At 65.8% G+C, this 57211-nt stretch carries 50 protein-coding genes and 1 pseudogene (2 of these 51 only partly in view); 23 read left to right on the forward strand and 28 right to left on the reverse strand.

What is annotated here, in order from left to right; all coding sequences use genetic code 11:
- On the reverse strand, positions 1-660 hold the 5' portion of the coding sequence (locus IPJ87_17160) for a sigma-54-dependent Fis family transcriptional regulator (GenBank protein ID MBK7943575.1). It extends 516 nt beyond the left edge of the window; only the first 660 of its 1176 coding nucleotides appear in the window; the start codon lies at positions 658-660; its stop codon lies off the left edge, out of view.
- 186 nt (positions 661-846) lie between these two features.
- On the opposite strand from IPJ87_17160, the gene IPJ87_17165 reads away from it, so the two are divergent.
- Genes IPJ87_17165 through IPJ87_17175 form a run of 3 tightly spaced genes read left to right on the forward strand, consistent with a single transcriptional unit; the run spans position 847 to position 7250 of the window.
- Positions 847-2295, forward strand: coding sequence for a hypothetical protein (locus tag IPJ87_17165; protein ID MBK7943576.1), 1449 nt, complete (start codon positions 847-849; stop codon positions 2293-2295).
- Positions 2296-2349: 54 nt separating this feature from the next.
- Entirely contained in the window at positions 2350-5823 is a 3474-nt protein-coding gene (locus IPJ87_17170; GenBank protein MBK7943577.1) for a M36 family metallopeptidase, read from the forward strand.
- Positions 5820-7250: a hypothetical protein gene (locus IPJ87_17175; GenBank protein MBK7943578.1), complete on the forward strand. Its 1431-nt coding sequence runs from the start codon at positions 5820-5822 to the stop codon at positions 7248-7250. Before IPJ87_17170 ends, IPJ87_17175 begins: the two co-directional genes overlap by 4 nt.
- Here the strand turns inward: IPJ87_17175 and IPJ87_17180 are convergent.
- A complete protein-coding gene (locus IPJ87_17180) occupies positions 7247-7843 on the reverse strand; it encodes a hypothetical protein (protein MBK7943579.1) in 597 nt (198 codons plus the stop codon). The two genes, IPJ87_17175 and IPJ87_17180, sit on opposite strands and share 4 nt — an antisense overlap.
- A 155-nt stretch (positions 7844-7998) precedes the next feature.
- Here IPJ87_17180 and IPJ87_17185 point away from each other — a divergent pair, with 155 nt between their 5' ends.
- Positions 7999-9660 carry a hypothetical protein gene (locus tag IPJ87_17185; protein ID MBK7943580.1) on the forward strand — a complete coding sequence of 554 codons (1662 nt, stop codon included), beginning with the start codon at positions 7999-8001 and terminating at the stop codon, positions 9658-9660.
- A gap of 13 nt (positions 9661-9673) precedes the next feature.
- On the opposite strand, the gene IPJ87_17190 is transcribed toward IPJ87_17185, so the two are convergent.
- The 8 genes from IPJ87_17190 to IPJ87_17225 all read right to left on the reverse strand — a co-directional run bounded on the left by IPJ87_17190 (position 9674) and on the right by IPJ87_17225 (position 17283).
- Positions 9674-10639, reverse strand: a complete 966-nt coding sequence (locus IPJ87_17190; protein ID MBK7943581.1) for a YitT family protein — start codon at positions 10637-10639, stop codon at positions 9674-9676.
- Positions 10636-11580, reverse strand: a complete 945-nt coding sequence (locus IPJ87_17195; GenBank protein MBK7943582.1) for a phosphatase — start codon at positions 11578-11580, stop codon at positions 10636-10638. Before IPJ87_17195 ends, IPJ87_17190 begins: the two co-directional genes overlap by 4 nt.
- An 81-nt stretch (positions 11581-11661) precedes the next feature.
- Positions 11662-12984 carry an ABC transporter permease gene (locus IPJ87_17200; protein ID MBK7943583.1) on the reverse strand — a complete coding sequence of 441 codons (1323 nt, stop codon included), beginning with the start codon at positions 12982-12984 and terminating at the stop codon, positions 11662-11664.
- A 13-nt stretch (positions 12985-12997) separates the two neighbouring features.
- Positions 12998-13939, reverse strand: coding sequence for an ATP-binding cassette domain-containing protein (locus tag IPJ87_17205; protein ID MBK7943584.1), 942 nt, complete (start codon positions 13937-13939; stop codon positions 12998-13000).
- An 85-nt stretch (positions 13940-14024) separates the two neighbouring features.
- On the reverse strand, positions 14025-15020 hold the full coding sequence (locus IPJ87_17210) for a fatty acid desaturase (GenBank protein ID MBK7943585.1): 996 nt from the start codon (positions 15018-15020) through the stop codon (positions 14025-14027).
- 47 nt (positions 15021-15067) lie between these two features.
- Positions 15068-15940 (reverse strand): lysophospholipid acyltransferase family protein, encoded by an 873-nt coding sequence (locus IPJ87_17215; GenBank protein MBK7943586.1) that lies wholly within the window; start codon positions 15938-15940, stop codon positions 15068-15070.
- A 44-nt stretch (positions 15941-15984) separates the two neighbouring features.
- The gene (locus IPJ87_17220; GenBank protein ID MBK7943587.1) at positions 15985-16827 is read right to left on the reverse strand and encodes a T9SS type A sorting domain-containing protein; all 843 of its coding nucleotides are present in this window, start codon (positions 16825-16827) and stop codon (positions 15985-15987) included.
- 63 nt (positions 16828-16890) lie between these two features.
- Positions 16891-17283 (reverse strand): hypothetical protein, encoded by a 393-nt coding sequence (locus IPJ87_17225; GenBank protein ID MBK7943588.1) that lies wholly within the window; start codon positions 17281-17283, stop codon positions 16891-16893.
- 106 nt (positions 17284-17389) lie between these two features.
- Here IPJ87_17225 and IPJ87_17230 point away from each other — a divergent pair, with 106 nt between their 5' ends.
- Genes IPJ87_17230 through IPJ87_17240 form a run of 3 tightly spaced genes read left to right on the forward strand, consistent with a single transcriptional unit; the run spans position 17390 to position 19904 of the window.
- Complete coding sequence (locus IPJ87_17230) at positions 17390-18160, forward strand: ABC transporter permease (GenBank protein MBK7943589.1); 771 nt, start codon at positions 17390-17392, stop codon at positions 18158-18160.
- Positions 18160-18918 (forward strand): ATP-binding cassette domain-containing protein, encoded by a 759-nt coding sequence (locus IPJ87_17235; GenBank protein ID MBK7943590.1) that lies wholly within the window; start codon positions 18160-18162, stop codon positions 18916-18918. Before IPJ87_17230 ends, IPJ87_17235 begins: the two co-directional genes overlap by 1 nt.
- A gap of 2 nt (positions 18919-18920) precedes the next feature.
- Positions 18921-19904, forward strand: coding sequence for an MCE family protein (locus IPJ87_17240; GenBank protein ID MBK7943591.1), 984 nt, complete (start codon positions 18921-18923; stop codon positions 19902-19904).
- Positions 19905-19997: 93 nt separating this feature from the next.
- Here the strand turns inward: IPJ87_17240 and IPJ87_17245 are convergent, their stop codons facing one another.
- From IPJ87_17245 to IPJ87_17275, 7 genes are all read right to left on the reverse strand, one after another.
- Positions 19998-20891, reverse strand: a complete 894-nt coding sequence (locus IPJ87_17245; GenBank protein ID MBK7943592.1) for a T9SS type A sorting domain-containing protein — start codon at positions 20889-20891, stop codon at positions 19998-20000.
- Positions 20892-21115: 224 nt separating this feature from the next.
- Complete coding sequence (locus IPJ87_17250; protein MBK7943593.1) at positions 21116-22924, reverse strand: hypothetical protein; 1809 nt, start codon at positions 22922-22924, stop codon at positions 21116-21118.
- 155 nt (positions 22925-23079) lie between these two features.
- On the reverse strand, positions 23080-23313 hold the full coding sequence (gene atpC / locus IPJ87_17255) for an ATP synthase F1 subunit epsilon (protein MBK7943594.1): 234 nt from the start codon (positions 23311-23313) through the stop codon (positions 23080-23082).
- Between the two features lie 53 nt (positions 23314-23366).
- Entirely contained in the window at positions 23367-24878 is a 1512-nt protein-coding gene (locus IPJ87_17260) for a F0F1 ATP synthase subunit beta (GenBank protein MBK7943595.1), read from the reverse strand.
- A gap of 149 nt (positions 24879-25027) precedes the next feature.
- A complete protein-coding gene (locus IPJ87_17265; protein ID MBK7943596.1) occupies positions 25028-26284 on the reverse strand; it encodes a T9SS type A sorting domain-containing protein in 1257 nt (418 codons plus the stop codon).
- 185 nt (positions 26285-26469) lie between these two features.
- The gene (locus tag IPJ87_17270; GenBank protein MBK7943597.1) at positions 26470-27840 is read right to left on the reverse strand and encodes a T9SS type A sorting domain-containing protein; all 1371 of its coding nucleotides are present in this window, start codon (positions 27838-27840) and stop codon (positions 26470-26472) included.
- A 65-nt stretch (positions 27841-27905) separates the two neighbouring features.
- Positions 27906-30620, reverse strand: coding sequence for a hypothetical protein (locus IPJ87_17275; protein MBK7943598.1), 2715 nt, complete (start codon positions 30618-30620; stop codon positions 27906-27908).
- 177 nt (positions 30621-30797) lie between these two features.
- Here IPJ87_17275 and IPJ87_17280 point away from each other — a divergent pair, with 177 nt between their 5' ends.
- Genes IPJ87_17280 through IPJ87_17295 form a run of 4 tightly spaced genes read left to right on the forward strand, consistent with a single transcriptional unit; the run spans position 30798 to position 33040 of the window.
- Complete coding sequence (locus IPJ87_17280) at positions 30798-31742, forward strand: bifunctional riboflavin kinase/FAD synthetase (GenBank protein ID MBK7943599.1); 945 nt, start codon at positions 30798-30800, stop codon at positions 31740-31742.
- A gap of 9 nt (positions 31743-31751) precedes the next feature.
- The gene (locus IPJ87_17285) at positions 31752-32297 is read left to right on the forward strand and encodes a leucine-rich repeat domain-containing protein (GenBank protein MBK7943600.1); all 546 of its coding nucleotides are present in this window, start codon (positions 31752-31754) and stop codon (positions 32295-32297) included.
- Positions 32194-32433 carry a leucine-rich repeat domain-containing protein gene (locus IPJ87_17290; protein ID MBK7943601.1) on the forward strand — a complete coding sequence of 80 codons (240 nt, stop codon included), beginning with the start codon at positions 32194-32196 and terminating at the stop codon, positions 32431-32433. Before IPJ87_17285 ends, IPJ87_17290 begins: the two co-directional genes overlap by 104 nt.
- Positions 32434-32446: 13 nt before the next feature.
- On the forward strand, positions 32447-33040 hold the full coding sequence (locus IPJ87_17295; GenBank protein MBK7943602.1) for a nicotinamide mononucleotide transporter: 594 nt from the start codon (positions 32447-32449) through the stop codon (positions 33038-33040).
- A gap of 8 nt (positions 33041-33048) precedes the next feature.
- Here IPJ87_17295 and IPJ87_17300 read toward each other — a convergent pair whose 3' ends face one another.
- From IPJ87_17300 to IPJ87_17310, 3 genes are all read right to left on the reverse strand, one after another.
- Positions 33049-34428 (reverse strand): carotenoid biosynthesis protein, encoded by a 1380-nt coding sequence (locus IPJ87_17300; protein MBK7943603.1) that lies wholly within the window; start codon positions 34426-34428, stop codon positions 33049-33051.
- The gene (gene crtI / locus IPJ87_17305; protein ID MBK7943604.1) at positions 34425-35906 is read right to left on the reverse strand and encodes a phytoene desaturase; all 1482 of its coding nucleotides are present in this window, start codon (positions 35904-35906) and stop codon (positions 34425-34427) included. Before crtI ends, IPJ87_17300 begins: the two co-directional genes overlap by 4 nt.
- A 64-nt stretch (positions 35907-35970) precedes the next feature.
- Positions 35971-37803: a T9SS type A sorting domain-containing protein gene (locus tag IPJ87_17310; protein ID MBK7943605.1), complete on the reverse strand. Its 1833-nt coding sequence runs from the start codon at positions 37801-37803 to the stop codon at positions 35971-35973.
- A gap of 90 nt (positions 37804-37893) precedes the next feature.
- Here IPJ87_17310 and IPJ87_17315 point away from each other — a divergent pair, with 90 nt between their 5' ends.
- The 5 genes from IPJ87_17315 to IPJ87_17335 all read left to right on the forward strand — a co-directional run bounded on the left by IPJ87_17315 (position 37894) and on the right by IPJ87_17335 (position 43649).
- The gene (locus IPJ87_17315; protein MBK7943606.1) at positions 37894-38475 is read left to right on the forward strand and encodes an ATP-binding protein; all 582 of its coding nucleotides are present in this window, start codon (positions 37894-37896) and stop codon (positions 38473-38475) included.
- Between the two features lie 20 nt (positions 38476-38495).
- Positions 38496-38891 (forward strand): nucleotidyltransferase substrate binding protein, encoded by a 396-nt coding sequence (locus tag IPJ87_17320; protein MBK7943607.1) that lies wholly within the window; start codon positions 38496-38498, stop codon positions 38889-38891.
- Positions 38884-39174 (forward strand): nucleotidyltransferase domain-containing protein, encoded by a 291-nt coding sequence (locus tag IPJ87_17325; protein ID MBK7943608.1) that lies wholly within the window; start codon positions 38884-38886, stop codon positions 39172-39174. The genes IPJ87_17320 and IPJ87_17325 overlap by 8 nt, the downstream gene beginning before the upstream one ends.
- A gap of 179 nt (positions 39175-39353) precedes the next feature.
- Positions 39354-41744 (forward strand): carboxypeptidase regulatory-like domain-containing protein, encoded by a 2391-nt coding sequence (locus IPJ87_17330; protein MBK7943609.1) that lies wholly within the window; start codon positions 39354-39356, stop codon positions 41742-41744.
- A gap of 156 nt (positions 41745-41900) precedes the next feature.
- Positions 41901-43649: an SIR2 family protein gene (locus tag IPJ87_17335; protein MBK7943610.1), complete on the forward strand. Its 1749-nt coding sequence runs from the start codon at positions 41901-41903 to the stop codon at positions 43647-43649.
- A 10-nt stretch (positions 43650-43659) separates the two neighbouring features.
- Here the strand turns inward: IPJ87_17335 and IPJ87_17340 are convergent, their stop codons facing one another.
- Both IPJ87_17340 and IPJ87_17345 read right to left on the reverse strand, forming a co-directional pair.
- Positions 43660-44175, reverse strand: coding sequence for an IS630 family transposase (locus tag IPJ87_17340; protein ID MBK7943611.1), 516 nt, complete (start codon positions 44173-44175; stop codon positions 43660-43662).
- Positions 44165-44476 carry a winged helix-turn-helix domain-containing protein gene (locus IPJ87_17345; GenBank protein ID MBK7943612.1) on the reverse strand — a complete coding sequence of 104 codons (312 nt, stop codon included), beginning with the start codon at positions 44474-44476 and terminating at the stop codon, positions 44165-44167. The genes IPJ87_17340 and IPJ87_17345 overlap by 11 nt, the downstream gene beginning before the upstream one ends.
- Positions 44477-44541: 65 nt before the next feature.
- Here IPJ87_17345 and IPJ87_17350 point away from each other — a divergent pair, with 65 nt between their 5' ends.
- The 3 genes and pseudogenes from IPJ87_17350 (at position 44542) to IPJ87_17360 (ending at position 47071) form a co-directional block, all read left to right on the forward strand.
- A complete protein-coding gene (locus IPJ87_17350; GenBank protein MBK7943613.1) occupies positions 44542-44988 on the forward strand; it encodes a hypothetical protein in 447 nt (148 codons plus the stop codon).
- A gap of 250 nt (positions 44989-45238) precedes the next feature.
- Positions 45239-46733, forward strand: a pseudogene (locus IPJ87_17355) (tetratricopeptide repeat protein).
- A gap of 14 nt (positions 46734-46747) precedes the next feature.
- Positions 46748-47071 carry a hypothetical protein gene (locus IPJ87_17360; GenBank protein ID MBK7943614.1) on the forward strand — a complete coding sequence of 108 codons (324 nt, stop codon included), beginning with the start codon at positions 46748-46750 and terminating at the stop codon, positions 47069-47071.
- A 168-nt stretch (positions 47072-47239) separates the two neighbouring features.
- Here IPJ87_17360 and IPJ87_17365 read toward each other — a convergent pair whose 3' ends face one another.
- The 4 genes from IPJ87_17365 to IPJ87_17380 are packed head-to-tail and all read right to left on the reverse strand — an operon-like array spanning position 47240 to position 50538.
- Positions 47240-47911, reverse strand: coding sequence for a hypothetical protein (locus IPJ87_17365; GenBank protein ID MBK7943615.1), 672 nt, complete (start codon positions 47909-47911; stop codon positions 47240-47242).
- Entirely contained in the window at positions 47838-48692 is an 855-nt protein-coding gene (locus tag IPJ87_17370; GenBank protein MBK7943616.1) for a tetratricopeptide repeat protein, read from the reverse strand. Before IPJ87_17370 ends, IPJ87_17365 begins: the two co-directional genes overlap by 74 nt.
- Entirely contained in the window at positions 48647-49156 is a 510-nt protein-coding gene (locus tag IPJ87_17375; protein MBK7943617.1) for a hypothetical protein, read from the reverse strand. Before IPJ87_17375 ends, IPJ87_17370 begins: the two co-directional genes overlap by 46 nt.
- A gap of 41 nt (positions 49157-49197) precedes the next feature.
- A complete protein-coding gene (locus IPJ87_17380; protein ID MBK7943618.1) occupies positions 49198-50538 on the reverse strand; it encodes a hypothetical protein in 1341 nt (446 codons plus the stop codon).
- Positions 50539-50647: 109 nt separating this feature from the next.
- Here IPJ87_17380 and IPJ87_17385 point away from each other — a divergent pair, with 109 nt between their 5' ends.
- Positions 50648-51523: a T9SS type A sorting domain-containing protein gene (locus IPJ87_17385; GenBank protein ID MBK7943619.1), complete on the forward strand. Its 876-nt coding sequence runs from the start codon at positions 50648-50650 to the stop codon at positions 51521-51523.
- Here the strand turns inward: IPJ87_17385 and IPJ87_17390 are convergent, their stop codons facing one another.
- Positions 51524-52264, reverse strand: a complete 741-nt coding sequence (locus tag IPJ87_17390; GenBank protein ID MBK7943620.1) for a geranylgeranylglyceryl/heptaprenylglyceryl phosphate synthase — start codon at positions 52262-52264, stop codon at positions 51524-51526.
- Positions 52265-52387: 123 nt separating this feature from the next.
- Between IPJ87_17390 and IPJ87_17395 the strand changes: the two genes are divergently transcribed.
- Positions 52388-53704 carry an adenosylhomocysteinase gene (locus IPJ87_17395; GenBank protein ID MBK7943621.1) on the forward strand — a complete coding sequence of 439 codons (1317 nt, stop codon included), beginning with the start codon at positions 52388-52390 and terminating at the stop codon, positions 53702-53704.
- Between the two features lie 209 nt (positions 53705-53913).
- Here IPJ87_17395 and IPJ87_17400 read toward each other — a convergent pair whose 3' ends face one another.
- The gene (locus IPJ87_17400) at positions 53914-54354 is read right to left on the reverse strand and encodes a hypothetical protein (protein MBK7943622.1); all 441 of its coding nucleotides are present in this window, start codon (positions 54352-54354) and stop codon (positions 53914-53916) included.
- Positions 54355-54400: 46 nt separating this feature from the next.
- Here IPJ87_17400 and IPJ87_17405 point away from each other — a divergent pair, with 46 nt between their 5' ends.
- Positions 54401-54685, forward strand: a complete 285-nt coding sequence (locus IPJ87_17405) for a hypothetical protein (GenBank protein MBK7943623.1) — start codon at positions 54401-54403, stop codon at positions 54683-54685.
- A 248-nt stretch (positions 54686-54933) separates the two neighbouring features.
- Positions 54934-57211: the 5' portion of a carboxypeptidase regulatory-like domain-containing protein gene (locus IPJ87_17410; GenBank protein MBK7943624.1), read on the forward strand. It continues 1499 nt past the right edge of the window; 2278 of the gene's 3777 nt are visible here — the first part of the coding sequence; its start codon is at positions 54934-54936; the stop codon falls past the right edge of the window.

Raw genomic sequence — 57211 nt, forward strand, 5'->3', positions numbered from 1 at the left:
GAAACTGCCCTTCATGTGGCCGAAGAGCTCGCTCTCGATCAGCTCGCCGGGGATGGCCGCGCAGTTCACCTCGATGTAGGGGCCTTCCGCTCGGCCGCTTTTCTGATGGATCATCCGGGCCACGCCCTCCTTGCCGGCCCCGTTGCCACCGGTGATCAGCACGCGCGCATCGCTGGGGGCCACCTTGTCGATCATCTCCCGGATGCTCTGCAGGGCCCTGCTCTCGCCCACCATCTGCACCCCATTGCCCCGGGCCTTGCCCACCTTGGTGCGCAGCACCTTGGTCTCCTGCACCAGGCTGTTGCGGTCCAGGGCGTTGCGCACGCTCACCAGGATGCGGTTGATGTCGGGCGGTTTCTGGATGAAGTCGAAGGCGCCCTTCTTCAGGGCGTCCACCGCGGTGTCGATGGTGCCGTGGCCGCTGATCATCACCACGGGCAGGTCGGGGTCGTGGGCCTGCAGCTTCTCCAGCAGCTCCAGGCCGTCCATCTTGGGCATCTTGATGTCGCAGAGCACCAGGTCGAAACGGCCCTTCTTCACCTTGTCGAGGCCCGCGGTCCCGTCCTCGGCCTCCTCCACGGTGTGCTTCTCGTGCTCCAGGATGTCCTTCAGCGCGGCGCGGATCGCCTTCTCGTCGTCGATGATGAGGATCTTGGCCATGCGTGGTGCGCCGAAGCCCGGCGGAGGTGTGGGGATGGGAACGGAGGGCGAAATTGCGGACTCTGGGGCGACCTGCCGCGCGCACCCGCAACGATGATGCCGGAACAGGCCCACGGGCAACCCGGCCCCGGCGTTGCATCTAGCATGGGGGTGTCCGGAAGGTCCCGACGGAAGACCGATCGTATCATGCACCGACACCGCACGCTCTTGGTCATCGCAGGGCTGATCATGAGCACCGCCGCCGCCTCGCAGTGTTCGATCACGTGGGCCCACCTGACGCCGCTCTGCGAGGTCGGCGGTGTCGCCAAAGTGGTCGGGGCGGTGCATTGGACGGGTGGTACGCCACCCTATTCGGTCATCATCTCCGGCACCGATGTGTCGATCCAGGTCCATGGCATTGGAGCGTCCCCGCTGTTCCTGGACGAAACGATGGGAAACTTCACCTCCCTGGTGGGTGCCACCGCGACGGTGACGGACGCTGGAGGCTGCTTCGACAGCAGCCCCATGCAGAACCTGGGCAGCTTCACGGCGATCGGTTCCACAGGGAACCTGTTCACGCTCACCCTGGCCGCCACCAACTGTGCTGCGGGCATCTTCACCGCCAGCTTCACGGACAATACGCTTCAGGAGGCCGACCTCTTCGGTGAACCGCTCACGGGCTACACCTACACCCTGCGGAAGAACGGCAGTGTGCTCGCCACCGGTAGCTTGACCTCGGTGCTGCAGAGCAGCCCGGCCCGGCTGGTCTTCGGCGGGCTCACGTACGGGCAGTACGACCTGGAGCTGGGCCTCACCACCGGCAGCGGGCAGACCGTGCAGTACTGTCCGGACCAGCCCGTGTACGCGTTCTGTGTACCCAAGGCGAATGATTGCCAGACCAATGTGAGCGTGCGAGTGGCGCTGGCCTCCGTGCTGGGCAGCGGCGGGCTGATGAGCGACGGATTGCGCACGGCCGGCCTGCTTCCGCTGTCGGAGCCCTATAGCGCATTGGGATACACGTATGTGGGCACGGCCCCCGGGACCACCACCACGGCCGGGGTGCTGGCCGTCACCGGCAACGATGCCATCGTGGACTGGGTGGTGGTGGAACTGCGCAACAACACGACCCCGACGACGATCGTGGCCTCGCGGCCAGCCTTGCTGCAGCGCGATGGCGATGTGGTGGACCTGGACGGGGATCCGTATGTGAGCTTCCCGGTGGCCGCGGGGCTCTACAAGGTCGCGGTCCGCCACCGCAATCACCTCGGTGTGATGACCTCAGCGGGCTTCTCCCTCAACAACGACCCCTGCCGCGGTCCCAAACTCATGCTGCCCGCTACGGGCACCTATGGGACCAATGCCCGCCGGCAGATGACGGTGCCCGGTGTGACCGGCAGCCTGATGGGCCTCTGGCCCGGCGAGGCCACGGGCGATGGGGTGGTGAAGTACACCGGAGGTGGCAACGACCGCGATGCCATCCTGCAGGCCATCGGCGGCACCACGCTCACCAATACCGTGAACAGCGTGTACGACCGGCGCGATGTGAACCTCGATGGCAGCATCAAGTACACGGGCAGCGCCAACGACCGGGATGTGATCCTGCAGACGATCGGAGGCACGGTGCCGACGGCGACACGGACCCAACAGCTGCCCTAGTCGGCTGAAGACCCATTTCGGAGCAACCTCCTCCTCTTCTGTCGTCTTTGCACCATGACCATCCTGCTCTTCAGGTGCGCCTTCGCTGTGGGGCTTTCTGCATGCGCGGCTCTCTTCGCAGCAGCGCAGCAAAAAGCCCCGGGAGCATTGACCGCTGCCAGAGCGCAGCTGGTACGTGAAGGACTTGCACCGGCAGACCTGGAGCATCTCCGCGTCACGGACAGCTATGTGGATGCTGGAACCTACATACGACATACGTGGATGAAGCAGCAATGGCTTGGCATCGATATTTTCAATAGCGAGGTGGCCATGCACCAGCGGTGCGATGGCGAGGTCGTGTACATCACGCATCGCACGATCGAAGGTCTGGAGGCCGAAGCCGGTCCGTCGCAGCCGGCCATCCATGCTGCCGCAGCATTGCGGATCGTGCTTGAACAGGATGGGGTCGGCGCAATGATGCCCGCCATCACCGGCCATGACGCTCAGCGGCATCGGTGGACCTTCGATGGCACCGCGTTCGCCGGAGAAGAACCCTTCGCTGAACTGGTTTGGATCGCCGCGGGTGATGCGCTCTGGCTCGCATGGAACGTGAACTACTACCAGGCCGGCGGCGCGCATTGGTGGAACGTGCGCATCGACGCCCGAACGGGGAAGGAGTTGGAACGCAACGATTGGATGGTGACCGGATGCGGCCCTGTGGAGCATGGGCATGAGCCGGCTGCCTCCATGCCCGTGGTGGCCCTGCCAGCCGCCCCGAACGACTACCGCATCTTGTCCTTGCCCGTGGAGAGCCCGAGCCACGGCGCGCGTTCGATCATCAATGCGCCTTGGTCGCTGGCGCCCATTGCATCTCCGTTCGGCTGGCATGACACCAACGGGGTCGCAGGTGCCGATCACACCATTACGCGTGGCAATAATGTGTATGCCAGTGAGGATGCGAACGCGGACGATGTCCCAGGCTACAGCCCGACAAGTCCCACGCTGGACTTCGACTACACATTGAACCTGGCCAATGCGCCCGTGACCTATCGCGATGCCGCGATCACGAATCTGTTCGTGCAATGCAACATCATGCACGATGTGTTCTACCGCTACGGCTTCGACGAGGTGGCCGGCAATTTCCAGAGCAACAATTACGGTCGTGGAGGAGCGGAGAACGACTTCGTTTTCGCCGATGCACAGGACGGTCTGACAATGAACAACGGATCTTTCGGGACACCGCCCGATGGGATGAGCGGCCGTGCGCAGATCTATCTCTGGAATGTGACCACACCCCAGCGCGATGGCGATCTGGACAATGGCCTGGTGACCCACGAATACGGGCATGGCATCAGCAACCGTCTGGTGGGTGGCCCTTCGAACGCGAACACCCTGGCCAACCAGGATCAGCCCGGCGAAGGCTGGAGCGATTACCTGGCCTTGATGATGACGATGGAACCAGGGGATCAAGGAACGGATGCGCGCGGTCTTGATACCTACCTGCTCGGTCAGCCGATCACCGGGGCAGGGGTGCGACCTTACAAGTACAGCACGAACCCGGCGGTGAACAGCCTCACCTACGCGGCTACCAACAGCAGCGCGACACTACCCGGAGCGCATGGCATCGGTACCATGTGGTGCAGTGTGCTGTGGGACATGACCTGGGCGTTGATCGCACAGTACGGTTTCAGCGCCGACCTTTACAACGGCAATGCTGGCAACAACATCTCGCTACAGTTGGTGATCGATGGCATGAAGTACACGCCGGCAAGCCCCGGTTTCGTGGACGCGCGGGATGGCATCCTCATGGCTGACCAGATCCGGTACAACGGCGCGCATCAGAACCTCATCTGGACGGTCTTCGCCGCACGTGGCTTGGGATTCAGTGCCAACCAGGGCAACCCATACTGGCGTTTCGATCAGGTGGAGGCGTTCGATATGCCCTCGAGCTCCAACGTGGGCGTGCGTTCTCCCCATACCCCGATGGCCGGTGTATTCACCGATTGCCAGAACGGGCTTCCGCTCACCGTGGACGTGCGCAACAACGGGCTTCAAACGCAGGGTAATTTCAACGTGAGCTATCGCCTGGATGGGGGCGTACCTGTGACGCAATTGTTCAGCGGCACGCTCGTGCCCGGCGCATCGGCACCGGTCTCTTTCCCTGGAACGCTCACACTGGGCAGCTACGGCGTCCACACGATCAAGACCTGGACGAGCCTTGCCGCTGATCAGTACCATGCGGACGACACACTGACCTTCACCATCAACTGGCAGGCGAACGCGAGCCCACCGGTGAACGCGAACGCCGAAGATGCGCTGCTGCCGCCTACAGGTTGGGTGGTGGAGAATCCGGATGGGCTCTACACCTGGAGCAATGTGACGCTTGCGATGGGAGCGAATTGCGCAGCCACCCGCGCGTTCCGAATGAACTTCAGGACCTACTATGCGCCTGGTCAAGTGGACCGTTTGGTCTCACCGTTGATCAACCTTGCGGGAAGCGCGGGCACGCGGCTGCAGTTCCATCACGCGTATGCGCCCTATGGATCCGGTCTGGATGACGGCTTGCTCGTGCAGATCAGCACGGATTGTGGGCAGAATTGGAGCACGCTTTGGTCCGCCTATGGCGCAGCGCTGGGCACTGCGCCACAAATGACCAGCACCTATGTGCCAACTGCCTGTAACCAATGGTTGCTGCACGACATCGACATCAGTGCGTACGACGGCCAACTGGTGCGGATCCGCTTCGTGGGCGAAACCCACTTCGGCAACGACCTCTTCTTGGACAACATCGCAGTGGTGAACAACGGGTTGCGGCTCTCGATGAAGGTGCTGCTCGATGGGCCCTACGACGGGAACACCTTGTTGATGCGCGACGACCTCCGTGCTACAGCCCTGCTACCGGCCAATGAGCCATATACAGCCCTCGGCTTCGTGCAGGCCAGCGATGGAGGTGGTGAGGCCATCCAACCCGCTGTTGCGTCAGCCACAGGCAACAACGCCGTGGTGGATTGGGTGCTTGTGGAACTTCGGAGCACGATCACGCCCACGGTCGTTCTCGCCACACGCGCCGCGCTCGTTCAGCGCGACGGGGATGTGGTGGACGTGGACGGTGCATCGCCGATCGCCTTGCTCGCCCCGCCCGGGAGCTATCTTGTAGCGGTGCGCCATCGCGACCATCTCGGCACAATGACCGCCAATGCGGCCACACTGTCCACTTCAACAGCAAGCATCGACTTCACGGACCCGGCAACGCCTGTCTTTGGAATGAACGGACGGAAGCAGGTTGGAGCGAAGATGCTTCTCTGGCCCGGCGATGCCACCGGCGATGGCCGGGTGAAGTACGCTGGTTCGGCGAACGACCGCGATGCCGTGCTGAGCGCCGTGGGCGGAGGCACGCCCACCAACACGGTGAACAACGTGTACGACCGGCGCGATGTGAACCTCGATGGCAGCATCAAGTACACGGGCAGCGCCAACGACCGGGATGTGATCCTGCAGACGATCGGAGGCACGGTGCCGACGGCGACACGAACGCAGCAATTGCCATGACACGATCGTTCATCCTGCTCGCACTCTGCGGACTGCCCGGTCTCCTGGCGGCGCAATGCCAGATATCGTCGTACTCCCTCTCGGCGAACTGCGCACAGCACGCCCCCTTGGCAAGTGTGGTCCTGTCGGGAGGGACGCCGCCCTACCAGCTCGTGTTCACCGGGTGGAACGGCCCTGTCTGGACCGCTCAGAGCCCTCAGAACGGGCTGTTCACCACCTCCCTGCCCACGTGGCCTTCCATTCTTGAGCCGCCTGTTGCGCTGCAGGTGACGGATGCGCAAGGCTGCGTGGCCAACTCCAGTGCGTTCTACATCATCCACGTGGCCGCGATGCCTGAGGTGTGGTTCGAGTTCGCGTGTGGCGGCAGTGCAGCGGACCTCTATTGGAACGGCCTGTTCAGCGTAGCCGGATCCCCCGGTCAACAATCTCCCTGTGGTTTCGGTGAGTATCAGGTCACCGGCCTTCAGGGGTTCGACCAAAGTGGGACGGTCGCGGCCGGCTGGACCCAGGTGATGCCCGGGATCTGGCGCTTCAACACCTCACTGCCCTTGGGCTCCAGCTACATGGTGCGGATCTGGCCATCGGGGTCGCCGACCGGCTGTTCAGCCGGTCCTCTGTTCTATTGCAACGATGCAGGAGGCATATCGGTCCCGGTGGCCCCGACGGATTGTGGGGTGCGGTTCCAGATGCGCGCCGCCCTGGCCGGGGCGCTGCCGAGCGGCACGCTGATGACCGATGCCTTGCGCACCGCCAACCTGATCCCGCTGACAGAACCCTATACCGCGCTCGGTCACGTCTACGCCGGCCAGCCCTCCAACCTCACGATCCCCGCGAGCGTTTTGACCACCACGGGGAACGACGCCATCGTGGACTGGATGGTGGTGGAACTGCGCGCAGAAGCTTCGCCGGGGACGGTGGTCTACTCCGAGCCCGTCCTGATCCAACGGGACGGCGATATCGTGGATGTGTCCGGTGCATCGATCACGGTGAGGGCACCGGTGCCTGCCGGGAAGTACCATGTGGCCGTGCGCCATCGGAACCACCTCGGTGTCATGACCGCTGGTGCCATTTGGTTGAGCGGTTCGTCCTTCTTGAGCACGGTCCTTATCAACTTCCGCTCCGCGCTCCTCTCCGTACATGGCGTTGAGCCACGGAAGACGGTCGGTACGGTGCAGTGCCTATGGCCCGGCGAGGCCACTGGCGACGGGGTGGTGAAGTACACGGGCGGAGCCAACGACCGCGATGCCGTGCTGAACGCCATCGGGGGAACCACGCCCACCAGCACTGTGAACAACGTGTATGATCGCCGCGATGTGAACCTTGATGGCAACATCAAATACACCGGTGCTGCGAATGATCGTGATGTGATCCTGCAGACGATCGGGGGCACGGTGCCGACGACGACACGAACGCAGCAATTGCCCTAGTCCACGACCGACACCCGGCTCCGGAGCACACCGCGCGCGTCCTCGACGGTCAGCAGGTAGCCGCCCGGAGGAAGATGTCCGGTCGGCAAGCTGATGGTGCGGTCACGCAGCACGTGCTCGATGGCGACCACGGCACCGGTGGGAGCGATGATCCGGACGGTGGCCGGCACCGCACGCAAGGGCACGATCAACCGGTCGGTGGCAGGGTTCGGGTAGGCGTGAAGGGCATCGCTCCCCACCTCCGGGGACCCCATCGGCGCGTTGGGCGCCACCAGCAGCACGCCCTTCATGCCCATGAAGCCGTGCGGTTCACACACGAAGTGGTAGGTGCCGGCCGTATCGATGGCGAAGGTGCTGTCCTGGCCGAGCGCGGTCTGGAAGCCGCCGTTGGGGATGGCGAAATTGAGCAGCCAATTGGCCTCGCTCACTTGCAGCATGTTGTGCATCTGCTGCGTCTGGAAACGCACGCTGTCGCCCACGACCATCACCAGTGTGTCCGGCTGGAAGTAGTGGTCGAGCCCGCGGATGAGGTGGGCTGTCTGGGCGTGCGCGACCACGCCGAGCAGCAGGGCGGGAAGGGCCAGAGAACGCACGGCGCAAAGGAACGGCGGGGCCGATGGTTTGGCGCTTCCATCCGGAGGGGCTAGGTTTGTCGACTTATTTCGATACCATGAAGCACATGCTCCTGCTCGCCGCAGCGCTGCTGGCGACCTGCGTGATCCGCAACACGGCCGGCGCGGAGCCGTAGATGAACAACCCCGGCTTCGAGAACTGGCAGAACCTGGGCACGGGCACCGAGGAGCCCACCGACTGGAGCTCGATCAAGACGAGCGATGGCGGCAGTATCATCAACAACTTGGCACCACAGACATGCTGGCGCAGCACCGACTTCCATAGCGGCAGCTATTCCGTGCGGTTGAAGACCGCCAGCACGGCCTTCGGACCGGCCAACGGCACGCTCACCTGCGGACGGGTGCACGCGGAGTTCACGCCGGCCAATGGATACGTGTTCACCGATGCGGCGGACGCGCAGTGGAACCAGACCATGACCAGCCGGCCGGACAGTCTGGTGGGTTGGTTCAAGGCGACGCCGCAGCCAGGCGATGAAGGCAAGGTGGAGGCCATTCTGCATACCGGCGCCGGTCGACTGCCCGAGAACGGCACTCTGCCCAACTGGGTGGCGCGCGCTCGGTGGATCGCGCCCACCGCGGTCGTGAGCAACTGGACCCGGTTCAGCGTGCCCTTCACCTACTATAACGGCGGTACGCCGAGCCACATCCTGATGGTGCTCACCAGTGGCGACAGCTTGGTGACGGTGGTGGACAGCGAGAGCTGGTACGATGATATCGCCCTGATCTACAACGTGACGGCGGCACCGAGCGTGAACAACGTGGCGCTGAACGGCACGGACCCTGTGCAGATCACGGTGAACTACAGCACGGGCGGCATCCCCACCGGCAGCACGCTCTTCACCGCCCAGCTCAGCGACGCCAACGGCAGCTTCGCGAACCCGACCAGCATCGGCTTCATCGGCAGCACCGCGGCCACGGGTGCCATCAGCTGCAGCATCCCTGGCAACACGCCGCCCGGTTCCGGCTACCGCATCCGCGTCAGCACGCCCAGCGCCTTCTATGCCCCGGTGAGCGTGCCTTTCACCATCACTGGCGGTGCGGTGGTGCGCGTGGCCGCCAAGGTGTTCCTGGATGGCCCGTACGTGAGCGGCACCCAGCTGATGAACGACAACCTGCGCAACCTGGGGATCATCCCCACCGTGGAGCCGTACACGGGCATCGGCTATACGCACGTGGGCGGTGGTGGTGAGAGCGTCACCGCACCCGTGTTGGCCGTCACCGGCAACAACGCCATCGTGGACTGGGTGGTGCTGGAGCTTCGCGACAAGAACAACAGCGCCTCGTTGCTGCGCACGCGCACGGCGCTGGTGCAGCGTGACGGCGACGTGGTGGACGTGGACGGCGTGTCCAGCGTGCCGTTCTCCGTAGCGGCGGACAACTACTTCGTGGCGGTGCGCCACCGGAACCACCTGGGGTGCATGACGGCCACGAGCATCGCGCTGAGCGGCACGGCGGCCGCGGTGGACTTCACCAACAACGCCACGGCCACCTTCGGCACGAACGCGCGACGGGTGAACGGTGCGCGCAGCACGTTGTGGACGGGCAATGCGCGGCGGGACAACGTGGTGAAGTACACCGGCAGCAACAACGACCGCGACGTGATCCTGACGGCCATCGGCGGCACGGTTCCCACGGCCACTGTTGCAGGGTATCGCTTGGAGGACGTGAACATGGACGGCACCACCAAGTACGCCGGTGGTTCGAACGATCGCGACCTCATCCTTCAGGTGATCGGCGGCACGGTGCCCACGGCCACCAAGGTGGAGCAGCTGCCTTGATCGGGGAGGCTGCTCAATGCTGGAGCGGCCGCTTCTTGATCATGCCTCCCCGCGTATCCTTCACGGGGCTCATCACCACAAAGGCGTTGGGGTCGATCTTCTCGATCTCGGTGAGGATCTTGCTCAGCTCCAGGCGGGTGATCACACAGTAGATGATCTCCGTGTCGAAGCTGTGGCCCGTCTTTCCGAAGCCGCGCTTGCCGGTGTAGACGGTGAGCCCTCGGCCCATCACCGTACCGATCATGTGGCGCATCTCCTCGTGGTGCGGGCTGATGATGGTGAGGCCGGTGTACTCCTCGATGCCCTCGATCACGAAGTCCACCGTCTTGCTGGCGGCCAGGTAGGTCACCATGGCGTACAGCGCGGTCTCCACGCCCAGGAGCCACGCCGCCACGCCGAAGATCACCACATTGATCACCATGATGATGTCGCCGATGGTGGTGCCCAGCTTTCGGCTGAGCGCCAGGGCGAGCACTTCGGTGCCGTCGATCACGGAGCCGCCCCGCACGGCCAGCCCGATGCCGGCGCCGAGGAAGAAGCCGCCGAACACGGCCACCAGGAGCTTGTCGTGCGTCACATCGGGGAAATGCACCGCGGCGGTGACCAGCGCCAGACCGCCGATGGCGGCGGTGGTCTTCAGGGCGAATTCGCGCCCGATGGTGCGGTAGGCCACCACCATGAAGGGGGCGTTCACCAGCACCAGGAGCAGTGCAAGAGGCAGCTCGGTGAGCCGAACGGCCAGCAGCGCGATGCCGGTGGCACCGCCATCGATGAAGGCATTGGGGATGAGAAACCCCTCGAGCCCGAAGGCGGCGCTGAAGATGCCCAGTGTCATGAAGAGCACGTCCTTCACCTGTCGGCGGAAGCCCACCCGCAGCGCTTGAAGACGGCGCGCCCGGCGGTAGCGGCTGCGCTCCTTTTCCACGCTGGAGGGCACGGGCAGCTGACGGATCAGTGCGCGGCGCGGCGAGGACTTCATGGCCCGGAAGGTAGCTCCTTCAGCACGCGCCAGGCGGCGCCCTCCTTCAGGGCGAAGCGGCTCCAGGCCAGCGCACGGATACCGCCGGCGGTGAGCACGCGGTCGATGGCCACCAGACCGCAGGCGATGTGGTCCACGCGGTGGGCGGGGAGCCCGGGCACTGCGCTGCGTTCTGCGCGCGCCATGCGCATCAGCCCGTCCTTCAATTGCGCGAAGGCCAGGTCGTCGAAGGTGAGGGTCAGTGCGTCGGCGGACAGTTCCTCACCCTGTGCGTGGGCCACCATGGCGGCCAGGCTGTCGAAGCTGCCGGCGCTGCCGATCAGCAGGTGCGGCTCATGCCGGTCGATCACGGCCCAGAGGGGCTCCAGGCGGTCGTCCAGGTGGGCGGCCAGCCTCAGCTCCTCCTCCACGGTGGGGGGGTCGCTGAAGGGCACGCGGGTGCGCAGGCGGGTGACACCCAGTTCGAAGCTGCGCTTCCACATGAGGGCATGGCGGGTGGCCAGGATGAACTCCATGCTGCCCCCGCCGATGTCCATCACCAGCGCGGGCCGGTCGGTGAGGGGTACCGCGAGACGCACTCCGTCCAGGATCAGCTCCGCCTCGGTGTCGCCGTCCACCACCGCCACGGTGAGAGCGAAGGCCGCGTGCACCTTGCGCAGGAACTCGCTGCTGTTGCGGGCGTGCCGCAGGGCCGAGGTGCCGATGGCGCGGATGCGCACCACACCGAGGCCGCGCGCCACCGCCAGAAGGTCATGCAACGCGTCCAGCCCGCGCGCCATGGCCTCTTCGGTGAGCGTTCCGTCCTCGATCCCGCGGCCCAGGAACACAGGCCGCTCGCTGCTGTGCAGCACGGTCATGCCGTTCCCGGGACCGCCCGTCGCCACGAGCTGGTTGAAGGTGTTGGTGCCCAGGTCGAGCACCGCGATGGGCGGGATGTGCATCGGTCGTTCAGTTCAGCTGCAGAAGCACATGCACCTCTGCTCACATGCGCACATGGTCACATGCTCGCAGGGGCAGATGTCCTACCCTTTGTAGAACAGCCACCGGCCCATTTCGCGCCAGCTCACCTTCTTGCCGTACATGAGGATGCCGGTGCGGTAGATGCGGCCGGCGAGCCAGGTGGTGAACACGAAGGTGCCCACGAGCAGCACCATGCTCAGCACGAGCTGCCAGGGGGTCTCGAGCACGCTGCCCATGGCCACGCGCACCATCATCACCACCGGGCTGGTGAAGGGGATGATGGAGCCCCAGAAGACCAAGGGGCTGCCCGGGTTGGTGATGGCCATCTGCGCGATGAAGATGGCGACGATCATGGGCAGGGTGACGGGGAACATGAACTGCTGCGTGTCGGTCTCGCTGTCCACGGCGCTGCCCACGGCGGCGAACAGGGAGCTGTACAGCAGGTAGCCGGCCAGGAAGTAGAACACGAACATGCCCAGCACGAAGGGGATGTTGAGGCGGCGCACCACCTCCATCACCTTGTTGCGGTCCGGGGCCTGGGCGCCGGCCTCCTTCATCAGCTCAGCCTGCAGTTCACCGGTCATCTGCTGTTCGGCCAGCACCTCGCGCGGGTCAAGGCGGTCCTTCATCAGCAGGGCGGTGCCGGCGGTCATCAGGGTGGCGGTAAGGGCGATCCAGATGGTGAACTGGGCCAGGCCCACGAGCGCGATACCGATGATCTTGCCCATCATCAGCTGGAAGGGCTTCACGCTGCTGATGAGCACCTCCACGATGCGGTTGCTCTTCTCCTCCAGCACGCCGCGCATCACCTGCACGGCGTAGAGGAACACAAAGAAGAACATGATATAGCCGAAGCCGAAGCCCACGGCGGCCAGCACCTGTTCGTAGCTCTCCTCGCCGGCCTTGTCGATGTCGAAGAGCTGCACGTTCAGCGCGGTCCTGATGCGGGCGTAGGTGTCGGGGTCCACGTTGTTCACGCGCAACTTCTCGCGTTCGAGGGTGCGCTCCAGTTCGCTCTGGACGGTGCGTTGCACGTTCAGGCTGGGCAGGTCCTTGTAGAAGAGCTGGATGGTGTTGGTCTCCAGGATGGCCTCGTTGACCTCGATCATAAGCGTGTAGGGGGAGGCCTTGAAAGCCGAGTCGCTCAGCTCGTCGTAGCCGTAGAAGAACCGCACCTTATCGGTGTCGCGCAGCTTGCCCGTCACCACATGGGGCTTGTCCACCACCATCACCAGGTGGTCGTCGCTCTCCTGCATGCCCAGGTACACCAGGCCCACCATGGTGCCGGCGATCAGCAGCGGCCCCAGGATGGTCATGATCAGGAAGCTCGGTTTCCGCACGCGGGTGATGAACTCGCGCCGGATGATGAGGAGGATCTTGTTCATGGCGGGGGGCGGTTCATTCGGTCATGTCGGCGGGCACGGCGCCATGGGCGTTCACGGCGCGGATGAAGACGTCGTGCATGCTGGGGATCTCCTCCTGCACACCGTGCACCTCCACGGCCGGAAGGAGCTGGCGCAGCACCACGTTCACGGTGGAGTCGTGCGCCAGCCGGACGCGGGCGGTGCTGTACTCCTCGCCCTCGGTGTGTTCCAGCAGTTCGCCGGTGAAGGAGAGGGCGTTGGCGAAGGCCACCTTGTTGCCGGTGTGCTCGATGCGGTAGGTGCGGGTGGCGAACTGCCGGCGGATGTCGCGCACGCGGCCGTCGAGCACCTTGCGGCTGCGGTCGATCAGGGCGATGTGGTCGCAGAGCTCCTCCACGCTGCCCATGTTGTGCGTGCTGAGCATCACGGTGGTGCCTTCGCTGCGCAGGCGCAGGATCTCCTGGCGCACGAGCTCGGCGTTGATGGGGTCGAAGCCGCTGAACGGCTCGTCCAGGATCAGGAGCTTGGGAGCGTGGAGCACGGTGCTCACGAACTGCACCTTCTGGGCCATGCCCTTGCTGAGCTCCTCCACCTTCTTGTTCCACCAGGCGGTCATCTCCCAGCGCTCGAACCAGTCCTTGAGGCGCTTGCGGGCCTCGGCCTTGGGCAGGCCCTTGAGCTGGGCCAGGTAGATGGCCTGCTCACCCACCTTCATCTTCTTGTACAGCCCGCGTTCCTCGGGCAGGTAACCGATGCGGGCCACGTCGTCGGCGGTCATTGGCCGGCCCTCCAGCAGCACCTGGCCGGCGTCCGGCGCGGTGATGCGGGTGATGATGCGGATCAGCGAGGTCTTGCCCGCCCCGTTGGGGCCGAGCAGGCCGAAGATGCCACCGGCAGGGACGGTGAGGGAGACGTCGTCCAGCGCGGTGTGGGCGCCGTAGCGTTTCACGATGTGCTCGCAGGTCAGCATGGGCATGCGCCGGAATGGGTGCGTCGGCGAAGATAGCCGGGCGCCATCGGGCGCTCCCAGCGGCCCGTGGAGGCTAGCGGCCGCCCGTGGATCAGGCGGTGGCCATGGCGCGGCGCAGCTCACGCATGGTGAGCATCCGCTGCTGCACGGGGTCCCACACCTTCAGGCGAAGGCACTTCACCACGTCCCAGGGCCACAGGCTGGTGGTCTTGGCATGCTGCAGTTCGGGGATGGCGGCATGCACCTCGGGCAGGCGGTAGAAGGGGATCCGCGGGTTGAGGTGGTGGATGTGGTGGTAGCCGATGTTGGCCAGGAACCAGCGCATCACCGGGCTCATCTTCATGTGGCTGCTGCTGTCCAGTGCGGCACTGGCGTAGGTCCAGCCCTCCTTGTCGGCGAAGGTCACCCCGGGGAAGTTGTGCTGCGCGTAGAAGAGGTAGGCCCCCAGGCTCAGGACCAGCAGGAAGGGCAGCATGAAGCCGAAGAGGAAGCCGCTCCAGCCCGTGAAGAGCACCAGCACCACGGCGAAGGCCACGTGCAGCACCAGGGCGATGATGCTGTCCCAGTGGCGGCCCGTGTTGTTCACCAAGCTGCGGATGCACATGCCATAGAGGAACATGAAGATGTAACCCATGGCGATGGTGAGCGGGTGCCGGATGAACAGGTAGACGCGCTGCTCGAACTTCGAGCTGGTCATGAACTTCTCCGTGGTGACCACCGGGTAACTGCCGATGCTGCTGGTGTACAGCTTGCTGTTGTGCGCGTGGTGGTAGTTGTGGCTGCGCTCCCAGATGCTCACCGGGGCCAGCATGAACAGGCCGAAGAGGGTAAAGAAGCCCTTGGCCAGAAGCGACTTCTGCAGGATGGCGTGGTGCAGGTAGTCGTGGTAGATCACGAAGATGCGGCCGAGGGTGAGGGCCACCAGCACGCTGCCGAGCGCCCGGCTCCACCACGGGTCGGTGCCGAACACCACCGTGTAGCCTGCGGCCAGCACCACCAGGCTCGTGAACACGTGCCACCAGCTCTTCCACCGGATCTCGTGAGCGAAGGCCCGGGTGGCCAGGATGAGGTCCTTTCCGTCGCGCATGGGGGAACAAAAATAACCCACGTGTTCGAGTTCCGGTCGGTCGATCATCAGGTCTTCGCCCGGTCGTGCTTCCATCGCCGGTGGGACCACAGCCAGCACGCGGGCCGGCGGCGGATGTCCTGCTCGAGCCGGCGGGTGTGGGCCTTGCTGATGAAGCCCTCCGGGGTGTTCCCGGGGTCGGGCACCAGGTCCTCGAACCGCATCACATAACGGCCGCGTGCTTCGCGGTCGATGCCGCAGTACACCACGGGCCGTCCCAGCTTCTGGGCGATCTTCTCGGTGCCCCAGAACACCGGGGTGTCCTGGTTCAGGAAGGTGGTCCAGTAGGCGCGCTCCGGTGGAGGGGTCTGGTCGGCGATGAACGCCGTGGCGGTCACCTGATGCCGGTCTCGGACCATGCACTTCAGGGTGTCGGCCATCGGGTATAGGCCATTGCCGAGCCGGGTGCGCATGTGCACGATCAGCCGGTCGAAATGCGGGTTCTGTAGAGGGTGGTAGATCACGTTCAGGCGGTGCAGGCCGATCTGGCCGAATCGCGCCCCGCCCAGCTCCCAGTTGCCCCAGTGCCCCATCACGATGATGATGCTGCGCCCGGCCTCGTAATGGCGCCGCAGTACATCCTCGCCTTCGGTCCGCACCAGCCGCTTCACCTGCGACGGGGTGATGGTCAAGGTCTTCAGGGTCTCCAGCGTCAGGTCGCAGAACCACCGGTAGAAGTCGCGCTCGATGCGGGCCAGGGAGGCGGCATCGCGCTCCGGGAAGCTGTTGCGCAGGTTGGTGCGCACCACCCCGCGGCGGTAGCGCAGCCCGTGGAAGAGCAGCACGAAGAGGCCATCGCTCACCAGGTACAGCAGCGGCATGGGCAGCCACGCCACAGCAAGGAGGACGGGCAGGGAGAGATAGTAGCTGAGGGCGCCCACGGTGCGAAGATCGGGCGATGCGGCACGTCCGCGCCGCCCGGGCCTCACTGCTTCATCCAACGCGCCTGGCCCGTTCGGCCATCATCACTGTGTACCCGCACCAGGTAAAGGCCTGCGGGCAGAGCGGCCACATCGAGCTGCATGGGCGCGCTGCGCGGGGCGGTGCCGGTCACGGGAAGCGGACGGCCCTGCATATCGAGGACCTCCACCGCTGTGGGCGTTCCGCCGTCCACCTGCAGCATGAGCACATCCGCTGCGGGGTTGGGGAACACGGCGGCCCGCAACGCATCGGCGTCATCGAGGCCCGTGCCGGTGTTGAGGTCGAAGCCGATGTCCTGCCAGGTGGTGCTCGTGGTGATGCCGGTGATGTCGGTGGGGCTCAGGGAATAGAGCTTGCGGTCGTTGTTGGTGGTGCCATAGCAGCCGAAGTTCGTGGTGGTGCTGGTGGTGAAGTGGATGTCCACGATCAGCGTCTGCGCAGGGTCGAACAGGAAAGGCGTCTGCATATGGATCACGAACCAATCCCCCGAAGTGCCCGGGGGGATGTCGAACGTGGCCAGCTGGAGCACGGTGTCGAGCCCGGTGAAGAAGGTGGTGCCTCCGCTGAACGTCGTGGCGGTGGTCTGGCCCATGCGCACGAGCAGGTCGCCCAAGGTGTTGCCGTTGGCCACGCCGGTGGTGCCATAGCGGTAGTAGAGCCGGGTGATCTCGCCGGCCGCGGCGTTCGTCAGGTCGCCGGGCAGGTACAGGCTCTGGGTGTGCGGTGCGGTGCCCAGGTTACCCAGCAGGAAGGTGCTGTTGCTGGTGCCGCAGCACTTCTGCACCGTCTGCGCGGCGGCGGGAGCAAGGGCGGTGACAAGGAGGGACAGGGTCAGGGTCCGGATCATCGGTGCAGGGTTGTTCCGCCAAGGTAGCGGATCCGGCACGCGCGCTTCAGGCCGCAGCCCCGTTCAGAGCTTCTTGATCTCCTGCTCGGTGACCCACTTATCGCCGAAGAGGCTGTTGTCGAACTTGATGTGGTACTTGTTCTCGCCCACTTCGATCACGATCGCCGGTTCGGGCACCATGCCATACTCCACCTCCACCTTGTCGCCCACCTTGAACTTCGTCAGGCCACCGGACCGTGCCTCGCCGGTACCCGCCTTGAGCCGGTCCGGGCCCACCCATTCGTTGAAGGTCTCGCTCCAGCCATCGTAGCTCACGAAGAACTGGCCGTCCTTCACCTCGAGCACCTTGCCCGGGTACCAGCTTCCGGCGGATTCGACCTGCACCTTGTCGCCGGCGCGCTGGGCGCTGGCGTCGAGGGTGAACACCAGGAAGAAGAGCGGAAGCAGCGTGCGCATGACAGCAAAGGGGTTGAGGGTTGGCCGGATCCGAAGGTAGTGACGGACGCCGCCGGCAGGACAAGCGTCATGCCAAAGCGGTGGTCGCGCACCGTACTTTGCCGGCATGGCCGAGCGGAACGGGTTCCACGCCCTGGCGGTGGAGGCGGGTGAGCTGTCGGCGTTCACCGGTCGTTTCTTCCGCAACGCGTTCCATGCGCGGTTCGAGTGGCGCGAGCTGATGCGTCAGGCCGCGATCAACGGCTATCAGTCGCTCCCATTGGTGGGCATCACGGCCTTCATCATGGGCCTGGTGCTCACCGTGCAGAGCCGGCCCACGCTGGCGCGGTTCGGCGCGGAGAGCATGCTGCCGGCGATGGTGGCCATCAGCGTGGTGCGCGAGATCGCCCCGGTGATCACCGCGCTGATCTGCGCGGGCAAGATCGGCAGCAGCATGGGCGCCGAGCTGGGCAGCATGAAGGTCACTGAGCAGATCGACGCCATGGAAGTGAGCGGCACCAACCCCTTCCGCTACCTGGCCGTCACCCGCATCTGGAGCACCACGCTCATGTTGCCCGTGCTGGTGGTGATGGCGGACGCCATCGCCATCTGGGCCAGCTGGGTGGGCGTCAACATCCGCGACACGGTGAGCTGGCCGCTCTTCTATCGGCAGGTCTTCGATTCGCTGGAGTATGGCGACTTCCTGCCCGCCTTCGCCAAGAGCTACCTCTTCGGATTCGCCATCGGCGTGGTGGGCTGCTACAAGGGCTTCACCACCGCCAAGGGCACCGAGGGCGTGGGCCGCAGCGCGCACAGCGCCGTGGTGGTGGCCAGCCTGCTCATCTTCATCCTCGACCTCATCGCCGTGCAGATCACCGACCTGCTCGGGCTCACCTGATGGCCGCCGGAAGCACAGCGACCCCTGAGCGTGTCATCGCCGTGCGCGATCTGCATGTGGCCTTCGGCGAGAACAGGGTGTTGCGCGGTTTCAACCTCGACCTGTTCCGCGGCGAGAACGTGATGGTGCTGGGCAAGAGCGGCAGCGGCAAGAGCGTGCTCATCAAGTGCATCGTGCGCCTGCTGCGTCCGGATGCCGGCCGCGTGGAAGTGCTCGGGCAGGACGTGCTGGCCCTCGACCAGGAGCAGCTGGACCACCTCCGTGTGCGCATCGGCTTCCTGTTCCAGAGCAGCGCGCTGTACGACAGCATGACGGTTCAGGAGAACCTGGAGTTCCCGCTGCGGCGTCACTGGCTGGCCACCGGGCGCGAGGAGACCGATGCGCTCGTGGACGAGGTGCTGGACGCTGTGGGCCTGGCGCACACGCGCGCCATGTACCCCAGCGAGCTCAGCGGTGGCATGAAGCGGCGCATCGGCCTGGCACGCACGCTGATCCTGAAGCCCGAGATCGTGCTCTACGATGAGCCCACCACGGGCCTCGATCCGATCACGGGGCGCGAGATCGTGGAGCTCATCCTCCAACTGCAGCGCCAGTACAACACCAGCAGCATCATCATCTCGCACGACCTCAATGTGGCCAAGCTCGCCGCCAACCGCATCGCCTTGTTGCACGAGGGACGCAACCGCGTGGAGGGCTCGTACGCCGACTTCCTCGCCAGCGACGACCCCGTCGTGAAGGAATTCTTCATCTTCATGTGAACATGCCAAGCACCAACGGACGTTCCCTCCGCCTCGGCCTCTTCGTCCTCGCCGGCACGGCCGTGCTCGTCATCGGCCTCTACCTGCTGGGCAGCAAGCGCGACCTGTTCAGCCGCACCCTCACCGTGGAGGCCGTCTTCCAGCAGGTGGGCGGGCTTCGCCCGGGCAACAATGTGCGCTACATGGGCATCAACGTGGGCACGGTGAAGGACATCACCATCACCAGCGACACCACAGTGCGGGTGCGGCTGGCGATCCGCGAGGAGGCGGCCGGCCACATCCGCACCAACGCGGTGGCCACCGTGGGCACCGATGGCCTGATGGGCAACCGGCTGGTGAACCTGGCCCCGGGCCAGGGCGATGGCGATCCGCTGGCCGATGGCTCGGTATTGCCGAGCAGCGTGCCCCTGGACACGGATCTGATGCTGCGCACGCTGGACCGCACCAACGCGAACCTCGCCGCCATCACCGACGATGTGCGCGAACTGGCCGCACGGCTCAACACGAAGGGCAACGCTGTGGACCTGCTGGCGGACACGGTGCTCGCGCACGACCTGAGCGCGGCGCTGCGCGAGATCCGCATCGCGGCCGAGCATGCGCGTTCGGCCACCGCAGGCATCGATGCGGTGCTGGGCGATGTGCGCGAGGGCAAGGGCGTGCTCGGCACGCTCGTGGGCGATCCCGCCAGTGAGCAGCAGGTGCGCGGCCTGCTGGGCAACCTGCGCCAGGTGAGCGATTCGTTGCACGTCGCCACCGAGGGCATCAACCGGTTCGCAGCTGCGCTCAACACCCCGGGGGGCATGGCGCATACGCTGACGGCCGACACCCTGCTCACACAGGACCTGCGGCGCACGCTGTCGCGGCTCGACACCGGATCGGCGCTGCTCAACGAGGACCTGCGCGCACTGCAGCGCAACTGGTTCTTCCGCGGCTATTTCAAGGACAAGGAGAAGGTGCTGAAGCGCGGTACGCGGACGCGGCCCTAGGGATCGACGTACGAACGGCGTCCCGCGGGACGCCGTTCGCCTGCCGGGGATGAAGCGGCCGGTCCGGTGCCGGCAGCTCCGTCCAATGCGGCATCAAGCCTTGCTGAAGCGCACCGTGCGGCGCTGGCCGTCCTGGTCCAGGACCAGGATGTAGGCGCCCGGCACCAGGGTGCTCACGTCCACCCGTTGCAGGGCAGGGCCGTGGAATCGGCCGGCCAGCATGGTGCGCCCGGCCAGATCGGTGATCCGCCAGTCCGCCGCATAGGCCTCCACGAACAGGTCCTGGCCACAGGGGTTGGGATAGGTCTGTACGGATAGGGCGCCACGTTCGCCGAGGCCCACATCACCCGGTGCGAAGACCAGGATGGTGCTACCATCATCGATCATGGCCGGGTGCAACGGGGAGGTGTTCCACAGGATGATGTCACCTTCGGAACTGCCCACTTTCGCCAGGCCGCCGAAGATCCCCAACGGGGTGATCGCCGTGCCGTGCCCGGAATAGGTCCAGGTCGCCGTCCCGGGACCATCGCTGTCCTCGTAGCTGTCGGTCTGGCTTTGTCCGAAGTCCATGGGGAAGGAGAGGAGCCGTTTGGGGTCGATGTAGTTGTTCACATCGGCCGGCACGCCCGTGGCCACCAGCTCCAGGACATTGATGTCGATGGTCACGTAGGTGTAGTCGGTGCCCACACCGGTGATGGTCTGCGCCCAGGCCCAGTTGGCCGAGGGATAGGTCATGGCGTACGGGGTCCCGCCGGCCTGGGTGAAGTCCAGGGAGCCGATGGGTTGCAGGCTGATGCTGCTGAGGTCCCAGGTCTGGTTGGCGCCGTCGGAGGGTTCGGTGGCCGACCCGGGGCTGGTCACCAGGTACATGTCAAGCTGCACACCGCTTTGATCCACCAGGGCGGACACCAGGGTGGGTTGGGCTTCCGCCGTACGGTGGAAGGCGATCGTGGAGAGCAGGAGGACCGCAAGGGTTGAGTTGTGCATGGGTTCTGGTTTTGTGCCTGCAAGCTTAGGTCGGATGGGACCTCCACGGGCGTGGCACTTGAGAATAGTTATACCCAGGCGCCATTCGGACTGCGCCGGCCATCCACAGGGTCCACGCTTGGCCGGCGCGCCCGTCAGCGCGAGCGGTTCCTTCGCGATGGCTTAAAGGACAGGGTGCGCGCGGGCACTGGTGCGGCGAACCCATGGGGTCCAGACCGCCGGGATCAAGGCAGCTGTGCGTTGCGCACAGCGGTCGGCACGCTACCGCCGATGTTCTGGAGGATGAGGTCCCGGTCATTGCTGCCCCCCGTGTACCGCACCAGGCCGTTCAGATTCACATCCTCCTGCCGGTACTGCCCGAAGAGGGTCGATGTGGGCACGCTGCCGCCGATGGCGGTGAGGATGGGATCCCGGTCGTTCGCACTGCCCGCGTACTTCACCTGGCCATTACCGCTCACGTCCCCGGCCCAGAGCGCACGGGTGGTTCCCACGGTCTTCCGCGCATTCGTTCCGTAGGTGTCGGTGGAAGGGCTTTTGAGGTCGACCGGAGTGGAGGTGGCACTGAGCGCGATCGGCTGCAGCGTCATCGTCGGCAGGTGGTTGCGGTGGCGCACAGCGACATGGTAGGGCCCGGCGGTGGCCGGCACCGCCAGATCGCTGACGCCGTCCAGCGCCACGACGTCACCGTCCCGTTGCAATAAGGCAGGCACCCGTTGCACCACCACCGAAGGGTCGGAGGCGGAGCGCAGTTCGATCAGGATCCAGTCCACGATGGCGTCGACCCCGGTCACGCTCAGGACACCGCTGCCCAGGGTGCTGCCAGCGCCATGGGTGGGCGAGAGGCCAAGGCCCGAATACGGTTCGCTTTGCGGGAACGAAACCTGGGTCCGCAGGGCATCCAACATGGTGCCGGACACCGCATTGTAGGGCCCTTCGAGCCACACATCCACGGCCAGGCGCACCAGATCTCCGCTACAGGTGCAGTCCGCACGGACCTGGTCGTTCACTGTGCCCGGATCACCATCATCACAGGGCACGCCCACTGCGCACGGCCCAGGGGCCATGGAGATGCCCATGGCGGAAAAGGGCAGCAGGGCGAGTTGCGCCACCGGGGATGGCGCACCGCCATCCACCCACTTCACCAGGTAGTTCGGCCAGGCGAGCACCGCGTAGATCACAGGTTGAGCAGCGCTGAAGTCCACGCATATGGTCTGGCACAGGGACGCGATGGTCTGTTCGAACTGGTAGGCGAGCGTCCACACGTTCCCGTTCCGCACCCACTTGCGCACACCGGCCACGGATTGTACGTAGCACACATCGCCGGCCGCATTGAAGAAGAACAACGGGTTGAGCCCGGCGGAGGTGATCACTTGCGAAATGGTGGCGCCTGGGGCGGTCGGGAGTCCGGTGCCGACGGTATACACCCCGTCGTCCACGGTCGGTGGGCCTGCCTCGAAGATCACCGACGCCATCAGTTGGTCGTTCACGACCTTCACCGTGGACAACGCGGCGTTCGTTCCGGCCACCATGGTCTGCGGTCCGGGACCGAAGTACGCCACGCCTCCGGAATCACCGACAGCCCAGAAATGGGTGCCGTCGGTGCAGGCCGCGTGGATGGCTCTGCCGGAGAACAAGACGTTCGAGCTGGCCTGTCGAGTGAAGGTCCCGAAGTGGTCCACGGTCCCTACCACCCGCGGGTTCGTGGCCGCATCCGTGTTCCGCAGGAGGGTTCCAACGGGTGCGGGATCCCCATAGCCGGTGATCATCAGGGCGTTCGCAGCGGGGTGCGCGTTGAGCGCACCACTGAAGGAACTGCCTGCACCGAAGACCCGGTCCGCCCCCGTGGTGGGCAGGGTCACCGTGAGCGCAGCGTTCCCATTGGGATCGTACTCCCGCAGTTCGATGGCACTGCCATGTGTGGCGGAGGGGTCGGCGAGCGTCGAGATCACCACATTCCCCGGGGTGAACTGTGCGTACGTGTTGGCCCCCACCAGGAAGATGGAACCGAGGACCAGGACCGAGGTCGAGCGCATCACAGGGAGGGTTGGCCGTTTCCAACGGTCGAGACCTCAGGAAGACGCGCTACACGCTCGCAGGTTGCCGGCGGCCTGAACGAAGAACGGCGCCCATGGGCGCCGTTCGATCCGTGTCGCAGGTGTCGGACGGGGGTCCGACGTTCACCTCGGACCTACTCCGCGAGCACCAGCACGGTGTTGCGGCTCACCTCCACCACGCCGCCCTTCACCGCGAAGGACTGCTCGCCCTTGGCCGTGCGCAGCTTCACCTCACCGGCCTTCAGCACGGTGATCAGGGGCGCGTGGTTCTCCAGGAAGCCCATGCTGCCGTCCACGCCGGGCACGCCGACGTACGAGGCCTCGCCTTTGAAGAGCTCCTTGTCCGGGGTGATGATCTCGACTCTCATGGGTGCTGTGCTCATGGGCCCATGCGCAAATGTGCACATGGCCACATGGTTCCTTAGGCTTTGGCGGCTTCGGCCAGCATCTTCTTGCCGGCGGCGATCACGTCCTCGATGTTGCCCTTCAGGTTGAAGGCGGCCTCGGGGTACTCGTCCATCTGGCCGTCCATGATCATGGTGAAGCCCTTGATGGTCTCCTCGATGGGCACCATCACGCCCTTGAGGCCGGTGAACTGTTCGGCCACGAAGAAGGGCTGGCTCAGGAAGCGCTGCACCTTGCGGGCGCGGAACACGCTGAGCTTGTCGTCCTCGCTCAGTTCGTCCATGCCGAGGATGGCGATGATGTCCTGCAGTTCCTTGTAGCGCTGCAGGATGGCCTTCACGCGCTGGGCGCAGTTGTAGTGCTCCTCGCCCACGATGGCGGGGGTGAGGATGCGGCTGGTGCTGTCCAGGGGGTCCACCGAGGGGTAGATGCCCAGCTCGGCGATCTTCCGGCTCAGCACCGTGGTGGCGTCGAGGTGGGCGAAGGTGGTGGCGGGAGCGGGGTCGGTGAGGTCATCCGCCGGCACGTACACGGCCTGCACCGAGGTGATGGATCCGCGCTTGGTGGAGGTGATGCGCTCCTGCATGGCGCCCATCTCGGTGGCCAGGGTGGGCTGGTAGCCCACGGCGCTCGGCATCCGGCCCAGCAGGGCGGACACCTCGGAACCCGCCTGCGTGAAGCGGAAGATGTTGTCCACGAAGAAGAGGATGTCGCGGCCGCCGCTCTGCTCGTCGCCGTCGCGGAAGTACTCCGCCAGGGTGAGCCCGCTCAGGGCCACGCGGGCGCGGGCACCGGGGGGCTCGTTCATCTGGCCGAAGATGAAGGTGGCCTGGCTGGTGGCCAGCTGGTCGTAGTCCACCTTGCTCAGGTCCCAGCCGCCCTCCTCCATGCTGTGCTTGAAGTCGTCGCCGTACTTGATGATGCCGGCCTCGATCATCTCGCGCAGCAGGTCGTTGCCCTCGCGGGTGCGCTCGCCCACGCCGGCGAACACGCTGTAGCCGCTATGGCCCTTGGCGATGTTGTTGATCAGCTCCTGGATGAGCACGGTCTTGCCCACGCCGGCACCGCCGAACAGGCCGATCTTGCCGCCCTTGGCGTAGGGCTCGATGAGGTCGATCACCTTGATGCCGGTGAACAGCACCTCGGTGCTGGTGCTGAGGTCCTCGAACTTCGGCGCCTCGCGGTGGATGGGGTAGGTCTTGCCGGTGTTCACCTCGCGCATGCCGTCGATGGGGGCGCCCACCACGTTGAAGAGACGGCCTTTGATGGCGTCGCCCACGGGCATGCTGATCGGCTGGCCCTGGCCGTGCACGTCGGCGCCACGCTGGAGGCCGTCGGTGCTCTCCATGCTGATGGCGCGCACGGTGTCCTCACCGATCAGCTGCTGCGTCTCCAGCACTAGGGTGGTGCCGTCGGGGCGCGTGATGTGCAGCGCGTCGTAGATGTTGGGCAGCGTGCTGGCGCCTTCGAAGCGCACGTCGACCACCGGTCCGATGACCTGGACGACCTTTCCGATGTGCTTGGCCATGAGGGAGTTGGGCTGTTCTTGTGGGGTTGCCCCCGATTTGCGGGCGCGAAGGTAGGGCTTCGCCGGGGATGGACCAATGGGGGTTCTCAACAGGTGTTCATGGGGGAGGGGTGAGGCCCCAGCCGTGAACGAGGCTGCCCCCGGATCGCTCAGGGATCCAACCGGACACGCACCCGGCCATGAAGCGCGCCGTTGCGCTCATGGACCACGATGGTGTAGAGTCCGCGAGGTAGATCGCCCACCCATAGCGGGGCCGGTTCGGACGTTGTGCGCCGCACCACGCGGCCAAGTGGATCGATGAGTTCGATCCGAGCGGAGGCGGGCGCACCGCTGACCTGCACGCGGTCCGTGGCCGGGTTGGGCCAGGCGGTCAGCGATGTCGTGGCCGTCACGGTGGGCTCCTCCTGCACGCCGACCGGACCGCAGCCGCTGGTGGTTGAGCCGCCGCTCCACACCCCTACGCGGTACACGCTGTCGGCACCGGCGGTGGTGAAGATGCCTCCGATGTGCAGGCTGTCGCGGAACAGGCCGATCGCACGGGTGGGCAGATCGAAGTAGCCCGGGGGCACCAGGCTGCACCAGCGCTGCCCATCCCAGCGGGCCAGGCCCCCGGAAGGGATGTCACCGATCATGTTGAAGCTGCCGGCCACATACAGGGTATCATGCCACCAGAGCAGTTCGTTCACCTGGTGGCTGGCGCTTCCGGCCGTACCCCCGGCCAGGTCGGTCCAGGTGCTGCCATCGAAGGCTGCGATGCTGTTGCCCGGGTTGTCCGGGTGGCCATCCGGTGGGTCGCGGCTGAAGACACCGGCCGCGTACAGCAGACCGTCATGCACTTCCAGGCGGTTGATCCAACTGTAGCTGCCCGCGAACAAGGCGCCACCGGGCAGACCTTCCCAGGCCGAACCGTTCCAACGGGCGATACTGTTGCCCAAGGGACCAGCGAAGTTCCCGGCGATGTACAGCATACCGTTGTAAAAGGCCAGGTCGAAGATGGAGTTGGTGCCTTGCACGGGAGTGATGTCCGGGAGGTCGTGAACGCGGTACCAACGTGTGCCATCCCAGCGGGCCAGGCCCAAGGCAGTGATGGTGTCCATTTGGTTGAATAAGCCACCGGCATAGAGCCCATCGGGCCCGGCGCGCAAGCTGCTCACCGTGCCGTCGGCCCCAGTGCCCAAGGGTTGCCAGGCCTGCCCGTCCCACCGCGCCACCCGGTTCAGTTCGGTCTGGCCCGAGTGGGTGAAGGTGCCACAGGCGTACAGCTCCCCGTTCCAGAACTCCAGGTCGGTGGTGGGGCTGGAGGAGCCCCCATTGCCCGGAGTAATGCAGTCCCAGGTTCCACCGTGAAGGCCACAACCGAGCGTATGGAACGCCGATCCATCCCACCGTGTGACGGATGGTGACATGGCACCCTCCACCAAGGTGAACGACCCACAGATGTACAAGGAACCGTCTGTAGAATCAGCCTCCAGCCGTTGCGGTCCTGAATTGCCGATCCCGTGGCCAAGGGGCTGCACCAAAGGTTGCGAGCCCACCGCGTGCCAGGTCAATACAGCCGTTAGGAGAGCGGCCCGGTTCGGTGTGCTCCTGTTCATCGCACCATCAAGCTCGTTCGGGCCATCACCACACCGCGCTCATCCACGCAGGCCAGGTCGTAGAGGCCGGGGGGCAGTGCGACCAGCTCCAGATGGGGCATGCCGCTTCGTCCCCAGGCCACCACACGCCCCAAGGCATCGGTGAGCCGCAGGCGGCTGCCGGCGTGCAGACCGGCGTAGGTCACCTGCACGCGGTCCGTGGCCGGGTTGGGCCAGGCGGTCAGCGATGTCGTGGCCGTCACGGTGGGCTCCTCCTGCACGCCGACCGGACCGCAGCCGCTGGTGGTTGAGCCGCCGCTCCACACCCCTACGCGGTACACGCTGTCGGCACCGGCGGTGGTGAAGATGCCTCCGATGTGCAGGCTGTCGCGGAACAGGCCGATCGCACGGGTGGGCAGATCGAAGTAGCCCGGGGGCACCAGGCTGCACCAGCGCTGCCCATCCCAGCGGGCCAGGCCCCCGGAGGGGATGCCACCGATGGCGTTGAAGCTGCCGGCCACGTACAGGGTGTCATGCCACCAGAGGAGTTCGTTCACCTGGTGGCTGGCGCTTCCGGCCGTACCCCCGGCCAGGTCGGTCCAGGTGCTGCCGTCGAAGGCTGCGATGCTGTTGCCCGGGTTGTCCGGATGGCCATCCGGTGGGGTGCGGCTGAAGACCCCCGCCGCGTACAGCAGACCATCATGCACTTCCAGGCGGTTGATCCAACTGTAGCTGCCCGCGAACAAGGCGCCACCGGGCAGACCCTCCCAGGCCGAACCGTTCCAACGGGCGATGCTGTTGCCCAAGGACCCCTTGAAGTTGCCGGCGATGTAGAGCAAGCCGTCGTAAAAGGCCAGGTCGAAGATGGCGTTGGTGCCAATGCCGGAGTTGATATCGGGCAGGCCATGGACACGATGCCAGCGGGTACCATCCCAGCGAGCCAGGCCGAGTGCGGTTATGGTGTCCATCAGGTTGAACCAACCAGCCGCGTACAACCCATCGGGCCCGGCGCGCAAGCTGCTCACCGTGCCGTCGGCCCCTGTGCCCAAGGGCTGCCAGGCCTGCCCGTCCCACCGCGCCACCCGGTTCAGTTCGGTCTGGCCCGAGTGGGTGAAGGTGCCACAGGCGTACAGCTCCCCGTTCCAGAACTCCAGGTCGGTGGTGGGTATCGTCGCACCGGGACCGAGATCGGTGATACAGTCCCAAGGATTGCCCAGTAGTCCACAACCCACTGGCCGTAAGCTGTCGCCATCCCATTGAGCTACTCCTGGCCCCGATGTGCCGTTCACTAGTGTATGGCCCCCGGCGATGAACAGGACCTGGTCCGAAGGGTCGGCCTCCAAGCGCCAGACCCCCCCTGTGCCCAAGCCACCGTCGATGGGTGACACCCCGGCCTGCGGGCGAACTGGATGCGCCCACAAGAGTGCTGCGCAAGCGGCGAACACGCACCGGTTCATCGCACCATCAGGCTCGTTCGGGCCATCACCACGCCGCGCTCATCCACGCAGGCCAGGTCGTAGAGGCCGGGCGGTAAAAGGCCCAGCTCCAAATGAGGCATGCCGCTGCGGCCCCAGGCCACCACACGCCCCAAGGCATCGGTGAGCCGCAGGCGGCTGCCGGCGTGCAGGCCGGCGTAAGTGACCTGCACACGGTCCGTGGCCGGGTTGGGCCAGGCGATGAGCCCCTCCGTTGGGCCGGGTGCGTCGGTGGCGCTCACCACCAATTCACGCAAGCTCATCCGGGCGACGAAGGCATCGCTGTTGTCGGTGTTCAGGCTACCGGAGGTCAGGCTGGGTTCGCAATAGGAGACCCCGGGGTAGGGGCAGCGGTCGTCATAGCTCCAGCCCCCGGCGCTGCCACCCCAATAGAGGGCCTCGCCTTCCACCAAGGCAAGTCCGTAGCCGAAGTCGTTGCCCCAATCGATCTTCCAGGCGTCCTGTACATCGCTCATGTGATCGAAGCGACTGCCGAACACGGTGCTCCAGAACAAGCTGTGGTCGTTGAGGAAACAGGCCAGCACCACTTGGGTCTGGGAATTCCCGTCCAAGGTATTGTATGGCAGGTGGTAGAACGGCGTGGCAGGCACCGTGGGGAAGGAGGCCGGTGCGGGTTGGGTGAGCTGGGCCACGATGCCCAGCAGGTAAAGGTGACCGTCGCCGTCATGGCGCAGGTGGTAGAACCGGCAGAGGTCAAAGGGGTGCCAATTGGTGTAGGCCAACAGCCGCACCTCCTCGGCATATTCATCGCCGTTGCCACCGAAGAAGGTGCCCCAGAGCAGTTGTCCGTTCAGCAGGTCGAACTCCGCCAGGTAATGGTCCTGATGGTTCTGCACATCCTCCACCCAGGGGTTGAGGCCGCCCGGGTTGCAGATGGAGATGGCCCCCGGGGCGGCGGTGCAGGCGTTCACCACCGGCGGCTGGTCACCGCGCCCCACGCCCAGCACCGTCACACGGCCGTCATGCACCGAGGCGGCGTAAAGCCCTTTCAGCCCATTGAGGTTGGTGGTCCACGCCGGTTCACCCAGGAAGGGGCCCAGCCGGAAGCTGGCCAGAAAGCCGTTCTCCGAGCCGGTGCCCACCTGCTGAAAGAGGCCCGGTGGTCCTTGCTGGGGCATCGTGCCGGAGGTGCGGCCCACCAGCACAAGGGCCTCTTCGGTGCTGGAGGGCCCGGTGGGTTGGAACAGGTACGCCAGATCGTAGGCCTCGTCGTCCGCCGGACTGCCGTAGAAGGTGCTCCATTGCATGGCGTACCCACTGGTGAGGGCCACGAGAAAGCAGTCCGTACCACCCGCGCTGGCGGCCTGCTGGTAGTTGGCCGTGGCCGGGTCGCAGAGCGGCAGGCTGTTCACCGTGGCGTTGCAGGCGTTGTAGCCGCCCGTGCTCGTGCTGGTGGTGCCGGCCAAAAAGATCCGGCCGTTCACGTCCTCCTCGATCGCGGCGATCAGGTCCACCCCATTGCCGCCAAAATAGAATGCGCGCTGTAGTGTGCCGAGCAGCGGATCGAACGCGGCAAAGACACCATCCGTAGTGCCGCTCAGGGACGCCTGGAAATAGGTCGCATCCATCGGGTCCACGTTCGGGAGCTTGATGACATCTTCGCTGGTGGTCCACCCAACGGCATACAGGCGGCTGTTGTTGTTGCTGACCCGCAGTTCGGTGAACCGTTCGCGGTCCGTGCCGCCGTAGTACGTGACCCAATCGCGCGTGGCATCCTGCAAAGGGTTGCCCGGCGCGTACCGGAAGCGCATCATGTAGGCGTCCCAAAGGCCGCCTTGGTAGGCCAGGGCACCGGGGGCCACGGGGTAGCTGGGGTCGTCGGAGCTGCCCGCCAGGTAGACCGAGCCGTCGTCGGCCGCGGCGAGCGCATTGCCGTGGTCGTCCACTGTGGAGGGCAGGTCCGTACCCACCATGGTGCTCCACTCCAGGTTGTCGGGCCCACCGCCTCCGCCACCAGCGAGAGGGGGCGGGCCGATCGCGAACACCAACGGTTTGCTACTGTCGTAGCTCCCAAAGGTGAACGATACCAGTCCTCCACCGTCGCTGGCGTCGTAGCTGGGCGTCCAGGCCACAGGGATCAGCACATCGTTGGGTCCGAGTTGGTAGGCGAAGGCTTCTTCCAGCTTCAGGAAGCGTTGGCCGAGGTATACCCTGAGCATGCCTTGCACGTCTACGCCCAGGCTGTCCTGGCCGGAAAAGAAGAGCTGCACCGCACTGGGGTCCGCACCCGGCCTGAACACAAAGGTCATCTTGTGACCGGCCGACCCGTAATGGTGCTGCAGGTCCACGCGTGGGTAGATGTCCACGCGTTTGATGCCTCGGTACGCTTGGACCCCGGTGATGCCCGTGCCTGTATGAGCCAGGTAGTAGTTGGCCAAGCCCCCCGTCTCTCCCAAGGTCAGTGTGGTGGCCTGGGGATCGAAGTCTTCGCCCACAAAGGCCATATTCACGCTCCAGATGGTATCTGTGCTGGCCATGGCCCACGTCACGCTCGCATCCTGGTGCAACCAGCTCTTGATGGGCGCGTTCTCAGAAGAGTGGGCGACGGTGGTCACCACCTGGCCATCGGTGTCCAAGGTCTGTCCCGCTTCACGGCGGAACCAGGCCGATCCTATGGTGTCATTCTGATGGTCGATGATCTGCGCGTCCAGTGGCACGGAAGGTGCCATCATCAGGACGATCATGGCTCGAACTGCGTTCGTCGTGTTCATGGTAAATCGGATCGTTGATCGATCGATCCTACGAACGAATCATGGGATCTCAAAATTCATGTGGCAGATGGTGGGCCGCACACACGCCAGGTTCCGTCGATCAGCGGATCCCCCGCCCTTCCGACCTTCGCCCCCGCGATGCAGGTGCACACCGACCTCGAACGGTTCACGGGCGTGGAGCGCCCCGTGCTCACCACCGGCACCTTCGACGGGGTGCACCGGGGCCACCGGGTCATCCTCGACCGGCTGAACCAGGTGGCGCGGCGCGAAGGGGGCAGCTCGGTGCTCTTCACCTTCCACCCGCATCCGCGCATGGTGCTCTTCCCCACGGACAACGACCTCAAGCTGCTGAGCACGCAGAAGGAGAAGATCGCCCTGCTGGAGGCCGCCGGGGTGGACCACCTGCTGGTGATCCCGTTCAGCCGCGCCTTCAGTCGCCTGAAGGCGTTGGAGTATGTACGCGATGTGCTCGTGGAGGCCATCGGGGTGCACGCCCTGGTGATCGGCCACGACCACCGGTTCGGGCGCAACCGCGAGGGCGACATCCACCTGCTGCGGCAGCTGGGCGAGGTGTACGACTTCCAGGTGGAGGAGATCCCCGCGCATGAGGTGGACCATGTGCAGGTGAGCAGCACCAAGGTGCGGCAGGCGCTGCTGGAGGGCGATGTGCGCGCGGCGGCCAGCTACCTGGGTTACGCGTACACGCTGGGCGGCGTGGTCGTGAAGGGCGATCAGCGCGGCCGCGGCATCGGCTTCCCCACGGCCAACCTGGGCCTGGTGGACCCCTTCAAGCTGGTGCCGGCCAAGGGCGTGTACGCGGTCACCGCCACGCTGCGCGGCCGGAGCTTCCCCGGCATGCTCAACATCGGGGTACGGCCCACCGCGGTGCGCGACGGCGAGCGCACCATCGAGGCCCACCTCTTCGGGCTGGACCACGAGGTGTACGGCGAACCCATGGAGCTGCAGTTGCACGCCCGCCTGCGCGACGAACGCACGTTCACCGGCCTGGATGCGTTGAAGGAACAGCTCCACCGCGACCGCGAAGCGGCCCAGGCGGCGCTGAAGGCCCTGTCCGCGTCATAGCCCTGCACCATGTACACCGTGCTCCGCTGCATCGTCAAGAACGGCCGACCGTCTCCGGCCTCGGGCTCGCAGGCGCGCTTCGTCCGCCTCGTTCTTCGTTCCTGGTTCTTTTTCCTTGTTCCTTATTCCTTCTCGCCGGCCACCCACGCTCAGCCCCTGCCGCAGTCCACGCTGGACACCGTGCGTACCTACCGCAGCCTGGAACGCGCGTTGGCCGAGCCCATGCAGGTGTACCGGTTGGACCTGAGCAAGCAGAAGCTGAAGGCCGTGCCCGAAGAGCTTCGCCGCCTGCCCAACCTCAACGCGCTGGACCTGGGCCGCAACAAGCTGAAGGAGCTGCCCGCCTGGTTCACGGATCTGGCCCACCTGCAGGAGCTGACCCTGAGCGGCAACAAGCTCGTCGCGTTCCCCGAAGTGATTCTGCGGGTTGCGCCACCTGAAGCGACTGGACATGAGCCGAAACGCGCTCACCGGTCTTCCGGCCTGCCTCGGCCGCCTCAAGGAGCTCACCAGCCTCGACCTGTGGAGCAACGACCTGGCCACCTTTCCCGATGAGCTGGAACAGCTCGAGGCCCTGCGCTACGTGGACCTGCGGGTGATCCAGTTCAGCCCCAAGGAGATGGAGCGCATCGCCGGGCTGTGGCCGCGTGCGAAGATCCAGTTCAGCGCGCCGTGCAACTGCGGCATGTGAGCGTGCGCCGCGGATGAGCCCCTTCGCCTGGAGCCTGCTGGAAGCCGTGGCCGCTGCGGGCAACCTGGCCTACACGGTGCTCATGCTCTACGAGCGGCGCATCGGCTGGATCTTCGGCATCGCGGCGTCGGCGTTGGGCATCGCGCTCTTCCTTCACCAGCAGGTGTATGCGCAGGTGGCGCTGAACGGCGTGTACGTGATCATGGGCGTGTATGGCTGGTGGTCGTGGGGCCGCGGCCCGGGGGCCGAGCTGCCGATCGTCCGTCATGGGGCCGCCTTCCACGGGGCCGTCATCGGCGCCGGTCTGGCGGGCACCGTGGCGCTGGCGCTGCTGCTGCGCCTGCTCCCCGGTGCGCAGCATGTGTCGATGGACGGCTTCGCCACGGCCTTCAGCCTGCTGGCCACCTGGATGCTGGCGCGCAAGGTGCTGGAGAACTGGGCCTACTGGATCGTGGCCGACACCGTGGCCATCGCGCTCTACGCGATGCTCGGGCTGTGGTGGTACGTGGGCCTGTACGCGGTGTACGTGGTGCTGTCGGCCTCGGCACTGCGGCGCTGGCACCGGCAGTGGCATGAAGCACGGCAACGTACCTCTTCCCAGGCTTGACCTACAGCTCAGTCCGCGCCGCGACCGGGCACGGGCGGTGGCAGGTCGCCGTGCGCACGCTGCAGCGGCCGCTCGTAGAAGGTGACGGTGAGCAGCAGGAAGAACAGCAGGTACATGCTGTCCTCCAGCGGGATGGTGCCCACGCGGATCCCCAGGTTCTCGGCGTCGTTGTACCACACCACCGGTTCGTCGAGCAGCGTGCCGGTGAGGATGCCGTTCACCAGCATGAAGGGGACCAGGTTCACCGCATAGGCCAGCAGGAAGCGGCCCAGGTAAGGGCTGCGCAGCACGAACACATGCACGGCCAGCAGGGCGGCGGTGCACAGGAAGGTGATCGCCGTGTAGATGCGGTCGATGTGGATCCCGCCCACGGCGGTGAGCACCACGATAAGCGCGATCGCCAGCGGCCGGGCCACGCGCCCCAGCACGTCGCGGCGCACGAAGTAGCGCATCACCTCGTAGATGAAGGTGCAGGAATAGGGCACCACCAGGAAGAAGAGCCATTCCTCGATGGGCAGGCCGCCGATATGCGGCCCAGTGAGGTAGCGCGGGTTGAAGCCCCACACGCCGGTGGCCGTGAAGATGGCGTCCCACGCGATGAAGGTGGCGGCCATCACGGCCGTGCCGGTGAACAGCCCGGGCCACTTGCGCCAGTACCGCACACGGGGCTCGAAGCTGCGCTGCAGCGGAAAGCTCAGCGTGAAGAGGTCGAGCGCCAGATAGGTGTACGCCTCGCGGCCCTGCAGTGCGCCGATGCCGATGATGCCCGCGAAGAAGAAGAGCTGCGCGCCCAGCACCACGGGGGCCAGCGGGTTCGTGCGTTTCACCGGCAGGGTGAAGTAGGCGGCGAAGAAGACCGCGCTCACCAGGCCCCAGGCGATGTAGTTGCGCATGGGCACCACACCGCCGTCCCAGGTCCAGAAGCCCAGCTGCATGGCCACGGGCTCGATCAGCAGGTCCACGCCCACCATCACCAGGGAGGCCACGGCGATGCGGGCCCAGGTGGGCAGGGCCACCCCGGCGATCAGCGGGCCGATGCACAGCACGAGCAGCAGCCAGTTGACGCCGATCATCAGCGGCGTGTCCCACAGCTTCAGCCCCAGCGCGTCGCCATACTGGTAGTGCCCGAAGATGACCCCGGTGCGTACGCCCGCCATCTCCACCAGGAAGCCCAGCACGAGCACGCCCGCCGCGAACGCCAGGGTGAGCGCATCGGGCCGGGTGTGCAGCAGCAGCAGCAGGGCGATGATCAGCAGGGTCACCGGGGTGAGCGGCACGAGGTGTTCGGCCCACGGGCTGGCCAGGCCGGCCAGGCCCACGGACTGCAGCACCACGATGATGAAGGTGGCCCTGGTCCGGTCGAACCACTGGAGCAGACGCTGCATCATGCGGGGGGCAGGACTTCGGTGGCGATGCGGGCGCTCAGCAGGCTCAACGGGATGCCGCCGCCGGGGTGCACGCTGCCGCCGCAGAAGTGCAGGCCGCGCACCGTCGGATGGTCGTTGGGGTGGCGAAGGAAGGCCGCCCACGGCGTGTTGCTGCTGGTGCCGTAGATGGAGCCCTGGTGGCTGAAGGTCGCGGCCTCGATGCCGGCGGGGTCCAGCACCTCCTCCACGGCGATCCGCGGCGCCAGGTCCACCCCCAGGGTACGTCGCACCTTGTCCAGCACCGTGCGCCGGGCGTGCGCCACCAAGGCGTCACGGTCCTGTCCGATGTGGCGCGGCGCATTGATCATCACGAACCAGTTCTCACAACCCGGCGGCGCGTCCTCGGGGTCCTCCTTGCTGGTGATGTTGATGTACACCGTGGGGTCGTCGCCCAGGTCCAGCGTGTCGAACAGGTGTCGGAACTCCGCGCGGTAGTCCCGGCTGAAGAGGATGTTGTGCAGGCCCAGCTCGGGGAAGCTCCGGTCGATCCCCCAGCAAAAGACCAGCGCCGAGCTGCTGCGCTCCTGCCGCAGGGTGCGCTCGGGTGCGGGCAGATCGGGCATCAGCCTGCGGTAGGCCGGCTCCACGTCCATGTTGCACAGCACGACCTCGGCATCCACATCGGTCCCGTTCACACGCACGCCCGCCACCCGTCGCCGGTCCGCGCTGAAGCGGATGCGCTCCACCGCCGCGTCGAAGTGGTACTGCACGCCGAGCTCCGTGCCCAGGCTGTGCAACGCGCGCACGATGCGGTGCATGCCGCCCACCGCGTGGTAGGCGCCCCGGCCGTGCTCCAATCCGGGGATCATGCGCATGATCCCCGGGCTGCGGTGCGGGTCGCTCCCGTTATAGGTGGCGTAGCGGTCGAAGAGCTGCACGGCCTTGGGGTGGCGCAGGGCGCGGGTGTTCACGTCGTGCAGGCTGCCGAAGAGCTCCCGCGGACGTGCGGCCAGCAGGGCTTGCGCCACGCCACCGTTCCACAGGGTGCTCCAGCGGTGCAGCGAGTGCTCCAGGAATGTGCGACCCGTGCGGTCGAGCAGGGCGGAGGCCCGCCGCAGGTGCTTCCGGGTGACGGCGCGCGGGACGTCGAGCACGCGTTCCAGCTCCTCCGCGAGCCGCTCCGGATCGCTCCAGCCCGTCACGCGGGTGCCATCCTCCCACCAGTATCGGAAGGCGATCTCGGTGGGCCGGAAGCTGAAGTGCGGAGCCATGGGCCGGCCGGCGAGGGTGAAGAGCTCCTCCACCAGGTGCGGCAGCGTCAACAGGGAAGGGCCTTTGTCGAAGCGGAAGCCGCCGAGGTGGAGCTCCGCCAACTTGCCACCGGGCGCGGCGGCGGCCTCGTAGGCGTCCACGCGGTAGCCCTTCACCGCCAGGCGCACAGCAGCGGCCAGCCCGGCCACGCCGGTACCGATCACGACGGCGCGCGCAGGCTTCCCCATGGGCGCAAAGGAACGAACGGGCCCCCGCAGTGGTTCGCGGAGGCCCGTTCGCGCAGTGCCGGGATCAGCGCTTGGTGAACGGCGCAGCGCGCCAGCGGCCATCGGTGCCCACGCTCAACCAGTACGCACCGGGCGTCAGCGTATGCACATCGATGCGCTGGCGATCGCCACCGGTGGCCGCGTGGTCCTGCACCACCCGACCGGCGGCGTCGGTGATGCGCAGGATGGTGCCCGCCTCCACGCTCGCAGGCAGGGTCACGTCCAACAGCGCATCGGCCGGAACGGGGAAGAGGCCGGGCATCGGGCGGTCATCATCGGGAAGGCCCAGGCTGAGGTCGGTGATGGCCACATGGTCGTACACCATGGCGAAGTCGCCGCCCATCACCAGCGCGTTGCTCAAGGTGGCCAGCGCATGAACAGGGGCTTCCAGCCAGGCCATCGGCTCGGCCGCATCGGGTGTGCCATGGAAGCGGCCGATGTGGGAGCCATCGGTCATCATCTGGTAGATGGTGAAGTCGCCTCCGAAGTACAGGGTGTTTCCGTGGTGCGCGAGCGAGCTGATGTACGTGGGACCCGGCCCGGCCGGCATGTACAGGTCGTGACCGGGAAGAAGATGCTCCCAGGTCGTGGCGCCGGTGGCCAGACGAGCCAGACCGTAGGTGGGCACGATGTTGGCCCAGAGGTCGCCCGCGGCGTACAAGGTGTCGTTCGCGCTCAGCAGTGCACGCGCCGGCGCATCGAGCCCGATGGCCAGGTTCTGCCAGTCGCTGCTGCCGATGGTGGCGCAGTGCAGCAGCACCGGCTCGATCGGCGCTTCCAGCGTGGTGAAGGCGCCGCCGGCCACCAGTTGACCGTTGTGCGTGGCCAGGGCCATCACGGTGGCGTCGAAGGGGCTGCCCACCTGTTCCCACATGCCGTTCACGAGGCGCTTCACCACATCATCGGTGCCCGCGAACCCGCTGGCCTCGCCCGCGGCGTGCAGCACGCCGTTGTGCACGTGCAGCGCGTGGGTGCGCGGCGCCATGCCGGGGAACACGTTCGTGTACGACCAGCTGGTCCCGTTCCACACGGCCAGGTCGGCCTGCTCGTTCTCGAAGGTGCCGCCCAGGACGATCGATCCGTTGTGCAGCACCGCGCAGCTGGCCGCACCGCTCACGCCGGTGCCCAGTGCGCTGTAGCTGCTTCCGTTCCAGAGGGCCACGCGGGTGGCTGCGTTGCCGCCGGCGGTGGTGAAGGCGCCGGCCACCAGCAGATCGCCGTTGCCCAGCGCGAGCAGGGCCGTTACGCTGCTGTCCGTGCCCGTGCCCAGCGTGTTCCATGGGATGCTGGGCGGATACCCGGGCTGGATCCACGCCAGCTCATCGGCGCTGAAGCCATGCTCCACGGCCCAGCCAGCGATCGGGGCTCCAAGCGATGGCGACCGCAGCAGGTCGGCCACGTAGGCCAGCTCCTGCTCGTCATCGATGCGTTCGGCCAGCGCACGATGACCGCTCTCGATCATCAGCTGACCCACCGCGCAGGCCGTGTGGTGCGGATCGATGAACACCGGGTTACGGTACGGCAGCACATGGTTCTGCGGAAAGGTGCGGCGCTCGGCGTACGCGCCCAGGGCGTTGAGCAGACGGTGGCGCTCCTCCGCCTGCGCGGCCGAAAGTCCCTCAGGGGCGCGGGAGACGAGCTGTTCGCGCACCAGGCGCAGGTGCGCGGCGATGCGCTCGGCCTCGCTGTGGAAGGCCACGACGGCCTCTCCACCTTCGGGGGTGGGGTCCATCACCGCCCATTGGCGGTTCACTTCGAGCAGGTGCGTCCGCAGCGGGGCGCTTTGCTGCGGGGCTATTTGCGCATGAAGCGCGAGGGCGCCCAACAGGAAGATCGGGAGTATGCAGGTCCGGTTCATGGTCGTTCAGCTTGGTCCGTGTTGCCGGGTAGAGGAGGGCGCACGCCACAACGCTGCCTGCACGGTGATGGACCGTTACTTTCACGGCGGATGGAGCTGGTGCGCATCGCCATCGTGGGGCCCGAGAGCAGCGGCAAAACAACGCTGTGCGAGGCGCTCATGCATCACTTCTTCGCCGGTCACGTCACCGAAGGCGCGCGCGAATACCTGGAAGAGCTCGACCGGCCCTACACCGAGGACGATGTGCTGGAGATGGCGCGCGGTCAGGCGCAAATGCACCAGGATGCGCCGCAGTTCGCGGCGGAGCACTGGGAGGCGATCGGCGGTGCCGACGGCGGCGGCGCCGCGCCCATCGAACCGGTCTTCTTCGACACCGACACCGTGAACTTCGTGATCTGGTCCCGCGAGAAGTTCGGACGCGTGCACCCGACCATCGAGCGCCTGGTGGACGAAGTGGGCTATGACTGGCGCCTGCTCTGCCGGCCGGACATGCCCTGGGAGCCCGATCCCCTGCGCGAGAACCCGCACGACCGGCACCGCCTCTTCGAGGTGTGGGTGAACGAACTGCGCACGCGCAGCCTGCCCTTCACAGTGGTCGAGGGCGATCACGCGCGGCGGATGGATGTGGCCACGCTCGTGGTGGAGGACCTGATGCGGCGGGGGCGGCGTTGACCCGGTATCTTCGGCGGCACATGGCCACCGGCACGCTCGACCTCGGTCCGTTGCGCCGCTCGCTCAGCGCGCTGCGCAAGGTGACGCGCATGGACCTGGACGACGATGTGGTCCGTGATGCCGCCGTGAAGCGCTTCGAGTTCACCTACGAGATGGCGTGGAAGATGATGCGGCCCCACCTGCAATGGACCGGCATGCAGGAGCTGGACAACGTTCCGAGGCGCGAGCTTTTCCGCATCGCCGCCCGGGCCTCGCTCATCGACGATCCATCGCCTTGGTTCGCCTATCACGAGGCCCGCAACCTCACGAGCCACACCTACGATGAGGTGAGCGCGCGCAAAGTGACGGCGTTGCTGGGCGCGTTCGTCAAGGACACGGCCCTCCTCCTGCGCCGATTGAAGGAACACCATGCTTGACCTGCATCCCGATCATCGCGCCGAGGTGCGGCGGATCCTGGCCGAGCAGGTGCCCGGTGCGAAGGCCTGGGCCTTCGGTTCGCGCGTGAAGGGCACGGCGCGGCCCTTCAGCGACCTCGATCTGGCCATCGACGCGGGTGCCGAGCTCGACCTGGCCACCCTGGCCGAATTGCGTCATGCGTTCCAGGAGAGCGACCTGCCGATCAGTGTGGACCTGCTCGACCTGCGCGCGGTGCGGCCCGCGATCAAGCGGCGCGTTCGGATGGAGCAGGTGCCCATCTGAGCATTCGCGTGCCAGGTCCGCCGATCCCGGATCTACCTTCGCCCCGTCGTGCAACGGGGTGCCCCGCCTTCGGGAGGGTGCTGAGATCATACCCGACGAACCTGCGCAGGTAATGCTGCGAAGGGACCCGGCCCGCAACGGGGCTTCTCCGCGTCACGACCCGCACCCCCGGAGAAGCCATGCATCCCCTTCGCACCCTCGCCCTCTGCGGCGCGCTGGCACCGCTGCTCACCAGCGCCCAGGCCATCCTGCGCGGCACCCTCACCGATGATCAAGGCGGGCCGCTGCCCGGCGCCACCGTGGTGGTGGGCGACGACCAGCGCTTCGGCACGAGCGCCGACCCGCAGGGCCGTTACGTGCTGCATGGTCTGCGCACCGGACCGCAGCGCGTCCGCATCGCCCACCTGGGCTTCGCGCCGGTGGACACGGTGATCGCACTGGGCGATGGGGAACAGCGCCTGGACCTGATGCTGCGCCCGCAGGCCCGGCTGCTGCGCAGTGCCGAAGTGGTGGCCGTGCGCGCCGGCGAGCGCGCACCGGTGGCCCAGAGCACCCTCACCCGCGAGGAGCTCATGCGGAGCAATACGGGGGTCGACCTGCCCATCCTGCTCGACGCGCAGCCCAGCGTGGTCACCACCACGGACGCGGGCACGGGCATCGGCTACACCGGTCTGCGCGTGCGCGGCACCGACCCCACGCGCATCAACGTCACCGTCAACGGCGTGCCCATCAACGACGCCGAGAGCCAGGCGGTGTTCTGGGTGAACATGCCCGACCTGGCGAGCAGCACGCAGGACGTGCAGCTGCAGCGCGGCGTGGGCACCAGCACCAACGGACCCGGTGCCTTCGGGGCCAGCATCAACCTGCGCACCACCACGGTGAGCGAGGCCCCCTTCGGCGAGGTGAGCGCTTTCGGCGGATCGTTCAACACGCGGCGCTTCACCGCGCGCGCCGGCACGGGCACATCGGCCGCCGGCCTCAGCCTCGACGCGCGCCTCAGCCACATCGCCAGCGACGGCTACATCGATCGCGCCAGCGCCGACCTGAAGAGCTACTTCGTGCAGGGCGCCTGGGCGGGCCGCACGCGCAGCCTGCGCTTCATCACCTTCGGCGGGCGCGAGGTCACCTACCAGGCCTGGGCCGGCGTGCCGCGCGAAGTGATCGATACGAACCGGACTTACAACCCCTACACCTATGCCAACGAGGTGGACGACTACCGGCAGCTCCACTACCAGTTGTTGTTCGACCAGCAGTTGGGCGGGCGCACCACCATCAACCTCACCGGCTTCCGCACGGACGGCCGCGGCTTCTTCGAGAGCTACGAGGACGAGGCCGACCTGGGCTTCTTCGGCATCGGCGCACCGGTGATCGGCGGCGACACCGTCCGCACCGGCGACCTGGTGCAGCGGCGCTGGCTGGACAACACGCTGCTCGGCGTCAACGCCTCGCTGACGCACCGCTTCCGCGCGCACCAGCTCATCGTGGGCGGCAGCTACAGCGACTACCGCGGCGACCACTTCGGCGAGGTCATCTGGGCGCGCTTCGCCGGCGCCACCGCCCCCGGCGATCGCTACTACACCAACGATGCCCGCAAGCGCGACGCCAACGCCTTCGCCAAGCTCACCTACAGCGTCGGCGACCGTGTGCAGCTCTATGGCGATGTGCAGGTGCGCCAGGTGGACCATGCCTTCCTCGGCTTCGACGATGAGCTGGACAACGTCACCCAGAACGCCGCCTTCACCTTCTTCAACCCCAAGGCCGGGGTGGACTGGCGCGTGCACGAGGGCGGGCGGATGTATGCCAGCGCGGCCGTCGCCAACCGCGAGCCCAACCGCGACGACTTCACGGAGACCACGCCCGGCAGCCGCCCCACGAGCGAACGCCTGGTGGACGTCGAGGCCGGCTACGAACGCCGCAGCGGGCGCCTGGCCGTGGGCCTCAACGGCTACTACATGCACTACACCGACCAGCTGGTGCTCACCGGCGAACTGAACGATGTGGGCGCCGCGCTGCGCACCAACGTGCCCCGCAGCTACCGCGCAGGCCTGGAGCTCACCTGGGCGCTGCGCCCCGTGCGCCGGCTGTTGTGGAAGGGCAACGCCACCTGGAGCCGCAACCGCATCCTCGACCTCGTGGAGTACGTGGACGACTGGGACAGCGGTGGTCAGCAGGCCGTCCGCTACACGGAGACGCCCATCGCCTTCAGCCCCGAGTGGATCGCCGGCAGCGAGCTCGCCTTCACGCTCTGGGACAAGACCGACCACGGCCGTGCGGACATCGCGTGGGTGACCAAGTTCGTGGGCGAGCAGTTCCTCGACAACAGCGGCAGCGCCGCCCGCAGGCTCGATGCCTTCGTAGTGAACGACCTGCGCCTCAACGCCTCGCTGCACCGGCTGTTCCGGATCCCGACCATCGACCTCACCCTCACCGTGCGCAACGTCCTCAGCGAACAATACGAGAACAACGGTTGGAGCTACAGCTTCATCGAGGGCGGTGCGCGCCACGAGCTCGTGGGCCTCTATCCCCAGGCGCCGATCCACGTGCTGGGCGGGGTGACGGTGCGGTGGTGAGCGGCGGATCAGATATGCAGCGCGGATCGATTTTCGCTGCGTGTGGCATTGGCGTACGTTGGATAGTAGCCGATGTCGACTATTTTCGTCGGCGACCGAAGCACTTATTGCCCACGTACTATCTCGATCAGTAAGATGCTAACACCACTTGAACAGATGCGTGAGGCGCTTGAAAAGCGCCGCGCCGTCGTGGTGGTCGGGACAGGCGTTTCGATCATGGCGACCGACGGTGCGGAATGTGCATCCTGGGCAGGCCTATTGAAACAAGGTGCCAACTACTGCACGGACCGGGGCTGGATCGATGCGAAGAAGCGCACTGCCTTCGATAGTCTCATGGCAGCAGGAGAAGTGGTTTTGGCGGCAGGGATGGTGCGCAAGGCTTTTGGAACCCGCATGTTCGAGTTTGAGCAGTGGCTGGATGGCACTGTTGGGGCGTTGATGCCGACGCATCCGGAAGTGCTTGATTGCATTCATGGCTTGAGTGCACCATTGATCACCTTGAACTATGATCAACTGTTGGAGCGAACTTGCCCAATGAGGTCCGAAGCGATCACATGGAGACAAGGATATCAGTGTCTTCAATTCATGAATGGCAAGGCTCCTGCGAAAATTCTACATTTGCACGGATACTACAAGTCTCCGGAATCGGTCGTTCTGGACATCGCTTCCTACGATACGATCGTGAATGACCAGTTCGCTGAGGCCTTCCGGAATGCGATTAGCATGACGCGATCCATCATCTATGTGGGCTGTGGTGGAACATTCGAGGACCCTCACTTTGAAGCGTTTCGTGCTTGGGCCTCTAACGAGCTCAAGGGTTACACACAATCTCATTATCGACTGGTTCGCGAGGAGGAGTTTGAAGATGCGCAGAGGTTGCATGCAAGCGACCGGATCACTCCGATCGTTTATGGCAAGGACTACAACGAGCTACCTGCGTTCCTAAGAGGTTTGGCGCCAGCTAGTGTTGAACTCAAGAGTTCAGTGATCGCTGCACCGCCGCCATTACGCTTACCACCGGCTCCGCTCACCTTCGGCCGGGACGAAGAGATCAAAGCGCTTGTTGGGGCGATGCTGAGCCAGAGCGGACGCCCTGTTTGTGTTACAGGTGGCCCAGGCTTCGGAAAGTCGAACCTTTGCTTGGCCGCCTTGCATAACACCGATGTCGAAGCGCGCTTCGGACCGCGGCGCTTCTTCGTGCGCCTGGATGGCTCTGCCACATTGAGCGACATGGCCACCGCCATCGCGAATGCCATGGGCGTGGTTGCCGTGGCATCGCAGTCCATCGATGACGTGGTTCTGAATGAACTGGCACGGGAGCCGGTGGCCTTGGCCCTGGATAATATCGAAACACCATGGGAGCCGACGGACCAGCGCGTGGCCGTGGAGGAGTTCCTCGCTCGGATGATCAGCATCAAGCATGTGTTGTTGGTGGCGACGATACGAGGAGTTGAACAACCCGGCCGGCTGGCGTGGCTGGAGCCGATACCGCATTTGGATCCATTGGCAGGTGATGCGGCGCGAGAAATGTTCTTGAGCGTAGCCCCGGAGCACGATAAGGACCAGGACCTTGAGGAATTGCTCGTTGAACTCGCCGGATGGCCGCTCGCGATCAACCTGATGGCGCACCAGAGCAGAGGAGCGGGATCGATAACGCGTGTGCTGGAGCGGTGGAGGACGGAGAAAACGAAGATGCTCAAGCGTGGCGTGGCGAGCGACCGTCTGGACAACCTCCATGTCTCCATCGATTGCTCCTTGAACAGCCCGCGTATGACAGACGAAGCCAAGCGACTCTGGCGGTGTATTGCAGAACTGCCTGAAGGATCGGCCACAGGCGACCTTGCCCACATTGGCTTCTCATCAACAGGCGTCCACACCCTTGAGCAATTACTGAGCCGGTGGTGAAGATCCGGTTTCATGCGGCATATCGAACATCGGGGTGACCGAAGTAGCTTTTGATGTGCTTGGGCTTCTTGGACACGCTTCGGTAATGGGCCAAGATGTTCTCAACGAGTTGCTCCTCGGTGCGCGGCGGCGGAGCGCTGGTCACGTTCTTCTTCAGGTCGGCATTGGCCACCTCCACGGGGTTGAGTTCGGGTGAGTAGCCCGGCATGAAGAACAGTTCGATGCGCTCCTTGTGCTTTTCCAGCCATGGGCGCAGGACTTTGGCATGATGCACCGGCAGGTTGTCCAGGATGAGGAACACCTTGCGCTTTGCCCCTTTGATCAAACGTGCGAGGAAATCCTGGAAGATCTCCGCATCAAGGGCGCCCTTGAAGACCATCCACCGCATCTGGCCGCGATTGGTGATGGTGGAGATGATCGAACGGCCGAAGCGCTTGTTCAGCACACGCACCACCGGCGTCTTGCCACGCTTGGCGAAGCTCCGTCCACGCACATCATCATTGCGCAGGCCGGTCTCATCCCCCAATGGATGTCCGCGCCCTCCATTCGGCCCTGCGCTTGATCGCCGGATAGACCTCTTCACGCCACTTGCGCACCAGTTCGGGCCGCTGTTCTGCTGCGCGGCGCATCGGCTTCTGTGCGCTGAAGCCCCAACGGCTCAAGTAGTCGGTCATCGTGCGTTCGGGCAGCACTACGCCGAAGCGTTCTTTGATCAACAGCGCGATGGCCTTGCGTGACCACAGCGCATAGGGCAACTTCAATTGATCGGGCATCTTGTCAGCGATCAGCCGAAGTGTCTGCTTCTGCTGCTCTTGCGTCAGGATCATGCCGCTGCCTTGCGGCCGCCCGCTGCGGCATACCTCAACGGCTCTCCATCCCCGCGCTGATAGCGTTGCCAAGCATCATTGGCCGCCGTCAGCCCAAGGCTGCACAGCGCGGAAGACTCTTTCAGCCCGCAACCTTGCAAGCGGCAGCGCACCGCCTGCCGCAATCGTTCGTTCAGCGCCTCATCGCTGAGGCTTCGCGCATCTGTTCGCTTCATGTCAAGCTCGATCCACAGATCGTGCCGATCGACCGCTTCTTTGTCACCGTCTCAGTAGGTCTGCTCTTCGAGGAGTCGGGCCGCTATCGCATGCTGCCAACCATACGGGCATACGTGCATAGTACCTTGACCTTGGGGGATGCGGATCTGGAAGCACTGAACAGGCACTTCTTGGACGACTTGGCGGCCAAGGAGGGCGACAAGGTGGGTGCTGAAGGCGGCGCGGCTGCTGCGGCCCGGTTGAAAGCGGAAGCCGCCAATATTGAACATCTGCTCAAGCTGGCCTGCAAGCCATGACCACTGAACGCCTGCTTCGCGCACTCTTAGGCTGGGCCCAGTTCACGCGGTTCACCGGCCGGGCCGAAGGTGGTGTTATGGAGGCTGCGCTGGCCCGATTCGGTGAGGATGCACCCCGAGAGCGGGCACAAGTGTTGAGATGCCTGGGCGACATCGCCCTGGCGCGCAGCCAGCACGACGAGGCGCGCGCGCGGTATGAGGAAGCGCGGCCGCTGTACCAACGCGTGGGCTCCGTGTTGGGCGAGGCGAATTGCATCCAGAGCCTGGGCGACATCGCCCCCAGCGCAGCCAGCACGACGAGGGCGCAGCGCGGTATGAGGAAGCGCGGCCGCTGTACCAACGCGTGGGCGACGTGTTGGGCGAGGCGAATTGCATCAAGAGACTGGGCGACATCGCCCTAGCGCGCAGCCAGCACGACGAGGCGCGCGCGCGGTATGAGGAAGCGTGGCCGCTGTACCAACGCGTGGGCGACGTGTTGGGCGAGGCGAATTGCATCCAGAGACTGGGCGACATCGCCCTAGCGCGCAGCCAGCACGACGAGGCGCGCGCGCGGTATGAGGAAGCGCGGCCGCTGTACCAACGCGTGGGCGACGTGTTGGGCGAGGCGAATTGCATCCAGAGACTGGGCGACATCGCCCTAGCGCGCAGCCAGCACGACGAGGCGCGCGCGCGGTATGAGGAAGCGCGGCCGCTGTACCAACGCGTGGGCTCCGTGTTGGGCGAGGCGAATTGCATCCAGAGCCTGGGCGACATCGCCCTAGCGCGCAGCCAGCACGACGAGGCGCGCGCGCGGTATGAGGAAGCGCGGCCGCTGTACCAACGCGTGGGCGACGTGTTGGGCGAGGCGAATTGCATCCAGAGCCTGGGCGACATCGCCCCAGCGCAGCCAGCACGACGAGGCGCGCGCGCGGTATGAGGAAGCGCGGCCGCTGTACCAACGCGTGGGCGACGTGTTGGGCGAGGCGAATTGCATCCAGAGCCTGGGCGACATCGCCCTAGCGCGCAGCCAGCACGACGAGGCGCGCGCGCGGTATGAGGAAGCGCGGCCGCTGTACCAACGCGTGGGCGACGTGTTGGGCGAGGCGAATTGCATCAAGGGCCTGGGCGACATCGCCCTAGCGCGCAGCCAGCACGACGAGGCGCGCGCGCGGTATGAGGAAGCGCGGCCGCTGTACCAACGCGTGGGCTCCGTGTTGGGCGAGGCGAATTGCATCAAGAGCCTGGGCGATATCGCCCTTCGGCGCAGCCAGCACGACGAGGCGCGCGCGCGATATGAGGAAGCGCGGCCGCTGTTCCAACGCGTGGGCTCCGTGTTGGGCGAGGCGAATTGCATCCAGAGACTGGGCGCCATCGCCCTAGCGCGCAGCCAGCACGACAAGGCGCGCGCGCGGTATGAGGAAGCGCGGCCGCTGTACCAACGCGTGGGCGACGTGTTGGGCGAGGCGAATTGCATCCTGAGCCTGGGCGACATCGCCCTTCGGCGCAGCCAGCACGACGAGGCGCGCGCGCGGTATGAAGAAGCACTGTCCTTCTACGTACGGATCCCGGAGCCTTACTCCTTGGGCCAGACCCATCGGCGGCTCGCGAGGCTCGCGCAGGGTGCTGATCAATGCGCACAAGTGAAGAAAGCCGAAGGGTATTGGAGCAGCATCGATCGGCCAGACCTCGTGCAAGATCTCAAGGGGGAGTTCCCGGAATGTTTCGGCAAACCAGTGGCGAAGTCAAAGCGACCTAAGAAGGGCTGAGGTTCGCCTTACCGATGCACCGCCTCGCTCAGCGCGAATACGATCTCCGGGTCCTGCTCAATGGCCGCGCGCACCATGAGCACATCAACACCGCGGACGCATCGCCCGCCATTGACCCGTACGTGGTGAACGACCTGCGCCTCAACGCCTCGCTGCACCGGCTGTTCCGGATCCCGACCATCGACCTCACCCTCACCGTGCGCAACGTCCTCAGCGAACAATACGAGAACAACGGTTGGAGCTACAGCTTCATCGAGGGCGGTACGCGCCACGAGCTTGTGGGCCTCTATCCCCAGGCGCCGATCCACGTGCTGGGCGGGGTGACGGTGCGGTGGTGAGCGGCCGTCGCAAAAGGACTAACGAAGGTTACCATGACCCGTCGTGGCCGCCGCACGACGTTTGGGTGATCCAACGACCCCGGCCATGCGCACCCGATCCCTCCTCGTCGCCGCCCTGTTGGCGCCCGCCTTGCTCAGCGCCCAGAGCTTCGACGCCACGATCCTGAGCTACGAAGGGCTCGACCGCACCTGCGACGGCGGCATCACCCCGGTGCTGCGCATCCAGAACACCGGCGGCGAAACGATGATGAGCTGCGACATCGACATCCTGCGGAACGGGCTCGCGGACAACACCTTCCACTGGGTGCTGGCCGTGCCCGCCCTCACCGGCGAGGTGCGCAAGCCCGCGCTGCCGACCATCACCGGTCCGCTGTGCAGGCCGATGCGCATCTCGAGGGCGGGCTTGCCGGCGCGCAGGCGCTCGGTGCGGCGCTGCGCGATGTGGTCCCGCATGTCGAGCGCCGCGAGCACGATGTCCGCTGCGGAGGACGCCTTCGGGTCGGGCAATCCGGCCGCGGCCATGTACGCGTCGCCGATGGTCCTGATCTTCTCCACGCGATGCCGCTCCACAATGGCGTCGAGCCCCTTGAAGCGCGCATCGATCTCCTCCACGAGCTCGGCGGCGCTCAGTTGTTCGCTCAGCTGGGTGAAGCCTTTGAAGTCGGTGAAGAGCACGGTGGCGCTGGTGTAAGTGCGCCCTTCGGCGCGGCCCGTGGCCTTCAGTTCGGCGGCCACCTCCACGGGCAGGATGTTGTGCAGCAGCTCATCACTGCGCTCCTTCTCGTGCTCGATGGCCCTCTTGGCGCGCTGGGTGGTAGCGCAGGCGGTTGAGCAGCGCACCGGCGATCACGAGCACCAGCAGGATGCCCGCGATGAGCAGGCCGCGGCGCGAACGCTCGTCGGCCATGCGCCGGTCGAAGGCCAGTTGTTGCGCGTACGCCTCCTTCACGCGGGCGAGGCTGTCGGCGATCTGCTGTTGCTCGAAGTCGCGCACCAGTTCCAGCCGCAGCACTTCCTTGCCATTGTCCACCTTGTCCAGCGTGTCGTCCAGCGAGAGGTAGGACCGTTGCGCGTCGTACGCACTGCGGAAATCGCCGGCCAGGGCCAGCGCACGCATCACGCACTCGGTGCATTCCTTGCGCTGGGTCAGCAGGCCCAGGCTGTCGGCCAGGACCAGCCCGCAGCGGCACACCTTGAGCGCATCGGCGGCACGGCCTACGGCGAGGTAGGCCTCTCCCGCATAGAACAGGTTGCGGGTCAACGGGTCCTTCGTGTCCAGCTCGGTGAACACGGTGCGCGCGGTGTCGAAGTGGGCGTGGGCCTTGCGGGGGCGGCCCAGGCGGGAGAGCACCTGGCCGAGGTTGTTGTGCGCCTTGCCCCGGTCGAGCCGGTTGCCGAGGCCGCGGTACAGGGCGATGGCCTCCTGCAGTTCGATGGCGGCCTTGTCGCGCTCGCCGAGGTCGCTGTGTGTGGTGCCGATGCTCACCAGGGCACTGGCCCGACCCTTGGCATTGCCCAGCTCGTCGTACAGCGCGGCGCTGCGTTGGTAGTTCTGCAGCGCCTTGCCGAACTCGTTCAGCCGTTCGTAGGTGTTGCCGATGTTGTTGTAGGTGCTGGCCACACCCTCGGTGTTGCCCAGCTCCTGGTCGATGCGGAGGCTCTGTGCAGCAGCTCCAGCGCGCGCGGCAGGTCGCCGAGGTCCTTGTGCACCGTGCTCCTGTTGCTGAGCGTGGCGGCGGTGCGCCCGCGGTCGGTCATGGACCGGGCCACCTCCTTGGCGCGGTTGAAGTGATCGGGCGCGGCGGGCAGGTCGCTGCGCATCTTGTGCCCCACGGCCAGCGTGTTGTAGGCGGTGTACAGGGCTTTCGGGTCACCGGTGGTCCGCGCCAGTTCCAACTGCATGCGCGCCAAAGCGAGGCCGCTGTCCGGCCGCTCGAACGCCGCCTTCCAGGACAGTGTGGCGATGGCCTTCAGGTGCGCACTGTCGGGCAGGGCCTCGTTGCGCCAGACGGTCCACAGCGAGTCGTTCTGCGGCCGGGCGGCCGCGGCGAGCAGGCAGAGCGTGACGGTGAGGACGAGGCGCATGCGGGCGGGGGAAATCAGGTCCGACCGCCGCAGCGCCGCGCTCAGGGCGTCGTCCAGCGCAGCACCTCGGTGCGGCCCTGGTCGTCGCGCAGCTGCAGCAGCGCCAGCCCCTTGCTGCGGGGTGCGGGGATCGAGGCCCGACCGGCCTGGGCGATCCGGCCTTCATCGACCAGCCGCCCCGTGGCGTCCAGCAGCGTCCAGCGGCAGGGGGCGGCCACCTGGATCCATGCGCCGCCCTCCGCGTCGATGTCGAGCAGCTGCGCCGTGCCCGTCGATGCGCCGACGGTCACCACGCCCAGCATGGAGCCATCCCCGTCCACGCGCAGCAGGTAGGGCCGAAGAAAGAGGCCGGTGAGGCTGTCCGCGGCCGTGCCGCTCACCAGGAAGCCTCCATGGCCGTCGGGCCGGATGTGCCGGCCGATCCCTTCGGCATACGTATGCGTCCAGAGCGTATCGCCCTGGTCATTGAACCGGGCCACAAGGCAGTGCAGGTCTCGATGACCAGTGGCCAGGTACGTGTTCGTCAGGGGGTCGAAGCAGGCATCGTACAGCTTCAACCCCGGATGGTAGTGTTGGCTCTGGAGGGCACATTGATCATCCACATGCATCGCAAGGCCGTCCAACCCGCTATCCTGCCGGCCAAAGATCATGGAACCACCAGCGGGCCGCTCCAACACCTTATGTCCCTGTTGGAAACCACTGGTGCCCATGGACGCCGAGGCCTCCAGCGCACCGGTGGCGCTGAACCGTTTGCAGAGCACCTGGATGGAGCCGGGCATCGGCGGTCCGCTCAGGCCGGTGACCAGCAGGGCGCCGTCGGACAGCTCGCGGCCATGCACGGCGCGTTCGATGGGCTGGCCGGGCAGGCTGTAGGTCCAGAGCAGCTGCCCTCCGGGGCCATAGCGGCGCACGATGGGCCGAAGGTCCATGGGAGTGACGTACGACGTGCCGCAGGCCAGCAGGTCGCCGTTCCCGAGGACGGTCACGTTGGAGAAGTAGGTCTCGTTGTTCACCATCAGCGAATCGGCCCATTGCACGCCGTCGGCCGCGCCGTTCAATCGGGCGATGTAGGCGCGATGCGCGATGCTGCGTCCCACGATCACCGGAGCGGGGTTGTCGTCCGCACTGCCGAACACATACGCGAAGGCCGCCGGCAGCGCCTCCGCACCGAGCCAGGTGCCGTCGTCATCCAGCCGCACCAGCCGGGCTCCGGGGTCGGCCTGCATGGGCAGCAGGGCGCCCGGGCCCCAGGGCCAGCAGGCGACCGGGGTCAGCAGGTCCGTGCCGGAGTACACCGTATCGCCGGTGGCCGGTTGGCTGAGGGGGAACTGAGCGTGGGCCGCCAGGGCCACGATGCTCAAGGGAAAGAATGATGCGCGCATGGAACCAGGGTTGTCCAGTGGACGACACGAAGGTGCATCGCGCTGCCCGGCCGGAGCATGAACAGCGTTCAGGGTGCGATCTGCGTCCTTTGTGCAAACCCCCTGCGCCATGGTCCGGAACATCGTTACCCTCCTCGCCGCGGTGCTCGTGCTTCCCACGCACGCCCAGTTCGATGCGCTGCCGGACGCCAACGCCGGCTGGACCGTCTCCTTTTGGATCGGACCGGGGTATCCGTACGAGGGTTACTTCTATGAGTACGACGCACAGTCGCCGGATACCGTCATCGCCGGGGACGTGTTCAAGAAACTGAACGTCACGAACACGTTCGGCTTCACCGACTACGGCGGCGCACTGCGTGACAACGAGATGGGGCAGGTGTACTTCTGCGAGCCGGGAGGTTCGGTGCCTGCGCTTCTGCTCGACTTCGATGTCGTTCCCGGTGACACGGTCTTCAATGTCTTCTCCATGTGGATGCAGGACGTGTTCGTCTGGTCCGTGGACACGGTACTGATCAATGGCACACCGCGTAAGCGCATCGGGCTCGCTTGCGTCCCGAACCCCATTGGCGTTAGCGCCTATTGGATCCAAGGTATCGGCGGCCTGGGCGGCTTCTTGTTCACCAATCCGTGCGGCAGCGTGTCGGGGATCGGAGAGCTGGTGTGCATGACCGCGAACGACACGGTGCAATGGGGACCGAACGTGGGCGGCGTGGGCGATTGCGCGCTTGCCTTGGGAGCGGCTGAAGAACCGGAGCCGGCGTCGGATCTGTCGCTGCACCCGGTGCCGGCGGAGGATCGGCTGTACCTGCAAGGGGTGATGCCTGGCGCGCAGCTCGAGGTGCTTGGGGCGGATGGCCGCATCGTCATGGCATCCGCTGCACCCCAAGGGCCATTGGACATCAGCACCCTGGTCACCGGGGTCCACGTGCTGCGCGTGACCGATGTGGACGGCAAGGTCCGCACGGCGCGCTTCGTCAAGCGCTGATCACCCGTGCACCGCTTCGCTCAGGGCGAAGATGAGCTCGGGATCCTGTTCGAAGGCGGTGCCCACCACGACCACGTCCGCCCCGGCGTCGCACAGGCCGCGCGCGGTGGCCGCATCGCGGATGCCGCCGCCCACGATGATCGGTAGTTGCACGGTGCGCCGCACGGTGGCCACCATTTCGGGGCTCACGGTGCGGTCGGCGCCGCTGCCCGTGTCCAGGTAGATGGTGCGCAGGCCGAGCAGTTCGCCCGCCAGGGCCGTGGCAGCGGCGATGCCGGGCTTGTCGCGGGGGATCGGCACCGTCTGGCTCACGTAGCTCACCGTGGTGGGCTTGCCGCCGTCCACCAGCATGTAGCCGGTGGGGATGGCCTCCAGACCGAGGGCCTTGATGGTGGGCGCGGCGGTCACGTGGTGGCCGATGAGCAGCTCGGGGTTGCGGCCGCTGATCAGGCTGAGGAAGAGCACCGCGTCGGCGTGGCGGCTGAGCTGGGCCGGGCTGCCCGGGAACAGCACCACAGGCCGGTCGCTCCAGCGCTTCACCAGGTCCACGCAGCGGTCGAAGGAGGCCGAGGTGAGCAGGCTGCCGCCCACGAAGAGCAGATCCGCTTTGGCCATGCAGGCGTTCTGCACGGTGCGCTCCAGCAGGGCCTCGTCCTGTCCGAAGTCGGGGTCGATGAGCACGGCCAGGAGCTTGCGCCCGCGAACCTTCGCGTCCTCGAGCTGTTCCACCACGGCGCCCATCGGTGCGAACATAGTCAACAGCGCTGGCCTTCAGCCCTCCGAACCGCTACCTTTGCCGCCGCGAACGGGACGCCCCCGAGCAGATCCGCACCTACGCCTACGCCGGGCTACGGCGAGCAACGCATGAGCACCAAGACCGCCGAACAGTTGAAGTACAAAGTGAAGGACATGGCCCTCGCTGAGTGGGGTCGCAAGGAGATCGAACTGGCCGAGGCCGAGATGCCCGGCCTGATGGCCCTGCGCTCCCGGTACGGCACGGAGAAGCCCCTCAAGGGCGCCCGCATCGCCGGCTGCCTGCACATGACCATCCAGACCGCCGTGCTGATCGAGACCCTCAAGGAGCTCGGAGCCGAGGTGAGCTGGAGCAGCTGCAACATCTTCAGCACGCAGGACCACGCCGCCGCCGCCATCGCCAAGGCCGGCATCCCGGTGTATGCGTGGAAGGGCATGAACAATGAGGAGTTCGACTGGTGCATCGAGCAGACGCTCTTCGCCTTCGAGGGTGGCCAGCCGCTGAACATGATCCTCGATGATGGGGGCGACCTCACCAACATGGTGCTGGACAAGTACCCCGAGCTGGTGAAGGGCATCAAAGGCCTCAGCGAAGAGACCACCACCGGGGTGCTCCGCCTGATCGAGCGCACCAAGAACGGCACCCTGCCGATGCCCGCGATCAACATCAACGACAGCGTCACCAAGAGCAAGTTCGACAACAAGTACGGCTGCAAGGAGAGCGCCGTGGACGCCATCCGCCGCGCCACCGACATCATGATGGCCGGCAAGGTGGCCATCGTGTGCGGCTACGGCGATGTGGGCAAGGGCACCGCGGCCAGCCTGCGCGGCGCTGGTGCGCGCGTCATCGTCACGGAGATCGATCCGATCTGCGCCCTGCAGGCGGCCATGGACGGCTACGAGGTGAAGAAGCTGGTGCCGAACGTGCACCGCGCGGACATCATCATCACCACCACGGGCAACTTCAACATCGTCACCGAGGCCGCCTTCCGCAAGATGAAGGACAAGGCCATCGTGTGCAACATCGGCCACTTCGACAACGAGATCGACATGGCTTGGCTGAACAAGGCCTATGGCCACACCAAGGTGGAGATCAAGCCGCAGGTGGACAAGTACACGATCGACGGCAAGGACGTGATCATCCTGGCCGAGGGCCGCCTGGTGAACCTGGGCTGTGCCACGGGCCACCCCAGCTTCGTGATGAGCAACAGCTTCACCAACCAGACGCTGGCGCAGATCGAGCTGTGGAACAACCACGGCAACTACGAGAACAAGGTGTATGTGCTGCCCAAGCACCTCGACGAGATGGTGGCCAGGCTGCACTTGGACAAGATCGGCGTGGAGCTGGAGGAGCTCACCGACGCACAGGCCAAGTACATCGGCGTGCCGAAGAACGGTCCGTTCAAGAGCGACGCGTACCGCTACTGATCCGAACATGAACGCAACGCCCCGGGTCCACCAGGACACCGGGGCGTTGCCGTTCCATGCGGTGTCGCCACGACCGCTCCGCCATCGCAACCTATCAGGTCAGGTCCTGGGCGAACTCGCGGGCGTCCACCCTTGCACTTCTCCACCAGGGTCTCGTCCAAGCATCGGCGCAAGCGCACCCGCACCCTTGCACCTCTCCACCCACCCGCTCAGTTGTAGATCCGGAGGATGCTCCCGTTGAACGCCGTATTGTAGCGCTGCAGCCCTAGGGATGCGGGACCTTGTGTGACGCTGCCGTCCATGATGAGGTAGGCGCTGCCGCAGCAGGTGGTGTCGCGTGCGATCACGTCGGTGCCGTCCACATGCACGCGGCAGAGCTCGGCCGGCTGGTAGGGGCAGTGGCGGTCGAGGGCCACGAACTCCTCCATGCTCTTGCGGTATACGATGATGCCCAGCGACCCACCCGTGAGGTAGAGCCATCCGCCCGGCACGGCCAGATCGTTGTATGCCGGGTTGTTCACGTTGATCTGGAAGTCGACCGGGGTGAGCGGCACGCCGCCGCTGGTCTCCTTGCGGCAACCGGTGATGGTCAGGAGCAGTCCCGTGAGCAGGACCGCGACCATGGCGGCGGTCTTCCGGTGCGTGGACATGTGTCAAAGGTAGTGGCTGTGGCACCGCTGGTCGTATCCTTGCGCCATGCGCTGGTCCGCCCTGTTCGTCCTTCTCCTTTTGACGGCCGCTCCCACGATGGTGCGCGCGCAGGAGGGCATCGGGCAGAAGGAGGCCGAACGCATGCAGGCCCGCAAGGAGAAGGAGGAGCGCAAGCAACTGCAGAGGCAGGAGCGTGACGATCGCCGCCGCCACCTGAAGATCCAGGACAAGGCCACCCGCAAGCGGATCCGGCAGCACACCAAGCGGGCCGACCGGCGGGGCAGCGGGCCGCATCGCGACGGCTGGATCCGCCGCACCTTCACCCGTTGAGCACTTCCGGACCGGTATATCCCGCCCAGGATTCGGTAGGGTGGTGAGCACGGGAAGCGGATACCTTGCCCCCGGTAAGCGACCGTCATGCGACCGTCAAGCATCCCCCCGATCGGACCTCCCACTTGCCCCCGATGCATGGAATCTGAAGCTGGACGCGGGTTTCCGAAGATTTGGCGGAAGGCGGATCTTTCTATCTTTACGCCCCCTCGTTGCGCAGTCGTTCCACTCGTTAAACCTACTCGTTGATGGTGAGAAGGGTATTCTCCTCGATCGCCCTTGGTCTGTTCGCTACGGTGTCCGCCTTTGCACAGGTCGGCGCCGGAAGCCTCAAGGGTAAAGTGGCTGACAAGGTCTCCAAGGAGCCGCTGCCGTTCGTGAACGTCGCCGTGGAGAACCGCGGTACCGTGGTGGCCTCGGGCACCACGGACTTCGACGGCAACTACTTCATCAAGCCCATCGATCCGGGCTCGTATGACGTCATCGTCACCTACGTGGGCTACCAGCCCTTGAAGCAGACCGGCGTGGTGGTGAGCGGCAACCAGATCACCTTCCTGGACCTCAACCTCTCCCAGGGCCTTGAGCTCAAGGAGTTCGAAGTGGTCCAATACCAGGTGCCGCTGATCCAGAAGGACGGTGGGGCCTCCGGAGGCACCATCACCCGGGAGGACATCGCGCGCATGCCCCAGCGCTCGGCGGCGGCCATCGCCACCACGGTGGCGGGCACCAGCACGGCGGGCACCGATGGCGGCATCAGCATCCGCGGCGCACGCACGGAGAACACCTATTACTACATCGACGGTGTGAAAGTGCCCGCCGGCGCCGGCACGGGCCTGCCCAAGAGCGCCATCGAGGAGGTGCAGGTGATCACCGGTGGTGTGCCGGCCAACTACGGCGACGTGTCGGGCGGCGTGATCAACATCACCACCCGCGGCCCCAGCCGCAGCTTCTTCGGTGGGGTGGAATACCTCACCTCGGGCTTCAAAGTGGGCAGTGACATCACCGATATCGTGGGCCTGGACAAATACGCGTTCAATCAGGTGGAGGCCAGCATCAGCGGTCCGCTCTTCTTCAAGAAGGACAGCGTGGGCAACAAGACCCGCCCTCTGCTGGGCTTCTTTCTCAGCGGCCAGTACAGCAACATCGTGGACAACGACCCGAGCTATGTGGGCGACTGGCGTGTGCGGCCGGAGAAGCGCGATGAACTGCTGGCCGACCCGCTATCCATCCGGGACATCGCCGGGTCCAATGCGGTGGTGTACAACTCGGACTTCCTGCGCGACGAGGACATCGAGCAGTTCAAGACCCGCCAGAACGCCGGGCGGGTGGCCTACGTGGCCTCGGGCAAGATCGACATCGCCACCACGGAGAACATCAGCCTGACCTTGGGCGGCAGTGTGGACTATCTGGACCGTCAGAACTTCAACCGGGCGAACTCGCTGCTGAACGCGGACAACAACTTCCGCTACACCGACCTCACCTGGCGTGGTTTCCTTCGCTTCGTGCAGCGTTTCCCCAACCGCGGCGGCGAGGATGGTGAGCAGGCCAGCAAGATCAAGAACGCGTTCTATAGCATCCAGCTCGACTACTCCCGCTTCACCCAGCGGGTGGAGGACCAGGAGCACGGCGACAAGTTCTTCGACTACGGGTATTTGGGCCGGTTCAACACCTTCCGGGCTCCCACCTACGAGTTCGTGGACACGCTCGGCGCGTTCGTCCACACCGGTTTCCGCGATACGCTGGTCACGTTCGTGCCCAGCGAGACCAACGCCGACGTCGCTTCCATCACCTCCCAGTACTTCAACCTGTTCCCGTATGAGGCGTTCAACGTCGCGAACCTCTTCGGAGGACAGGGCCCTTCCGGTCCCTATGAGGATTTCAACGCGATCCGTGCGGGCAACGGTCTGTTGAACGGCGAACGGCCGCGGAACCTCTACAATCTGTGGAACAACATCGGGTTCATCGATGATCCGGACGGAGGCGAGTTCCGTCGTCGCCAGACCGATCAGTTCCGTTTGACCGCCATGGGATCGGCCGACATCGGCCAGCATGCCCTGAGCGTGGGTGTGGAGTACGAGCAGCTGGTGGACCGGCGCTACGGTCTGGCTCCGGCCGGTCTGTGGACCCGCGCCCGTGAATTGGCGAACTTCCACATCCGCAACCTGAACGATGAGTCGCTCTCCAACGCGACGATCACCTATCCCTTCGGAACGCTCCCGTTCTACACGTTCGATCGACTGGTGGGTGACGACCAGCCCTTCTTCGACCGCAGCCTGCGCGAGGCGTTGGGCCTCGATCCGAACGGCTCGGACTTCATCGACGTGGATGCCGTCGACCCGTCGGTGTATTCGCTGGACATGTTCAGTGCCGAGGAGCTCCTCAACGATGGGAACGCTTACGTGACCTTCAGCGGTTACGACCACCTGGGCAACCGCATTTCGGGACGCCCTGCGTTCGAGGATTTCTTCGACAAGCGCGATGAGAACGGGAACTTCACCCGGGTCCAGGCACCCTTCGCCCCGATCT

It is taken from the genome of Flavobacteriales bacterium (genome assembly GCA_016713875.1).
In the GTDB taxonomy this organism is placed as follows: domain Bacteria; phylum Bacteroidota; class Bacteroidia; order Flavobacteriales_F; family PHOS-HE28; genus PHOS-HE28.

What these genes read in the sequence shown, in the direction of transcription:
- IPJ87_17165 (MBK7943576.1), top strand. Translation starts at nt 847, where the DNA reads ATGCACCGACACCGCACGCTCTTGGTCATCGCAGGGCTGATCATGAGC.
- IPJ87_17170 (MBK7943577.1), top strand. Translation starts at nt 2,350, where the DNA reads ATGACCATCCTGCTCTTCAGGTGCGCCTTCGCTGTGGGGCTTTCTGCA.
- IPJ87_17175 (MBK7943578.1), top strand. Translation starts at nt 5,820, where the DNA reads ATGACACGATCGTTCATCCTGCTCGCACTCTGCGGACTGCCCGGTCTC.
- IPJ87_17185 (MBK7943580.1), top strand. Translation starts at nt 7,999, where the DNA reads ATGAACAACCCCGGCTTCGAGAACTGGCAGAACCTGGGCACGGGCACC.
- IPJ87_17190 (MBK7943581.1), bottom strand. Translation starts at nt 10,639, where the DNA reads ATGAAGTCCTCGCCGCGCCGCGCACTGATCCGTCAGCTGCCCGTGCCC.
- IPJ87_17195 (MBK7943582.1), bottom strand. Translation starts at nt 11,580, where the DNA reads ATGCACATCCCGCCCATCGCGGTGCTCGACCTGGGCACCAACACCTTC.
- IPJ87_17200 (MBK7943583.1), bottom strand. Translation starts at nt 12,984, where the DNA reads ATGAACAAGATCCTCCTCATCATCCGGCGCGAGTTCATCACCCGCGTG.
- IPJ87_17205 (MBK7943584.1), bottom strand. Translation starts at nt 13,939, where the DNA reads ATGCCCATGCTGACCTGCGAGCACATCGTGAAACGCTACGGCGCCCAC.
- IPJ87_17210 (MBK7943585.1), bottom strand. Translation starts at nt 15,020, where the DNA reads ATGCGCGACGGAAAGGACCTCATCCTGGCCACCCGGGCCTTCGCTCAC.
- IPJ87_17220 (MBK7943587.1), bottom strand. Translation starts at nt 16,827, where the DNA reads ATGATCCGGACCCTGACCCTGTCCCTCCTTGTCACCGCCCTTGCTCCC.
- IPJ87_17225 (MBK7943588.1), bottom strand. Translation starts at nt 17,283, where the DNA reads ATGCGCACGCTGCTTCCGCTCTTCTTCCTGGTGTTCACCCTCGACGCC.
- IPJ87_17230 (MBK7943589.1), top strand. Translation starts at nt 17,390, where the DNA reads ATGGCCGAGCGGAACGGGTTCCACGCCCTGGCGGTGGAGGCGGGTGAG.
- IPJ87_17235 (MBK7943590.1), top strand. Translation starts at nt 18,160, where the DNA reads ATGGCCGCCGGAAGCACAGCGACCCCTGAGCGTGTCATCGCCGTGCGC.
- IPJ87_17240 (MBK7943591.1), top strand. Translation starts at nt 18,921, where the DNA reads ATGCCAAGCACCAACGGACGTTCCCTCCGCCTCGGCCTCTTCGTCCTC.
- IPJ87_17245 (MBK7943592.1), bottom strand. Translation starts at nt 20,891, where the DNA reads ATGCACAACTCAACCCTTGCGGTCCTCCTGCTCTCCACGATCGCCTTC.
- IPJ87_17250 (MBK7943593.1), bottom strand. Translation starts at nt 22,924, where the DNA reads ATGCGCTCGACCTCGGTCCTGGTCCTCGGTTCCATCTTCCTGGTGGGG.
- atpC (MBK7943594.1), bottom strand. Translation starts at nt 23,313, where the DNA reads ATGAGAGTCGAGATCATCACCCCGGACAAGGAGCTCTTCAAAGGCGAG.
- IPJ87_17260 (MBK7943595.1), bottom strand. Translation starts at nt 24,878, where the DNA reads ATGGCCAAGCACATCGGAAAGGTCGTCCAGGTCATCGGACCGGTGGTC.
- IPJ87_17265 (MBK7943596.1), bottom strand. Translation starts at nt 26,284, where the DNA reads ATGTCACCATCCGTCACACGGTGGGATGGATCGGCGTTCCATACGCTC.
- IPJ87_17275 (MBK7943598.1), bottom strand. Translation starts at nt 30,620, where the DNA reads ATGATGGCACCTTCCGTGCCACTGGACGCGCAGATCATCGACCATCAG.
- IPJ87_17280 (MBK7943599.1), top strand. Translation starts at nt 30,798, where the DNA reads ATGCAGGTGCACACCGACCTCGAACGGTTCACGGGCGTGGAGCGCCCC.
- IPJ87_17285 (MBK7943600.1), top strand. Translation starts at nt 31,752, where the DNA reads ATGTACACCGTGCTCCGCTGCATCGTCAAGAACGGCCGACCGTCTCCG.
- IPJ87_17290 (MBK7943601.1), top strand. Translation starts at nt 32,194, where the DNA reads ATGAGCCGAAACGCGCTCACCGGTCTTCCGGCCTGCCTCGGCCGCCTC.
- IPJ87_17295 (MBK7943602.1), top strand. Translation starts at nt 32,447, where the DNA reads ATGAGCCCCTTCGCCTGGAGCCTGCTGGAAGCCGTGGCCGCTGCGGGC.
- IPJ87_17300 (MBK7943603.1), bottom strand. Translation starts at nt 34,428, where the DNA reads ATGATGCAGCGTCTGCTCCAGTGGTTCGACCGGACCAGGGCCACCTTC.
- crtI (MBK7943604.1), bottom strand. Translation starts at nt 35,906, where the DNA reads ATGGGGAAGCCTGCGCGCGCCGTCGTGATCGGTACCGGCGTGGCCGGG.
- IPJ87_17310 (MBK7943605.1), bottom strand. Translation starts at nt 37,803, where the DNA reads ATGAACCGGACCTGCATACTCCCGATCTTCCTGTTGGGCGCCCTCGCG.
- IPJ87_17315 (MBK7943606.1), top strand. Translation starts at nt 37,894, where the DNA reads ATGGAGCTGGTGCGCATCGCCATCGTGGGGCCCGAGAGCAGCGGCAAA.
- IPJ87_17320 (MBK7943607.1), top strand. Translation starts at nt 38,496, where the DNA reads ATGGCCACCGGCACGCTCGACCTCGGTCCGTTGCGCCGCTCGCTCAGC.
- IPJ87_17325 (MBK7943608.1), top strand. Translation starts at nt 38,884, where the DNA reads ATGCTTGACCTGCATCCCGATCATCGCGCCGAGGTGCGGCGGATCCTG.
- IPJ87_17330 (MBK7943609.1), top strand. Translation starts at nt 39,354, where the DNA reads ATGCATCCCCTTCGCACCCTCGCCCTCTGCGGCGCGCTGGCACCGCTG.
- IPJ87_17335 (MBK7943610.1), top strand. Translation starts at nt 41,901, where the DNA reads ATGCGTGAGGCGCTTGAAAAGCGCCGCGCCGTCGTGGTGGTCGGGACA.
- IPJ87_17345 (MBK7943612.1), bottom strand. Translation starts at nt 44,476, where the DNA reads ATGATCCTGACGCAAGAGCAGCAGAAGCAGACACTTCGGCTGATCGCT.
- IPJ87_17360 (MBK7943614.1), top strand. Translation starts at nt 46,748, where the DNA reads ATGCACCGCCTCGCTCAGCGCGAATACGATCTCCGGGTCCTGCTCAAT.
- IPJ87_17375 (MBK7943617.1), bottom strand. Translation starts at nt 49,156, where the DNA reads ATGCGCCTCGTCCTCACCGTCACGCTCTGCCTGCTCGCCGCGGCCGCC.
- IPJ87_17380 (MBK7943618.1), bottom strand. Translation starts at nt 50,538, where the DNA reads ATGCGCGCATCATTCTTTCCCTTGAGCATCGTGGCCCTGGCGGCCCAC.
- IPJ87_17385 (MBK7943619.1), top strand. Translation starts at nt 50,648, where the DNA reads ATGGTCCGGAACATCGTTACCCTCCTCGCCGCGGTGCTCGTGCTTCCC.
- IPJ87_17390 (MBK7943620.1), bottom strand. Translation starts at nt 52,264, where the DNA reads ATGGGCGCCGTGGTGGAACAGCTCGAGGACGCGAAGGTTCGCGGGCGC.
- IPJ87_17395 (MBK7943621.1), top strand. Translation starts at nt 52,388, where the DNA reads ATGAGCACCAAGACCGCCGAACAGTTGAAGTACAAAGTGAAGGACATG.
- IPJ87_17400 (MBK7943622.1), bottom strand. Translation starts at nt 54,354, where the DNA reads ATGTCCACGCACCGGAAGACCGCCGCCATGGTCGCGGTCCTGCTCACG.
- IPJ87_17405 (MBK7943623.1), top strand. Translation starts at nt 54,401, where the DNA reads ATGCGCTGGTCCGCCCTGTTCGTCCTTCTCCTTTTGACGGCCGCTCCC.